We start from the raw sequence: 40,917 nt of genomic DNA on the forward strand, positions 1-40,917 counted from the left end.
GAGCAGGATGACGCGGGCGTCACGCGGATCGATGTTGCGGAAGGCTCCGTCGAGGGTGCGATCGGCGAGCTCGGCGATCTGCCCGGCGAGCTCGACGCCGGTGGGACCCGCGCCGACGACCACGAAGGTCATGAGGCGGTCCTTCTCCTCCTGATCGTCGGAGAGTTCGGCCTGCTCGAACGCACCGAGGATGCGTCCACGCAGTTCGAGTGCATCGTCGATGGTTTTCATGCCGGGCGCGAATTCTGCAAAGTGATCGTTGCCGAAGTACGACTGCTGAGCGCCTGCTGCGACGATCAGGCTGTCGAACGGAGTGACGGTGATGCGTTCGAGGAGCTTGGACGTCACCGTCTTGGCCTCGAGATCGATGTTCAGTACGTCTCCGAGCAGCACCTCGGCATTCTTCTGCTTGCGCAGAATGACGCGGGTGGTGGGAGCGATCTCGCCGACCGACAGAATTCCGGTCGCGACCTGATAGAGGAGAGGCTGGAAAAGGTGGTGTGTCGTCTTCGCGACGAGGGTGATGTCGACGTCGGCTTTCTTGAGCGCCTTGACGCCGAACAGACCTCCGAACCCGGAACCGATGACGACGACGCGGTGACGCTTCGATTCGAGCGGTTGGATGCTCATTACCTGCTCCCTAACGATTGCGGTGTGAGGTCAACGGTAGTCGCCATCCATCTCGACGTCTCGACAAGGTCGTCGTGTCTGTGGTGGCAGCGCACACCTACCGGCCGGCCGCTGCGCGCTTCGCCAGTTCCACGGTCGCGGCCCGCAGTTCGATAGCCGAGTCGATCGGAGTTGCGTAGCCGACCCTCGTGTACGCGATTCCGCGCGGTGTGAGCACCTTCAGATCCAGTCCGTAGCGGTCGGCGGCCGTGCACTCGGCGGACGTGGCATCGGGAAAGCCGCCCAGCTCGCGGGCCATCGCAGTCAGCGACGACGAGTGGTCGGCGTTGAGGTGCTCGATCGCGTACGCGGAGGTCGGCGACACCGGATCGGGCGCGGCCCGGGAATACGCTTCGGCGGTTGCCGAATCCATCCGGCCGTATCCGCCGACCCACCGGACCCGATGTACGCGCATGATCCAGAGCGTGAAGTCGCTGTAGTCCAGGTAGTACTTCGCCGCTGGTACGCCGTCGAGATGCGCCGCGCGTGCTGCGGCCAACTCGTCCCCCTCGGGCCGCTCGACCACGCCTGCCAGCGTGATTCGGCCCGACGCCAGTGGATCGGTCTGCGATTGCGGCGCCACGATCGACAGGCTCATCCGTTGATCGCCTGCGAGGTTCCGTCCGTGCTCGGCCATGCGCGAGACACACAGAACCGGAGCGCCGTCGAGCAATCCGTACGTGACGAACGAAGCCCAGGGATCGCCGTCCGCGGTCAGGCTCGCAAGAGTCGCGGTGTTGGTGGACGCTGCGATCGTGCGCGCTTCCTCGGCTGCGGAGGGACGACGGTCGTCGACGACCGGGGCCAGGGGAGGGGGAACGGACGGGGCGTCACCGGGGTCGCCGTGATCGAGTGCCATGCGCAGAAGCTTACGACGATGACCTACACGAGGTCTCCGGCATGGATCAGAGCGTCGGCGACGAGTGCGACGCCGAGCACGACGAAGATGATGCGCACCGTCGGCGGGCCGTACCGCATCAGGCTCGGACGGTCGCGGTGAACGCGCGCCTGGAACGTCGACTTTTCCTCGACGCCAGAATCAGAACGAGGATGGGCGGTAGTAGCCCGATCAGGCAGTAGGTGACGACGATGGCCGGCCACCACGTCGGGCGGGGATCGTAGGTCGAGAGCATCGTCAGCCCGGCGAGATACGGCACTGCCGTCGGGCCCTGCACCAGACCGATCGTCAGTCCGGTCAGGGCGACGACGGGAATGCTGGAGCCGGCTCGAGCTGCCCACTCCGGTGGGCGGCGTTCGGTGGTGCGCAGAGCACCGAGAGTGATCAGTACCAGCCCGACCGCGAGTTCCGTGCGATACCGGACCGTGGGAGTGATGGTGAAGTCGAACAGATCGGTGAAGAAGTCGATGCCGAGAACGGTGAGGATGCCGAACGTTGTCGTCGCAGTGAACACTCCGCCGACGAAGGCCAGCCCGGCTCGAAACGGAGAGCGGCGGGTGGTTCTCGCGTGCACTGCGATGGCAGCGGTGACGCCGATCAGCAACACGTCGAGCGAATCGAGTAGCGCGAATCCGACGAGCGCGAGCAGCAAGGTCACCATGGAGGGTTCAGGATATCGGTCGGGTGAAACCGACCTCCTCGGTGACTACGGCCACAGCGGTCCGGCCGGGAGCGGTCTGGTTGTCCCAGTACATGTTGGTGTGCGCGATGACCTGCTCGGGTGGCGGCGCGCCCCATTCGGTCAGATCCTCGGCGGTGTGGGCATCGCTCACCAGCGTCACGTCGTATCCGCGTACCAAGGCTCCGTGCAATGTGGACCTGATGCAGAAGTCCGTGTGCGCGCCGGCGATGACGACGTGCCCCACGCCGGAGGCGGCGAGCTCGGCTTCGAGACCTGTGTCCTCGAAGGCGTCGCCGTGCTTCTTGTGAACGATCGGATCGCCTGGATCGACGGGCAACTCGTCGAGAAGTTCCCACCCCTGCGTTCCGAAAGCCGAATCCCTGTCGGAGGAGTGCTGCACCCAGATCACCGGAGTGCTGGTGTCTCGTGCGCGGGACACCAGTGTGACGATGTTGTCGACGACGCGCTGCCGCTCGTGGACGCCGACCATCACGTCGTTCTGCACGTCGACGATCACCAGTGCGGTTGCGGGCCGCTGAGGCAGGGTGGTCACGGTAACTCAGCTCCCGACGTACGCGGCCAGGTGCCGGCCGGTCAGAGTCGAACCGTCCGCGACCAGATCGGAGGGTGTGCCCTCGAACACGACGAGGCCGCCGTCGTGCCCGGCACCGGGACCCAGATCGATGATCCAGTCGGCGTGGGCCATGACGGCTTGATGATGCTCGATGACGATCACCGACTTGCCCGAGTCGACCAGACGGTCGAGCAGCCCGAGGAGCTTGTCCACATCGGCGAGATGCAGTCCGGTGGTGGGTTCGTCGAGCACGTAGATCCCGCCCTTGTCGGCCATGTGCGTCGCCAGCTTGAGGCGTTGGCGTTCTCCACCCGACAGAGTGGTCAACGGTTGCCCGATCTTCAAATATCCCAATCCGACGTCGTTCAATCGCTGCAGAATCTTGTGTGCCGGCAGCAGTTTGGCTGCGCCGTCGGAGAAGAATTCCTCGGCCTCGGCGACCGACATCGACAACACCTCGTCGATGTTGCGACCACCGAAGTGGTACTCCAGTACCGAAGCTTGGAATCGCTTGCCCTCGCACTCCTCGCACACCGTGGCGACCCCGGCCATCATCGCGAGGTCGCTGTAGATGCGCCCGCGCCGTTGCACGTCGGGCACGCGCCTTCGGAGTTCGAGCTGAACAGTGCGGGTTTGACGGCGTTCTCCTTGGCGAACGCCTTGCGGATCGGTTCGAGCAAGCCGGTGTACGTCGCGGGGTTGCTTCGGCGCGACCCACGTATCGCCCCCTGATCGACCGACACCACATCGTCTGTCCCCGAGAGCGATCCGTGAATGAGTGAACTCTTGCCCGAGCCTGCGACGCCGGTGACGACCACCAGCACACCGAGTGGAACGTCGACGTCCACCTCGCGCAGATTGTGGGAGTCCGCGCCGCGAATTTCGAGCACTTCGGAGAACTCGCGTACCGACTCTTTCAGCGATGCTCGATCGTCGAAATGCCGACCGGTGACGGTGTCGCTCCGGCGCAGCCCGTCGACGGTGCCCTCGAAACAGACGTGCCCGCCTGCGCTCCCCGCACCGGGACCCAGATCGACGACGTGGTCTGCGATGGAGATCGTCTCGGGCTTGTGCTCCACCACCAGAACGGTGTTTCCCTTGTCCCGCAGCTGAAGCAGCAGGTTGTTCATTCGCTCGATGTCGTGGGGATGCAGACCGGTGGTCGGCTCGTCGAACACGTACGTCACATCGGTCAACGACGATCCGAGGTGACGAATCATCTTGGTGCGCTGAGCCTCTCCTCCGGACAACGTTCCCGACGGACGATCCAGGCTCAGGTAACCGAGCCCGATCTCGACGAACGAGTCGAGGGTCTCCCCGAGCGTGGTCAGCAGCGGTGCCACCGACGGTTCCTTCAGGCCGCCCACCCACTGCGCCAGGTCGCTGATCTGCATCGAGCATGCGTCGGCGATGTTGACGCCCTTGATCTTCGACGACCGAGCACCTTCGTTGAGCCTGGTTCCGTGGCAGTCCGGGCAGGTGGTGAAGGTGATCGCGCGTTCGACGAAGGTGCGGATGTGGGGCTGCATGGCGTCGACGTCCTTCGACAGGAACGACTTCTGGATCTGCGGCACGAGCCCCGAATAGGTCAGATTGATGCCCTCGACCTTGATTTTCGTCGGCTCGCGATAGAGCAGATCGTCGAGTTCCTTCTTGGTGTACTTCGAGATGGGCTTGTCCGGGTCGAAATACCCGCAGCCGCGAAATATTCGGCCGTACCAGCCTTCCATGCTGTAACCGGGGATCGTGATCGCGCTTTCGTTGAGTGACTTGCTCGCGTCGTAGAGAGCGGTGAGATCGAAGTCGCTGACCGAGCCTCTGCCTTCACAACGCGGGCACATGCCACCGGTCACGGAGAACGACTTCTTCTCGGTGGTCTGCCTGCCGCCCTTGTCCACCTTGTACGCGCCTGCACCGGACACCGACGCGACGTTGAACGAAAAGGCCTGTGCGGAGCCGATGTACGGCTTTCCGATTCGGCTGAACAGAATTCGGAGCATGGCGTTGGCATCGGTTGCGGTGCCGACGGTGGAATGGGGATTTGCGCCCATACGCTGTTGATCGACGATGATCGCTGTGGTGAGTCCGTCCATGACGTCGACATCCGGGCGGCCGAGCGTCGGCATGAATCCTTGAACGAAGGCACTGTAGGTCTCGTTGATCATGCGCTGTGATTCGGCCGCAATCGTACTGAAGACCAGCGAGCTCTTGCCGGAGCCGGATACGCCGGTGAACACGGTCAGTCGCCGCTTGGGTAGCTCGACATCGATGTCCTGAAGATTGTTCTGCCGCGCCCCCTGTACACGAATCAAATCGTGACTGTCGGCAGCGTGCGGTGCCGAGCCCTGCGTGAATATCTTCGTCGCCATGAGCAGTCACGCTAGTCGTACCGGAACGTGCACGCTTCTCGATTCCTGATCGATTCCGGTGGCGGACAGGGCAGCGTCGAGTCGTCTCAGATCGGCTGCCGAGGACTCGAGAAGTGGGCGCCGCACGGTCGCGTCGGAGATGACGCCGATCCTGACGAGCGCAGCCTTGGCCATGATGGCTCCCTGCGTCGTGCGCATCACCGCGTCGGTCAACGGCAGCAGCGATCGCTGTATTGCGTTCGCCCGGTCCAGGTTGCCCGCGCGGACTGCAGCGATCAGCTCGGCGTAGCGGTCTGCCACCACGTTGCCGGTGACGCTGACCAATCCTGTTGCACCGGAGGCGAGGTAGGGGAGCGCGAGTTCGTCGATTCCGCAGTAGTAAGCGAGGTCCGTCGAGCACATCACTGTCATGGCCTCGTACAGATCACCCTTCGCGTCCTTGACGGCACCGATGAGGGGGTGACGGGAGAGTTCCATCAGGGTCGACGCCTCGATGGACACACCTGTGCGAGCCGGTACGTCGTAGACCATCACGGGCAATCCACCTGCCTCGGCGATGGCGACGATGTGCTCCGCGATGCCGGTCTGGGTAGGGCGCGAATAGTAGGGAGCGGTGATCAACAGTGCGTCGGCGCCGGCTGCCGCTGCGGACCGAGCCATCTCGATCCCCGTGGAGGTGTCGTTGGTGCCTACTCCCGCGATCACTCGAAGTGCGTGATCCGGGTGCCTGCGGGCGCGAGCGATCAGCTGCGAGATCTCGTGGCCAGTCAGGGTAGGTGCTTCACCGGTCGTTCCGGCGATGACGACGCCATCGCATCGTGTCGCCGACAGGTGCGCGAGAAGGGTATCGACGCCTGCTCGGTCGAGCGATCCATCGGGGTGCATGGGGGTCGCCATGGCGACGATGTTCGTGCCGAAGATCGTCGAGCTCGGCGACGGAGTGGTGATCATGGTCCGAGTGTGGACCGTTCGATACATGAGGTCCAGCGATGCGTTTTCCGCATTACTGCGTACTGTTGCTTCATGATCGACGTCGGTGCCCTGCACGCCCTTCGCGCTGTGGCAGCCCTCGGCACTCTTGCTCGGGCCGCCGACGAGCTCGGCTACACCTCCTCGGCGATCTCCCAGCAGATCAAACGACTGGAACGACAGGTCGGTACACCGGTGCTGGCACAGGCCGGTCGGGGAGTCGTGCTCACCCCCGCAGGTCGGGCGGTGGTCGAGTCCGCGGGAGAGGTGTTCGACGCTCTCGAACGGTGCGTCGAGGCGGCTCGATCCGCCGACGAGGGCGTCGCACGTGGGGGTCGTTCGGCTGGTCGGATTCTCGACCGCGGTGCGCGGCTTGCTGGCACCGTCGCTGATCGAGCTGAATCGACGGTGCCCCGATCTGACGGTGCACATCAGCGAGGAGGATCCGGACCGTGCACTGCACAGCGTGTACGCCGGGGCCGCAGATCTGGCGCTGGTGCACGACGCAGACGGAGTATCGGTGCCCGCTCCTCCCTCGGTTGTTCGGCGACCGATTCACACGGACTTCGGCGACGTGATCATGAAGCGAACTCACCCCCTCGCCCGACGCGAGACCGCGTTGACCCCTGCCGAACTCGCTCGGTACCCGTGGGTGACGAGCCGGCCGGGACGGTATGTCACCAGTGGTTTCGTCGGCTGTTCGCCGAGACGTCCGCCGAGGTCGACGTTCGCCATCTCGTGGACGACTTCTCCACGCAACTCACGCTGGTCGAAGCGGACGATGTGCTCGCTCTCGTGCCTCGCCTCGCGCGCCCGTTGCTCGGTCCCGGTCTCGTCGCGATTGCGCTCGAGCGTGCCCCCCACTCGTGAGGTGCAGGCCGCGTGGCGGCGCAGCGCCGACGCCAGCCCGGCAATTCATGCCGTGCTGGACGTCCTCGATGCGGCCTCTCGCTGAGTATTCAGAACCACCAGCTGTCCGGTTGCTCGCGTCATCGCCACGTACTTGTCGACGGCACCGGCGATTCCCGATCCGAACGAGTCCGGGTCGATCAGGACGACCAGGTCGAATTCGAGCCCCTTCGTCATCTGTGGTGTCAGCGAGCGGATGCGCTCCGAGGGCGGGAACGTCGGATTGCCTATCACACAACCGATTCCGTCGACGTTCGAGTCCAGCCATCGATCGAGGATCGATGGCAGATCTGCCGCGTCACCGTACTCGACGGGCACACCGGTGCTGCGGATGGAGACCGGAACATTGGCGTCCGGCAGCGCCGCGCGGATCACCGGCTCGGCCTCGGCCATGACTTCCTGCGGGGTGCGGTAGTTGACGCCGAGGGTCGCAATTCTCACCCGGTCGAGTCCGACCCGGCCGAGCCGTTCGCGCCAGGACTCGGCGAACCCCTGCCGCGCTTGCGCGCGGTCTCCGACGATGGTGATGCTGCCCGACGGGCACCGGCGCAGGACCATCTGCCACTGCGCATCGGTCAACTCCTGCGCCTCGTCGACGACGATGTGTGCGAACGGCCCCGCCAAGGGATCCGACGGGATCTCCTCGAAGCCTGCCGAATCGACGAGTGCATCGCGAATTCCGTCCTGCCGCAACTGTGCGGACATCATCTCGTCGTCGTCCGCGGCCATGAGTTCGTCGACGACGCGGTCCATTCGCACCCGCTCCGCAGCCGCGGCCACCTCGCGACGCCGGGTGCGGCGTGAATGCTCGGGATCTCCGAGCCGCATTCTTGCGGCGTCGAGCAGCGGCAGATCGGACACCGTCCACTGAGTCGGATCGGGTCGCTGAAGTGAACGAATCTCCTCGGAGCGGAGCCAGGGTGCGCACGAGCGGAGGTACGCCGGCACACTCCACAGGTCTGCGACGAGGTCGGCAGCATCGATGATCGTCCAGGATCGTTGCAGCTCCGTGCGTAGAGACTCGTTGATCTGCAGAGAGTTTCGTATGTCGGTCGGGGCCTCGTCGCCGTCGTAGCGGTCGGTCAGAATCGTCAGCAGCAGGTCCCAGATCTGTTCACGAGCCTCGTTGTGCGGAGTGGCGGGATCGGGTGCCCCGAACGCCTCGGCCCAGTCGGCCGGAGTCAACGTCAGATCGGCCCATTCGGTCTCCACGATCATGGTCCGAGTCGGCGGCTGCTCGTAGAACGCAACGGCCGCCTCTATCGCCACGTTCATGTTCGCGGCCGCTTTCAGCTGCGCCACAGCAGGATCGGTCTCCTCGATCACGTTCGTTCCTTCGGTGACGAGATCCCGGAGCGTGCAGGTCCGCACACCGTCCTCGCCCAGACTCGGTAGGACGTCGGAGACGTAGGCGAGGTACGGCTCGTGTGGGCCGACGAACAACACGCCGCCGCGGCTGTGTCCGAGACGCGACTCCGTGTACAGCAAATACGCGGTGCGATGCAGGGCGACCACGGTCTTCCCGGTTCCCGGACCACCGTCGACAACCAGCGCGCCGCGGGCGTCCGCTCGAATGATCGCGTCCTGATCCGCTTGAACGGTGCCCAGCACGTCACGCATTCGCGGTGAACGTGACGTACCCAGACTGGCGATGAAGGCAGACTGGACGTCCAGCGCAGCCTCGGTGATCGGTCCGGTCAGGTCGAACACCTCGTCCCAGTAGTCGGTGATGGTGCCGTTCGTCCACCGGTATCGACGACGACTTAGTAGCCCCATGGGATTGGCGTGAGTGGCACCGAAGAACGGTTCGGCCGCGGGGGAGCGCCAGTCCACGAGGAGTTGCTCGCCTGCGGTTCCCAGCAGTCCGAGTCGTCCGATGTACACCGGCTCGTCCGCGTCGGTGGTCATGACGCGACCCAGACACAGATCCACCCCGTAGCGACGGAGTGAACGGAGACGACCGCCCAAGCGATGGATCTCGAAGTCTCGTTCCATCACCTCTCGGCCCATTCGGCCCGACGACTTCTGCGCGGCCTCGAGCCGCGCCACCGTATCGAAACGAGACTTCTCGATACTCGAGTGAACCGCTGAAAAGTGTTGTTCGTCTTGGCCGATCAATGCCGAGTCGCGCTTGCGTGCGAGATTGTCGGGTAGGTCGAAAACACTGGGGTGCGGATGTTTCACAGGACTCCGATCGATTGCTACGTGGCTGCAGCGAGCATTCTGAGCCCTGCACGGGGTCTTGCCGCAAGCCCCAGGGTGCGCTATACATTGAAAGTGGGAAGAGGGAACCTCAGCTGTCCCAACCCTTATCGCACCGACGAAATCGGGCTGCACAATCGATGATCCGGCCTCGAATCAGGCCACCAGACCCCTGCCGCGGTGGAGTTCGAGTCGATAGATCACGCCGCCGAACAGGAGCCGTTGAACTGCCTCGTCGGCGAAGTAGCTGTCGATGTCTGTGGGCCGCAGTCTCGGATGGTCGTCGAGGTGTTGCCTGAGCACCAGCAGAACGGTGTCGACGGTGAGGACGAATCGCTCGCCGCCGAGGTCGGTGATCACTGCGCGGCCGACGCCGTCCCATTCGTCGACACGAGCCCAATGTCGAATTCCGCATCCCTCGATGGCCTCGATCAATAGGCGCTCTGCGAAGGGCAACAACGACATTCGATCGGCACGGGCAGCGCGTACCGACGCGAGAGCCTGACGGTAGGGGAGTCCGTGTGCTCGCGCATAGCTCCGCGCTGCGCGCTTGTCGGCGTGGTTCTTGGTCACGAGAGTTCCAATCCCTGTGTGCACCAGTCCCGCGCACTGCTGCACCGGTCGGAAGTCATGAACACGGCGTGCAACAAGAAACCAGCATCGTCGATCGCAGATCCGTGAAGGACCTTGCCCGTGGAACGCTGACGGAGGCGACGCGGGTGCCTGCTGCAGCTGGGGTGGCTATGCGAGTAGCTCTGGTTCGGCACGGTATCACGAACGTCGGGACGACCGGGGATTCATCGATCGCCGAGAAGCAGATCGGCGATGGTGCCGGCACCGACCGGCCGGCCCAAGAGATATCCCTGCGCGAAGTCGCAGCCGGTGGCGGCCAGTGCGTCGAGTTGCTCCTCGGTTTCGACTCCCTCACCGACGACGGTGACGTCGAATGCGCGTGCGAGCGCAACGATGGCCGAGACGATCGCGCGAGCCCGAGGTGCAGGCAGCCGGGCTATGTACGACTTGTCGATCTTGAAGCACTCGAATATCGGGTAGCGGTCGAGATACGACATGGAGCTGTGGCCTTTACCCATATCGTCGAGCAGGAGAGCGACACCCATGGCGTGCAGGGCAGAGACGGTGTCGGCGACCCGTTCGGTGTCCGCGACCCAAACGGTTTCGGTCACTTCGAGTCCGAGAGCGAAGGCAGGCAGTCCCGTCTCTGCCAGTACGGACGCGACCTCGGTGGGAAAGTCGGGATCGCGAAGTTGAAGCGCACTGACGTTGACGCGAACCACGATGTCGGAGAACGTTCGCCACCGCGCCGCGGCCGTGCATGCGGTACGCAGCGCCCATGCGCCCAATGGCGTTGCAAGGCCGGTTCTTTCGGCGACGCCGACGAACTCGCTCGGTTCGATGGGACCGAGCTCGCGGTGATTCCAGCGGGCGAGTGCCTCCACCGCAACGATTTTCCGTGTGGCGATGTCCACCAATGGTTGGTAGGCGAGAGTGAGTTCGTCGGCGCGCAGCGCCGCTCGCAGATCGATCGACAGTGACCTGATGCGATCCGCGTCGTAGAGATCGGTGGGATCGAAAACTGCATGACCACCGGTTCCGCTGTCCTTTGCGCGGTACATGGCCAGGTCGGCGCGATGGATCAGCTCGTGCCGGGTCGAATGAGGTTCGGACACTGCGATACCGATGCTGGCGCTCAAGGGGATGGGCACGTCCTCGGCGGAGAAGGGAACCGCGATGGAACTCGTGATGTGTCGTGCGAGTTCCTCGGCATGAGCAACGCTGTCCACGCCCTCGCAGACGATCAAGAATTCGTCTCCGCCCAGGCGCGCGATGGTGTCGGCGTCTCGGATTGCCGAGGCGAGCCGTTCGACGAACTTGACCAAGGCCCTGTCTCCGGCGTCGTGTCCCAGGCTGTCGTTGATGATCTTGAAGTCGTCTATGTCGAGCAGCAGCAGTGCTACGGTGCCGGACTGTTGTCTCGCGCGGTCCAGTGCCGAATCGATGACCTCGTATGCGAGGGTGCGGTTGGGCAGACCGGTCAGGGCGTCGTGCGTACTACGTCGTCGCAGTTGGAGTTCGAGGTCGATGCGTCGTATCGCTGCGGACACGATGCCGGCAACCGAACTGAGGAACGACACTTCTTCGTCGCGGTAGAGACGGGCCTCGACGCTGTGAATGGAGAGAACTCCCCATGCTTTTCCTGCGGCGGTGAAGATGGGAACTCCGACGCCGCTGCGGAGGCCGAGCGAGATCATCGTGTCGGTACGGAAACGCTTCTCGGCGTGACTGTCGTTGCACACGACGGGCTCCGAGAGCGTCAGTGCGAATCCCACCAACGAACCGTCCCCGGACGGAATGTCCTGGCGCATGCCGAGTGCACCGCTGGCCGCGTCCATGGTCAAGTACGGGTCGGTCGGGTGCTCGAGATGGGCGATGGCGGAGTTCCCCACGCCAATCAGGGTGGCGGCGGTGTCGGTTGCTGCAGTGAGCAATCTGGGTAGCTCGGCGATGACGGCGAATCGGCTCAGATCGGCGAGAGCTTCTGCTCCTGAGCATGACGACCGGCGATCACTGCATCGGCCGCCATTCTGGCACTGCGCTGCTCCACCGTGTGTCGGTGCCGAATGGTGGATACGACCACGTCGGGGCCGCCGTCCGCACGACTGATCACATAGGCAGACACCACCACCGGCATGCCGGTACCGGTCACGTGATGGCGCAGCTCGCAGTAGCCTCCCACTCGCCTTCGGAGACCAAACCGGCGGCGATGTCGTCGGTGAGATCGAGTCCGTCGGAGGTCAGCAGTTCCAACGCCGACAGTTGGCCGATATCGGCCACGTCCTCGAGCCCGATCAGCTCCGAACCCGCTGGATTGATGTACAGAATCTTCCCCGTGAAGTCGGACAGCGCAACGAAGTCCGGAGAACGTTCCAGGAAGGATCGAAGACTTACCGGATCGTCCGGGAGATCGAACATCGGCCCTCCGATCCGTTTCGCTCGGGATACGAGCGGCACCGGGCCCATGTTATTCGCCGTTCGCGGTCCATGTGCCCGAATAGTCCTCGCCGCGTATCAGCCTGTCCGCTGTTGTGCGTCGAGGGGATGTCGAGCGACGAAGAACGCCGCATTGCCCACCATCGTCACCTCGACCTGCTCGAATCTGTCGGGCGTCGGAACGGTCACCACACCACCGTCTGCCCCTCGACACGAACGCGACCGAAGAATCGATGGGTGATGTCGTCCCCGAAGTGGTTGTAGCTGTTCACAATTACGGCGATTTCATCGACGAGAGCGCTCAGCGCAGGGGAGTGGACGTCGATTCCGTCGTCGTGCTGCCAACCCCATGCGGTAGGGACGCCGCTGATCGTGACAACGATCTCGCAGTCGTGGCGAGCCTCCACCTCGTACTGTATGTCGGCGGGCGCGTCTGCAACCGGATCGACCGTCGCAAGGCCGTGGGGTTCGGCCGGGTCGGGGCGCGCGAGCAGAAGGTCGTAGCGAATCATCTCGGCGACGTCTTCGAGGCCCGCGTGTCGGCCCAGTCTGCCGTGGTTGGAACCGTATTGGCGGCTACTACCGGCGGTCGAACGCATCGAGCGGAACAGTCGATTCAGCATGCGCTGCGCCACATCTCGTTCCGAAATGCCCGTGCGGGGATGATCGATCAATGCCTGCAGCCTGGACATTCGGACGGCGGGATCGATGGGCACGGGGTCAGGATATCGCGTTGACCGGAGGGATCGACGGCCACGTCGAGCTGGTAATGCGCTTCATGCGAATTGGGGTAGCGACCCCGTCGAGCATTCGTGAGCGTTGCGGGGTGCGAGAGAGCAGTCCAAACTGGGACCTATCATGACGAACTACGATCTACGCGCGAAGCCACGGAAATTGCGACCGCGGCCAGCGGTCCCGCGCGAGGTGGCGGTCGAGCTGACGTCCAGTGGAGTTCCTGTTGCCGAGCGCGACTTCTTCATCGAAGAGTTCCGCGGGGTCACGATTGTGATCGCCCTTCCCGTGTTGAGCATCGCGGCGCTCGAGGCAGTGGAACGAACGGTCGGGGAGTTCGGAACTGGCGATACGCGGTTCATTTTCGTGGTTCCGGCCGACTACGTTCCGGAAGTCAGCGCTGCAGTCGGTGGTGTAGCCATGGCGAGTGCGACTGTCTGGAACGATGAGTCCGTCGCCCGTCTGTGGCTCGCAATCGCGGATTCGGAATACGTCGTGATCGGGGCGGAAGTAGCCGCTGTCGCGCGCACTGCAGGGGCAGTGTCTGCGAGCGTGCGGGCCTCGAAGATGGTCCTGACCGATCCGGGCGGGGGTTGGGGCGATCCTTCTCGTAGCTTCGCCGACATCGACCTGCACCGCGAGCGTCTGGTCGCACACCTGGCCGAACGGGGACTCGACGATTTCCCGCCCGCGGCCGAGGCGGCACTTGCCGGCGGTGCATACAGCGTGAACCTATGCCGTGCTGAGGATCTCGAATTCGAGCTGTTCACATTCGACGGCCGGGGGACCGTCCTCACCCAGGGGCGCTACCTCCACTTGGCCTCGCTGCAGGTCGACGACTTCCCTGCAATAGAGGCGTTGGTCGCACAGGGAGTGCGAGAAGGGGTTCTCAAGCAGCGCAGTCGGATTGAGATTGCCAGGATGGCGGTCGGAGGACTCGGTGCGCGGGTGCTGCGCACCGGGCACCTCGCCGGAATCGTCGGACTGGAGGTGGACCGTTACGCCGGAACAGGATTCGCCGAAGTGTCGGGTTTGATCACAGTCGCCGAGTTCTCCGGACTGGGAGCGGGTGGCTTGCTGATGGACGGATTGTTGGAGGTCTGCCGCACCAGGGGTATCGCGAATCTCTTCGCGGTCACCGTCAGTAGTGAAGCCGCGGAGTTCTTCATCAAACGTAGCTTTGTCGAGGTCGGTCATCAGGATGTCCCTGCTGCAAAATGGGAAGACTACGACGCTGATCGACTCGAGTCTGCTCGTTGTTTTCTACGATCTGTCTGAACAGATGTACAGCAGCGTCTGCGGTCCAGGCCTTCGTCGCCGCCGGAGTGAGTGAGGACCAAGAATCGGTCCGGACCTAGGAGCTGGTCCGGGACCGAATATCCGGGCACGGACACCAGAGTGGACCTGGTGTTGACACTCCCCTTGGGGGAGACATCACCGTGGGGTCATGACAACAGAATGGGATGGACTCCCGGACAACGTGAAGAAGTTCATGACCGCACTCGACGCCCGACAAGGCGCTCGAGCGCTCACTCTGTTCACCGCGGATGCCGTGGTGACCGACGAGGGCCACGATCACTCGGGCCGCGGCGAGATCGAGGCCTGGCTGACCGCCTCGGTCAGTGAGAGTGAGTACACTTACACAACAGAGTTCACCGGGGCGACCACGACCGGCACGACTGTCGACGTCGTGCAGCACCTGGAAGGCAACTTCCCCGGGGGAGTCGTCGACCTGCACTACCGCTTTACGCTTGACGGCGCGCTGATCCAGCGGCTGGTGATCGAGCCATGAGCAAGCGATGGTTCATCACCGGTGGCACACCGGGCGCTTCGGCATGGCCTACGCCGAGGTGGCGCTGGAGGCGGGAGACCGCGTGGTACTCACCGCCCGGCGTCCCCACTGAAACAAAACTCGATAGCGACCCGTCCGGAGCATCAGATTACCGATCCCACGGTGGTGACGGCCAGGTCGTTCTCAACGACCCGGCCGTCACCACGGGACAACAACACCTCCGCCTGGGGGATGAGATCCAGATCCGCTCCAGACACCTCGGGTTCTGGTTCAGGTCGGAGCCTCAGCGCCCTCTGGCATTGTTCCTACTTGGAGACGCTCGGACGGCGAGAGGTATTGCGCTGCAACTTTGTACAGTAGTTTTCTGGAAACTATGCATATCTGAACCGGCCGTCTTGCTTCACTGTCAGCGCGCGGTGACGCTGGCTGCTGACGTAGAGCAGTCGGGATCCGATACCTGACATAATGTTGATTATCGGCAAAAAGTGGCCGCAGGTCGGAGACCGAGTCGATGGTCCACACGACAGTCTCGTTCGCGTGGGCTGACACGTTCAGGGTTGGCCTGCGTCGACTGTCCATCGGCATGGCCGGTTTCTGGAACGCCGCACGGGCGCTCGTTGCTATCCGGCGGCTCTAGCTGCGAATGGATGGATTGCGTGGATCCAACGGAATCCGGGCCGCCCTTCGGGTCGCTTCCGTGTCGCCGTTCCATCACCGCAAAACGTCACAGTGACGATTCGGAGCGATGGAGTTCGAGCTACAGTTTGTTTCCGCGCGACATCACCGGCAATCGATTGATTGGCAAACAGTCATTGTGGTCGGTATCGGCCGATCGAGTAGTCGAATTGCCCGTTCCTGCTACGCTCCGGAGAATTGTTGCTCGGGGCAAATACCAGCCGAAGGTCACTCGATGTCCGCCGTTCGTCCGTTCATCTCGCCCGCGGGTCGATTTGTGTCGTCACAACCACACGAGGACACCACGGTGTCGGGACTATTGGATCTGGATGCGACTCGAACCCGCGTCATTCGCTTGCTCGTGGGCTTGGGGACGTTGTCGATCGGTCTCATCGGGTTGCTCAGCGCACCGTCCGAGGAGTACAGCGGCTGGCGAGTCCATGTGGTGGTCGCCATCAGTCTGACCGCCTTCCCGGTCGCGTTGCGTTGGTTCTTCGGGCGATGGCCCGGCCCGCGTCTGCTGATTGCGTTCATCGTGTATTCGGACGTATCGATCGCCGCCAGTCTGTTGATGAAGGACACGACATTGACAGCGATCGGCGGCACGGTTCTGTTTGCCGTCATCACCACTCTGGCCGTGGTGGCGGTGCCGCTACTCCCCTGTCTCGTGCACATGGCTTTCGCCACAGTCGTACTTGCGGTGGTGGCCGTACTCTCGGTGCACGCAGACGTCGCCAGCGGCTGGGTCGTCGCCGCACACAGTTTGACCATGCTGTTGATGTTCGCGTCTCCACTCATTCTGATGGTGTACGTGAGCGAGCTCCGATCTCGCGCACGGGAATCGTTGGTGGATCCGCTGACCGGTCTGCACAATCGTCGCGGGCTGTTCGCTGCGGTGACTGCTACCACGATGACAACGCCGGATGTCGAACCGAGGGTGATGTGCGCCGTCGCCGCCGATGTCGACGGCATGAAAGGCGTCAACGACAACTACGGACACCACACCGGCGACGCTGTCCTCGTCGATGTGGCCCAGCATCTGCGAGCACTGGCCGCCAACCGCTGGATCGTCGCACGACTGGGCGGTGACGAGTTCGCGTGCATCGCCGTCGGTCGGCCTGCCGACCTCGCTGCCCGAACGGCGGACCTCGTAGCGAGCCTGACGCAGGCCCGGATGTTGTCCGGACTCACCGTCAGCGTCGGGTCGGCAGCGGTACACCTCGATGCGGACAGTGATGTGCGGCAGTCTGCGCACGACGTACTGCGCATCGCGGACTCGGAGATGTATCGCGCGAAACGCAGTCGCTGGCCGGCGTGAGAGTGCAGGCTGAGCGAATCGCTCACCACCGCAACGTCATCGAGATTTCAGGTACCACCGTGGCAGTGCTACCCACAACGCGAGGAGAAGGGTCAGAGCGACCAGTGCAGCTACGATGCCGACCATTGGACCTACCACGAAGTCGAACGTGAGAGTGACGACTCCCACCAGTGCGATGCCGAGCATGACCAAGCCGGCGATGGCGAGTCGGTTGCCCACCCGTACGAGTACACCGACTTCTCTGTGACGGAACAGAATTCGGTGCATTCCTACAGGCGCGATCAGCAGTATGGTCGCGATGATCGAGCGCTCACAGTGATCAGATACACCGTGCGGCCGAACGCAGACAGATCGTCGAAGCGTTGCTGGAACGGCAGGGTCAGCAGAAATCCCGTCAGTAGCTGTACCCCGGTCTGTTCGACGCGCAGTTCCTGGAGCAGGCCGAGCCAGTTGCGGTCGAGTTGCTGAGTAGGCGTCTCTCCCCTGGCTTGCGCGTTCCACTCGGCGTTGGGTGGGTCAGGCGCGTCGGTCACGGACGCTCCTCGAGAGGTACCGGTCCTGTAGTCGGTCGAGGGAACTTCTCGGTTTCGGAGGGACCGAGGTCGGGGTCGAATTTTTCGCCCACGGGATCGGGGGACGTAGTGCCTACCTGATCCGCCAACTCCAATCCCGCACCTGCGTACACGTTGAACGCAATGTCCACACCGTGCTCCTTGGCCCACTGCACTTCGTCGTCGTAGCGAGCCACGGCGGCGACTGTTCCACTGAACCCGGATTCGCGCAGGCAGGCGAGTGCTGTGACGTTGGCACCGTGACGTGGCATCGCGAGCACGGCAATGCGGACCGACTCGGAATGGCGTAGTTGATGCCAGAAATCGAGATCGGTTGCGTCTCCTTCGATGACTCGCAGACCTTGATCGGCGAGGCGACGAATACGAGGCCCGTCGTAATCGACCCCCACCACATCGAGACGGTAGTGATCGGTGAGCCGCTGATAGGCCGCGAACCCGACACGACCCATTCCGATCACGACGACCTCGGCGTCGCCGGCATCCCCGGATCGTTCCTCGGGGTGCAGGCTCTGCTCGTCCTGCTCGGGCAGACGTGTCGCGATCTTCTCGACCATCAGGTGCCCACGGCCGTTCACCAGAGCCGACGCTACGAAACTCAACGCCACGGCGATCGACATCTCGACCAGCCATGCCGGTGCGAGCAGGCCGGTCGTCACTCCTACCGAAACGACGATCAGACCGAATTCGGAGTAGTTCATCAGGCTCAGTCCAGCCAGGAGGGCAGTCCGATATCGCAGCTTCATCATCGCGAACAGCGCCAGATACAGGACGGATTTGAGAGGCAGCAGAAGCACCATGAGCAGGGCGACACCGAGACTGGGTAGGTCCGGCAACCCGGACAGACCGATCGAGACGAAGAAGCCCACCAGGAGCAGTTCCTTGATGTGGAACAGCGATCGTGACAGTTCGGACGAGGCCGAATGCGACGCCAGCAACACGCCGATGACCAACGCGCCCAGGTCCCCCTTGAGTCCGAGGGCGGAGAACAGTGCGTAACCGGGGACCAGCGCCATCACGATGCCGAACAGTGACTGCATCTCACCGTGGCCCAGTCCGCTCCATATTCTTCGGAGGACGCGAGTAACGGGCCACAGCAGTACCAGCGTCAGCGCCCAGGGGCTGGGCAACGTGCCGCTGGTGACGGTCAGAAACACCACGGCAACGATGTCCTGCATCACCAGGACACCGATCGCCACGCGTCCGTAGAGGGCGTGCGACTCCCCTCGCTCTTCGAGGACCTTGACCACGAACACCGTGCTCGAGAACGACATCGCGAAGGCCAGCAACGCAATCGTCGTCAGGCTCTGGCCGGACAACATGGCCATACCAGCGACGGCGGCGAGCCATAGAACGGTGGTACCGACCGCGATGCTCACCACCAGATGCACCGAGGTCGTCAGCCACACCTCCCGGCGCAGCAGAATACGAACGTCGAGCTTGAGGCCGATGGCGAACAACAGCAGCGTCACGCCCAGATCGGCGATCAGCTCGAGCTGGGGCACCTCACCGACGTCGAGTGCATTGATGACGAATCCGGCAGCCAGAAACCCGACCAGGGGAGGTAGCCGTACCACCATGGCGAGCCCGCCCAAACCGAAGGCGATGAGAGGTAGATCGCGGCAATTGTCATGCACGGTCCCTTTGCTGGTGGGCTGCAACCGGATCTCCAACGGATCTTTCGGCATCGGCACATGCCGTCGGAGTGTCCCCAGTATCCCGGCATTCCGGATATTTCACAGCGGACGGCAACCTTCGAGAACGGCGATCGACGAAGTCGACTGGTGACTTCGTCGATCGCCGTGGGCACGATCGACTACCGCGGTCCTTCCGTGCGGAAGGCCTCAGAGCTCGAACTCGGCCGGATCGATTCCGACTGCGAAGCACGCATTGCGCACAGCAGCCTTCTCGTGATCGTCGAAATGGCCGTCGGCGCCGCCGATGATGATGCCGATCTGGATGACGGCTCGGGCCTGGTCGGGCTTCGACTTGAGCTTGCCGATCGTGGCTGTCGCCTCGACCTTCCCGAAGTCGAAGTCTCCTTGGAGCTTGTCGCAGTACCAGTCGAACTTCTGCCGAAGCTCGTCGGGCTCGAACACTCGCAGGGCTTCGTTGCCGGCGATCAAAGATGCCGTCTTCTGGCGCTCGGCAGGATCGATGGTGCCGTCCGCCGCCGCGATCAGGGCACACATTGCCATGCTGCCGTTGGCGAATTCCTTGTTCTTGAACTGGCTGGTCTTGGTCTGCAGCTGGCCGTTCAATTCCTGTGCCTTGGACTTGAGTTGATCCCAGAACGCCATGGAGCTCCTCACTAGGTCGTACCGCCCGCGCAGTCGCGCGGGCCTCGACCATTGTCCATGGAGTCGGTGAACGAGAAAGGAACCCCAGTTCAGCGCAGCCGTTCTGCGTCGTGCGCCTTGGTCAACAGTTCGACGCACAGCCGATGCAGTTCCGCGGCGTCGGCCCCTTCCGTCACCGCCGTACTGACATCCTCGGCGGCACACCGAACTTCGAACGCTCTGTCGGCCGCCGCCGACACCTCCTCCGCGGTCAGCACAACGGCGTCGTCGGGAATCGACGTCCCTTTCGTTGCGCTGCGCTGCTCGTAGGCGCGTTGACGGCACGATTGACGGCAGTACCGCCGCTTACGGCCGGTTCCGGTATCGGCGACCGGGCGCCCGCACCAGGCGCATGTCTGGTCGCGGCGGGTTCTGACGGACATGGTCGTTCAGCCTACTGCGGCCGCGAGGTAAGATCGCCCGATAAGCTGCGCCGATGGGATCGCACCGGGACTCATCGGCCCGGGAACGAACCGACGCGCGGCGACGTTGTAGATCAGTGGGTAGACGGTGTAGTTCGATGTCGACGGATGGCTTCGGCGCACGTACCTACTATCGATGGAGAGGACTTCACCATGGCAGATCGTGTACTTCGAGGTAGCCGGCTGGGAGCGGTCAGCTACGAGACCGACCGTGATCACGACCTGGCACCCCGCCGCGTTGCGCGCTACCGGTGCGACAACGGTGAGGAGTTCGACGTACCGTTCGCCGACGATGCCGAGATTCCCGGAACCTGGGCATGCCGCAACGGCTTGGAAGGGTCGCTGATCGAGGGCACTGCGCCGGAGGCCAAGAAGGTCAAGCCTCCCCGCACCCACTGGGACATGCTGCTCGAGCGTCGTTCGGTCGACGAGCTCGAAGAACTCCTCAAGGAGCGTTTGGACCTGCTGAAGGTGAAGCGCCGCGGCGCATGACAGTCGTCGCTCACTGCACCGCCTGATTGGAAACAATCCGGCGGTGCAGTTTTTTTATGCAATTCGAAACCCAATAGATGTTTTCCCGCGCTTTGTTGCATTCATTGTCGCCCGAACGCGGATTCCAATACGATCGAGTGGCGGCGTGACAGTCCGAGGTGCCATCATCGAGTATCGGTTGTCACACAGGTGGACGATTCGTGAACGGTCGCCGTAACAGTTGTCGGAGAATACCGATAAACAGCAGCACCGGAGTCGAAAAAATCAGGGGGCATTAACTCGTGAGCCAGGATTCTGATCAGCGCTCGACCGACGCTTTGCGCACGGCGGCCTCCGAAGCGGAATCGGAAGGTCATCGCGCAGTCGGCGAGCAGAAACTTGCGGAGTTGAGGCGCGAGTTGGACGGAATCGACGAAGTTCTGCGCGCTGCAATTCGAGACCGCATCGATGTGTGTGTACGTGTTGCACACGTAAAGCGTGAACACGCCATTCCGATGATGCAACCGGGCCGTGTCGGACTGGTGACCGAGCGTGCGAGAGAATTCGCGTCGGCCAATGGGTTGTCTCCCGATTTTCTCGAAGATCTGTACCGATCGATGATCGCAGAGGCATGTCGCGTCGAGGATTCGATCATCGATTCTCCGACGCCCGGGCCCGGCCTCGACAGTGAACGGTAGAAGCACCCGATGACGATCCATACGCTCCTGGTGGACAACTACGATTCGTTCACCTACAACCTCTACAGCCTTCTGGCGGAGGTGAACGGTCGACCGCCGACGGTGGTCAAGAACGACGTCGAGTGGACGTCGCTGGATTTCGACGTCTACGACAATGTCGTGATCTCGCCCGGCCCAGGGCGCCCGGATCTGGAGCAGGACTTCGGGATCAGTGCCCGGGTGATACTCGAGTCCGGTCTACCGATACTCGGTGTGTGCCTCGGGCATCAGGGTCTGTGCCATCTGTTCGGTGGCAGTGTGGATCTCGCGCCCGCACCGATGCACGGCAGGATCACCGACATCACTCACACCGGTGTGGATCTGTTCGCCGGGATCCCGTCGCCGTACTCGGTAGTGCGGTATCACTCACTCGTAGTGACACGCACCCCCGCCGACTTCGAGGAAGTTGCGTGGACGCCCGACGGACTGGTCATGGCCGTTCGGCATCGCAGCAAGCCGATGTGGGGAGTTCAGTTCCATCCCGAGTCGATCAGCACCGAATACGGCCGCGAACTGCTCGCCAATTTCCGCGATCTGACGCTGGCACAGTCGAGCGCATCGAGCGCGTCGCGTACTCAGGATTCGATGTTCACCATCGAAACACGTTCGCTCGACGAGGCTTTCGACTCCGAGCAGGTATTCGAAGCTCTCTTTGCGGATGGCTCGAAGAGTTTCTGGCTCGACGGCAGCGCGGCTCTCGAACCCGACTGCAGATTCACCGTCATGGGCGACTGCTCGGGTCCCCACGCGGAGTACGTGACCTATTCGGTTGCCGAGACCACGGTGACCGTGCAAGGTGCCGACGGTACGACCGAGCGCATTCACTCGACATTCTTCGACTACATCGACGACCGATTGCGAGAGCGGGCCACTCCCCCTCGGCACGACCTACCGTTCGCTTTCGGTCTCGGCTACGTGGGTTACCTGGGTTACGAACTCAAGGCCGACACCGGTGGGCAATTGGTTCATACCGCTGCGACTCCCGACGCGTCGATGGTCTTCGCAGATCGCGCGCTGGTGTTCGACCACGAGGCCGGCACCCTCTATCTGATGGGGTTGGCCACCACCCCCGGGGATCCTGTGTTGGCGCAGTGGTTCGACTCGGTCACCGACACCCTGCATGGCCTGTCCCGAAAGGTTGCCCCGAACGACCGTCCGGGTGTGCCTGCGTCCGGCACTCCCCTGCTCGGAGCCGATCGCTCGCTCGAGCCCCGTTTACGCCACGACCGTGCCCACTATCTCGATCTGATTTCCCAGTGCCTCGCCGAGATTCGCTCCGGTGAGACGTACGAGGTGTGTTTGACCAACACGGCGACCGTAGCCGGTTCCATCGACGCGACCGCCACCTACTCGTACATGCGCGAAATCAATCCAACTCCGTACAGTGCTCTGCTGAAGTTCCCGGAGCTGTCCGTGTTGAGTGCGTCTCCGGAACGCTTCCTGCGCATCGACGCCGACCGCATAGTCGAGTCCAAGCCGATCAAGGGAACGCGTCCCCGCGGGGCCACCGCGGAGGAAGACAACGCGCTCAAGGCCGATCTCGTCGCGAACGAGAAGGACAAGGCCGAGAACCTCATGATCGTGGACCTGGTGCGAAACGACCTCGCCCAGGTCTGCGTGCCGGGGTCGGTGCACGTGCCGAAGCTGTTCGATGTCGAAACCTACGCTCCCGTACACCAATTGGTCTCGACCGTTCGTGGTCGCCTGCGCGACGACGCGTCGGCGGCGGACTGTATCCGGGCTGCGTTTCCGGGTGGATCGATGACGGGAGCCCCGAAGATCCGCACGATGGCGATCATCGACAAGCTCGAAGACGGACCGCGGGGGGTGTATTCGGGTGCTATCGGCTACTTCTCGATCACCGGCACCGCAGACTTCTCGATCGTCATTCGCACGATCGTGGCCACCGAACACGAAGTGACCTACGGGGTGGGTGGCGCGATCGTGGCATTGTCGGATCCCGACGAAGAGTTCGAGGAGACGATGGTCAAGGCTGTGTCGATGCGCCGAGCGCTGACCGGTCGAACAACGAACAGCGGGTAGAGCGCACGCGCTCCACCCGCTGTTCGTTGTTCGTCGGCTCGAGGCCGTCCTGCCCTACGGAGTGGTGAAGTACTCGAACACGGCAGGCTGAGCCTGCGGGTTTCCGTTGGCAGTGCCGATGACCGCGCCGGCGACCGTACCGATGACGGTTCCGATGATGCACCCGGAGATGAAGTTCGGGAAGATCGACACACAGCCGATGGCGAAACCGAGGCCTGCGCCGATCGCCGTGCTGACACCGCCGCCGTTGTTCCAGCCGATCGCGAGCTGGTTGACCATGTTGTCGAATGCCTGCTGCTTGGTCCGCGGACCTGCGACCTCGGCGACGGGAACCGTCTGCGGAGTCAAAGTCAGTTCGCGACCCTCGGCACCGATCAGCGGTGCGATCGAGTAGACGGTGCCGTTGATGGTGTATTCCAGCGGAACAGATGCAAGCGTGGTGCCTGCCTGGTCGATGACGGACACGGTCTCGCTCGTGGCGTCGACCCGGAACAGTCCGGCATCGAGGATGGTGGTGACCGTTCCGTCGGGGTTGACCGACGTCTCGTAGTTCACCGGGTCCGACGACGGGTCTGCTACAGCATGGCCCGCTCCGGTGGCCACCGCAGCGGTCAACGCCACCGCGACCGTTGCTGTTCTGATCAGTTTCACTTCTGTCCCCTGGTGGTAGTGATTCGTATTCGATCGCATTCGTGTCGAATGCCGATGGTATTCGTAGATGTGCCCTTCGATGTGAAGAACACACCAATTGTTATTCAGGTGTATTACCGAGATGAGAATCGACGACCGGCCCGATCACCGAGGCAGCGTCTGCATTGGTCATCTCGTTGTGGAAAACGTCGACATCGTGGATGACGATATCTCCTGTCACATACGGCCGCCATTCTTGCGGGGATCGAACAATTCCATCGCTCGCACCCTTCGTTGCGGAGAAGAACAAAACATCTCCGTCGAACACGTCAGGGACGAACTCGGCCATTATTCGAGTCGAGTTCTCGAATCCCGCATTGATACGCCGGAGATGATCGGCGGAAACGCCGGTCGTCTGCCCCAACGACTCGTCGAGCAGTTCGACGCCCCGCTCGTAGGTCAACGGCTCGGTCGACGGCTGAGCCGTCAGGTCGAGCCCCAATCCCGCGAGCAGATTCTCGACACTCAACGCTCCCCCGGCCGGTTCGCCGTCGTGGCCGTCGACGTAGCTGTCCAACAGCGCGAGAGTCTGAACATCGCTGCCGCTGCTGCGTAGTTCCACCGCTATCGCATGAGCGAGCGAGCCGCCGAGTGACCAGCCGAGAAGGTGGTAGGGACCCACCGGCTGGACGGCACGAATCTCGTCGGCGTAGCGGTGAGCGAGATCGCGAATGGATCCGAAGCTCGACCCTTCCACGATGCTCGGCAGCTGCAGACCGTAAACAGGCCGGTCGTCACTCAGGTGTGAGACGAGACCGGCGTATCCCCACGACAAGCCGATTCCCGGGTGGACGCAGAACAACGGGGCCTTGGACCCGCTGCCGCGCAGCGGAATCACCACACCGAACACCGAATCGAGATCCGCGCCGCCGGTGTCGGCATCCGCTGCGACCCGTGCGGCCAAACCTGCCGGAGTCGGATCGACGAACAGCGCTTGTAGCGGGACCCGAACTCCGATGGCGTTCTCGATGGCGGGCACGATCTTCGTGGCCACCAGCGACGTTCCGCCCAACTCGAAGAAGTTGTCGTCCATGCCGACTCGATCGACCCCGAGAACCTGTGCGAACGCATCGGCGATCGCCGCTTCCACATCGGTGGTCGGTGCCCGGTACGGAGTTGTCGACGTCGTCAGTTCCGGAACCGGCAGTGCTCGCCGGTCGAGCTTGCCCACCGGAGTGAGCGGAATGTCGTCGAGCTCGATGATCGCCGACGGAACCATATGCCGTGGAAGCAGTTTGGCGACGCGATCGCGAAGAGCCTCGGTGTCGATAGTTTCGCCATCGGCCGCAAGGACGTAGGAGACGAGGACGGTGTCACCGGACGCTGCCGTGTGGCCGATCGTGGCGGCGAACCCGACCTGGTCGTGCTCGGTGAGGGCGGAGTCGATCTCACCGAGTTCGATCCGGAAACCGCGCACCTTGACCTGGAAGTCACTGCGTCCGACGAACTCGACGGCCCCTGCACTTCCCCAGCGCACGACGTCGCCGGTTCGATACATCCGATCGCCCGGAGTGCCGAAGGGATCGGCGACGAAGCGCTCGGATGTCAGCCCGAAACGACCGAGGTATCCGCGGGCAGTACCGGGACCGGCGATGTAGAGCTCGCCGGACACTCCGGCCGGGACCGGCCGCAGTCGTGCGTCGAGCACCAGGAACCGGAATCCGGTTCCAGGCCTGCCGACGTCCACTGTGCCACCGGGCACCAACGGTCCACCGACACTTGCCTGAATGGTGGTCTCGGTCGGACCGTAGCCGTTGAACATCTTGCGGCCCGGTGCCCATTTCGCCACCAACTCAGGAGTACAGGCCTCACCTCCGACGGCAAGGACCCGAACGCTGCCCAGACGTGTCTCGTCGATCGACGACAGCGCCGCGGGCGTCAGGAACGCATGCGTGACGTGCTCGGATTCGAGCAGGTCGGCCAAGTCGCCGCCGCCGAAGACTCCCGGCGGCACGATCACGACGGTGGCACCGACTCCGAACGCCATCGTCAGCTCGTAGATCGATGCGTCGAAACTCGGCGACGCGATGTGCGAAACACGCGAATCCCGTGTGGGGCGGAACCGCTCGAGCACCTCGGCCTGGAGGTTGGCCAAGCCACGGTGCCGCACTGCAACGCCCTTCGGGCGACCGGTCGAACCCGAGGTGTAGATCAGGTAGGCGGGGTGGTCGATGTGCAGGGTCGCCGTGCGCTCGACGTCGGTCACCGCGTCTGCCGGGTAGCGAGACAACTCCGCGGACGTTTCCGGATCGTCCAGAACCAGCCACGGGACGGTGTCCGGCAGCGATTGCATGCTGTCGATGTCGGTCAGACCCATTGCGGCATGGGAATCCTCGAGCATGTGCGCGATTCGGTCCGCCGGGTAGTTCGGATCGACGGGCAGGAATGCGGCACCGGTCTTGGCCACAGCCCACACCGACAGCACCGACTCGATCGATCGAGGCAGCGCCAACGCGACGAACGTCTCGGGACCGACGCCGTAATCGATCAGCATCCGAGCGATCCGGTTGGACCAGCTGTCGAGGTCGGCGTAGGAAAGGCTGATGCCTCGGTAGGTGACGGCGACTGCGTACGGGTCGAGCGCGACCGCCGCCGCGAGCAACTCCGGCCACGTCCGGACTGCCGCGTCCGCATTACCTCGCGCCGGCACCAACGTGCGCTGCTCGTCGGTGCCCAGAATTTCGATGTCTCCGACCACCGTGTGCCGGTTGCGTCCGACGGCATCGAGAACGCGAATCAGTCGCGCCGCGACGGCCTCGACGCTGGCCGCGTCGAACAGCGATGTGGCGTAGTCGAATGCGGCCTCGAAGCCGGACGGACGCCCCGCCTCGTCGAAGGTCTCGGACAGCAGCAACTGCAGATCCTGCTTGGCTACCGGAACGTCGAAGTCGAAGCCTTCGACGCGGAGGTCCGGAAGCTCGAGCGAGGCCCTCTCGTTGTTCTGGAACGACAGCGCGACCTGTGACAGCGGAGCGTATGCCGTCGAACGAGTGGGATTGAGAACCTCGACGATTCTCTCGAAGGGCATTTCGGTGTGACCGAACGCGTCGAGATCGTGTGCCTTGACCTGGTTCAGCAGATCGTCGAACGTCGCGGATTCGTCCACCCGGCTGCGCAGCACGAGCGTGTTGACGAACATACCCACGAGGTCGTCGAGCGCCGCGTCACCGCGCCCGGCCACAGGGTGGTGATCGCGATGTCGTCGGTGCCGCTCAAACGAGCCAGCACGACCGCGAACGCGGCGTGCAGAACCATGAACATGCTGACGTTCTTCTCGCGTGTGATATCGCCGAGCGCCCGATGAATGTCGGCATCGACCGTGAAGCGAACTCGGCCACCGCGGAAGTCCTGAGTGGTCGGCCTCGGTCGGTCCGTCGGCAACGGCAGCAGATCGGGAAGACCCGCGAGCGCGGTGGACCAGTGCTCGAGCTGAGCCGCTGCCACGCTCGACGGGTCCTGCTCGTCTCCCAGCAGCGAACGCTGCCAGATCGTGTAGTCGGCGTACTGGACGGGAAGCGGCTGCCAATTCGGTTCCTGGCCTGCACTGCGCGCCGAGTACGCGAGCACGACGTCGCGAGCGAGAGGTGCCATCGACGCGCCGTCGGCGGCGATGTGGTGCACCACCATGGCGAGTACGAAGACGTGATCCTCGGACGCGTCGACGCCGGCGTCGAGCACCTCGAACAGCTCGACGTGCACCGGGATTTCGGTTTTCACGTCGAATCCTCGACCGGCCAACAGAGCCACTCGATCGGTCAGAACAGCAGCATCGATCCGTTCGGATTCGACCGCAGGCGCGACCTCGGCAGCCGGGTGCACGAGCTGCACCGGGAACTCCGGACCGTCGGGGAAGGTCGTGCGTAGAGACTCGTGGCGCCCCAGAACATCGACCACCGCGTCGGCCAGCGCAGCGGTGTCGAGCCGTCCGGTCAGTTTGACGACCAACGGCACGTTGTACGCCGCCGACGAGGTGTCGAACTGGTTGATGAACCACATCCGCTGCTGAGCGAGCGAGAGCGGAATGTGCTCCGGACGCGCCGCGGCAACGAGAGCCGGCCGCTGCGCGCTCGTGTCGGCAGTTCCGACTGCGCTCGCCAGTCCCGACACCGTCGGGGTCTCGAAGATGGTGCGGACACCGATCGAGGTACCGAACTCGGCGTTGACGCGAGCGATCACCCGCGTTGCGCTGAGCGAGTCGCCACCGAGCTCGAAGAAGCCATCGTCCGCACCGACTCGATCCACCTCGAGGATCTCGGCGAAGACCGCCGCGACCGTCAGCTCGGCAGGCGAGCCCGGCTCGCGGTAGGACGTCGCCGAGCCGAACTCCGGTACCGGAAGTGCGGCGCGGTCGAGCTTGCCCACCGGAGTGAGCGGTATCGACTCGAGCACGACGATGGCACTGGGCACCATGTGCGACGGCAACGCGTCGGCGAGATGATCGCGCAGAACCGCCGTGTCGAAGGTATCGACCGTCTCTGCCGGGTTGTCCCCCGTCAGGCGCACGTACGCCACGAGAACAGTGGCACCGGTCGGCCCGGGAGTTCCGAATGTTGCCGCGAAGTCGACCGACGGATGTGTGGAGAGCGCGGCGTCGATCTCACCGAGTTCGATGCGGAAGCCGCGGACCTTGACCTGGGAGTCGCTGCGACCGACGTACTCGATGGTCAGATCCGGCGACCAGCGCACCACATCTCCGGTGCGGTACATGCGGGCACCGGGAGCGCCGAACGGATCGGCGACGAATCGTTCGGCCGTCAGTCCCATCCGATCGTGGTAACCGCGGGCCAACCCGACGCCTGCGAGATACAGCTCACCCGCCACCCCGACGGGAACCGGCTGCAGTCGCGAGTCGAGGACCACCTCGTACACACCTCGCACCGGTCCGCCGATCGACACCGGCTCGCCGGCGACCATCGGTGCACTGATGTTGGACATGATCGTGGCCTCGGTCGGTCCGTACCCGTTGAACAGGTTGCGGCCCGGAGCCCACTTGGTGACCAACTCGGCCGGGACGGCCTCGCCGCCGACGACGACGTCCGCGAACGTGTCGAGCCCGGCAGGATCGACCGAGGCCAGGGCGGACGGGGTGATGAAGCCGTGCGTGACCGATTCCTCGGCCAGCAGCGTAGCCAGCTCGGCTCCGCCGTACACCGTGGGCGGAACGATCACCATCGTGGCTCCGACGCCGAACGCGAGCAGGTACTCGAGCACGGACGCGTCGAAACTGGGCGACGAAACATGAAGTGTGCGTGAGTCCTTCGTGACCCCATAGCGCTCGCGCTGCTCGGTCGCGAAGTTGTCGAGGCCGGAGTGGGTAACCACGACCCCCTTCGGAACACCCGTCGAACCCGACGTGTAGATCGTGTACGCGGCACTCGAGAGGGTGACGCGACCATGGCGTTCGTAGTCGGCGATGGGCTCGTCGCTCACCGCGTTCGGACCGTCGGTGGCGAGGTCGTCCAGGACGATCCACGGCACGGTCGACGGCAGATCGTCGAGGTGGGTGCGGGTGGTGACACCGAATGTTGCGCCGGAGTCGGCCAGCATGTGCTCGATGCGATCGGCCGGGTAGTTCGGATCGACCGGTACGAACGCGGCGCCGGACTTGGCGACGGCCCAGACGGTCAGCACCGACTCGATGGATCGTGCGATCCCGAGAGCGACGAACGTCTCGGTGCGCACACCGTGACCGAGCAGAATGCGCGCGAGCCGGTTCGACTGTCGATCCAGCTCGCGGTACGTCAACTCGCCGTCGACGCTGCGCACCGCGATGGCATCCGGGTCGACGGCGGCTGCGTCGGAGAAGATCTCCGGCAGCAACCGAGTCGAGCGGCCTTCGAGTCCGAATACCGGAGCCAGCGAACCGAATTCGGCATCGGCGAGCAGGCTGAGTCGAGCCAGCGGCTGCTGCTCGTCGGTCAGCACCGCATCGAGTACCCGCTCGACTCGATCGACGATCGCGTGTACGTCCTCGAGCTCGAACAGTTCGGGCAGGTACTTGGCCTTGAGGTTCAAGCGCTCGTCGACCGACGACACCAGAGTGAGCGGGTAGTGCGCGGCGTCGGTTCCGAGGATGTCCGTCACCTGCATTCCTGCGAAATCCGTTGCCGCAGAGGCTCCGGCGCGATCGACCGGGTACGACTCGAACACCGTGAGCGTGTCGAAGGCGACGCCGGCACCGGCTGCGCGCTGGATGTCGGTCAGACCGAGGTAGTGGTGGTCGAGCAGCGCTGCCTGTTCGGCCTGCACGCGATCGACCAGAGCGCCCAGAGTCTCGGTCCGATCGAGCGTGACCCTGACGGGCAACGTGTTGATGAAGAGCCCGATCATGCCTTCGATGCCAGGAACCTCAGGCGGCCGACCCGACACGGTGGCACCGAAGACGACGTCTTCGCGTCCGGTCAGAGTGGCGAGCACGATGCCCCACGCGGTCTGAACGAGGGTGTTCAGAGTGGAACCGCGGCGCGCCGCGAAATCGCGCAGTGCCGCTGTGGTCTCGATCGACAGCGACCGCTCTGTCTCGCTCGAGACGGTGGACAACTGTCGACCCCGATCACCGGTGACCAGCAGTGTCGGCTCCTCGACACCCGCCATCGCGCTGACCCACTGCGCAGTGGAGATGGCGACGTCGCGTTGCCGCATCCACGCGAGGTAGTCCCGGTACGCGGGCACCCGCGGCAGCATCGAATCGTCGGACTCGGTGACGTAGAGCGTGATCAGTTCCTTGACGACCAGCGGCGTCGACCAGCCGTCGAGCAGGATGTGGTGATTGGTCAGCAGCAGTCGCCAGTGATCGTCGGCGAGGGTGATCAGCGTGAACCGAAGCAGCGGCGCAGAGTCCATCTCGAACCGCACACCGCGGTCGGCTGCGAGGACCTCTTCCAAGGCCGCATCGACATCGGATTCGCCGCGCAGATCGACCTCGGACCAGGGAACCGTCACCGAACTCTGCACGATCTGCAGAGATTCGCCGGTGCTGTTGTGCACGAACGCTGCTCGCAAGTTCGGATGGCGAGAGACGAGCTTGTTCACAGCGGAGTGCATCCGCTCGGCATCGACGACGCCGCGCAGCTCGAGACCGAGCTGCACCATGTAGGCGTCGACGCCTGCACTGTCGCTGCCGACCTCGCCGGCGAGGCGCGCGTGGAAGAGCAACCCGGCCTGCAGGGGCGACATCGACCACACGTCGTCGAGGTCGGGGAACTGCTTCTCGAGCACCTCGATGGAGCGCTGATCTATGTCGACCAGTTCCAGGTCGGACGGGGAGAAGCCGCCGGCACCCTCGGTCGAGGCGTGCTCAGTGATCGCTGTCAGTGCCTGCGTCCACAGTTCGATCAACCGATCGACCTCGTCGGCATCGAGGATGCCTGCCGGGAACGCGAAGGTGGCGTCGAGCTGCGGACCGTCGGGTGTCGACGTGGTGACGGCGTTGATGTCCAGCGCAGCCGGCACGGGCATGTCCGGATTCTGCGCGTCGCCCAGTTCGGCATCGGCCACCGGAATCCAGCCCACGTCGGCCATGCCTTCGGTGGTTCCGGTCGAGAATCGCCCGAGGTAGTTGAAGCTGACCTGCGGCGCGGCGAAGTCGGACAGCGCTGCGGTTCCAGCGGAATCGAGGTACCGCAACATGCCGTAGCCGATTCCGTGATCCGGGATCTCGAGCAGCTGTTCCTTGACCGCCTTGATCAGTGCACCGGCGGAGTCTCCACCCGACAACGCGTCGGCGATGTCCACCGAACCGAGGTCGAGTCGCACCGGGAAGATCGTGGTGAACCAGCCGACGGTTCTGCCGAGATCGGCTCCGGGAACCACGGCGTCTTCACGGCCATGGCCTTCCAGCGTGATCAGCGCGCTGCGGACAGCGGCTCCCCGTTCGCGACGCCACGCGGTCAGTGCCAATGCCAACCCGGCCAGGAGGCCGTCGTTGACGCTGCCACGGAAGACGTTCGGCACCGTGGTCAGCAGGCGCTCGGTCACCTCGACGGGCAGTGATGTGCGGATGCGCTGCACGGTGGCGTCGACGTCGATGCTCTTGTCCAGTGGTCGCGAACCGATCGTCGGATCGGCACCGCTGAGAATCCGCTGCCACAGCTCGACCTCGTCGGCGCGGCTCGCGGTGACCTCGGTCAATCCGGTGGACCACCGCCGCATCGATGTGCCGATCGGTGCGAGCGCAGGCTCGTCGCCCGCGATGATCTGGCTCCATGCCGTCGCGAGATCCGGGACGAGGATGCGCCACGAAACGCCGTCGATCACGAGGTGATGCGCGACGACGAGCAGTCGGCCGGACCCGTTCGGGCCCTGGAACCACACCATCTGCACCATGACCCCGTCGGCTGGGACCAGTCGATCTGCTGCGGCGTCGAGTTCTGTTGCGGCGCAGGAGGAGAACTCGGCTCCCTCCACGGAATCGACCGCGACCGCGTGGATGACCGACGCTGCGGACACGGTGCCGATCGGCGATACTTCCTCGTGCCAGATGCCGTCGGCATCCTGGAACAGCCTCGACCGGAGCATGTCGTGACGATCGAGCGCGGACTGGACGGTGCGCTCGAGCGTCTCGCTCTCGATGCTGACCGGAAGCTGAAGCAGGGCAGTCTGGGTGTAGCGACCGAAGTCGGTGCTGCGGTCCAACATCCAGCGAACGACGGGTGTCAGAGGCAGCGAGCCGACTCCCCCCACCGTCGAGTTCATCCAGTACGACGGCGTCGCCCCCGAGAACGACGACCTCGGCCAACGCCGCGACGGTCTTGCGCTCGAAGATGTCGCGCGGAGCCAGGACCAGACCGGCGGCTTGGCACGTGAGACCAGCTGGATGGACATGATGCTGTCGCCGCCGAGTGCGAAGAACGAGTCGTCGACGCCGACGGTGTCGAGGCCGAGGACGTCGGCGAACAATCCGGCGAGGATCGACTCGACTTCGGTTGCCGGCAAACGGCTTTCGGTCACGTTGGCGGAGAAGTCCGGAGCCGGCAGTGCTCGGCGATCGAGCTTTCCGTTGGCGGTGAGCGGTAGCTCTTCCAGCACGATCAGCGCAGCCGGAACCATGTAGGACGTCAGCGAGTGTCCGACGAATTCGAGAACGGCGGAGTGGTCGAGGGTTCGACCCGCCTCGGCGACGACGTATCCGATCAGTCGATCACCTGACCCGTCGTCGCGGACCGAGACCACAGAAGCGGCGACACCGTCGTATGCCAGCAGAGCACTTTCGATCTCGCCGAGCTCGATGCGGAAACCGTGCAACTGCACCTGCATGTCGCTGCGGCCCAGGTATTCCAGTGCCCCGTCACGATTCCACCGCGCGGTGTCACCGGTGCGGTACATCCGGGCACCGGACTCGCCGGCCGGATCGGCGACGAATCGGGTGGCCGACAACCCGGCCCGGCCGAGGTAGCCGCGAGAGAGCTGTGCCCCCGAGACGTACATTTCACCGGTCACACCCGGCGGAACCGGATTGAGACGGGTGTCGAGAACAGCGACGTGCAGCGCCGGAATCGCCTGGCCGATGACGCTGGCCGAGGCCGAGGCGGCGAACTGTTCGGTCAGGGCCAGGTGGCTCACGTGGACGGTCGTCTCGGTGATGCCGTACATGTTGACCAGGGTCGGCGCAGCTTCGTCGTGTCGGGCGTACCAGCGAGCCAACTGACCGAGATCGAGTGCCTCGCCGCCGAAGATCACGTAGCGCAGCGAGAGATCGGCGTCCGCGGTTCCGGCGAGGTTTCCGGTGGCCACTCGATCCGCTTCCGCGAACTGGTAGAACGCCGTCGGTGTCTGGTTGAGCACCGTGACCTTCTCGCGTACCAGCAACTCGCGGAACAGCTCCGGCGAGCGTGCGGTGTAGTAGTCGACGACGACGAGCGTTCCGCCGTGCAGCAGCGGTCCCCACAGCTCCCATACCGAGAAGTCGAACGCATACGAGTGGAACATCGTCCAGACGTCGCGATCGTCGAAATCGAAGAGATCAGCGGTGTTCGCGAACAGCGTCGCCACGTTGCGGTGCGCGATCTGCACGCCCTTGGGGCGACCGGTACTGCCCGAGGTGTAGATGACATACGCGATCGAATCGGCACTGGTGCCACCCGAGCGGTCCGCATCGGTCAGCGGGGCACCGGACATGGCGTCCAGTTCGGCCATCAGCTCGGGCGAATCGATCTCGAGGACATCGAGATCCGAGGCCGGCACTGCCGCACTGTCGGCGACCGTGGAGATCACACAGATGGGTGAAGCGTCCTCGAGCATGAACGCCAGCCGATCCGCTGGGTAGGACACGTCGATCGGAAGGTAGCCGCCACCGGACTTGATCACCGCGAGCAGCGCGACGATCAGCTCCTCGTTGCGCGGCATCGCGACCGCCACGAGCGATTCCGAAGTCACACCGCGCCGGACGAGCAGTCGTGCGAGTCGGCTCGACCGGTCGTCCAACTCGGCGTAGGTCAGCGAGTGATCGCCGAAGACGACTGCACGCGAGTCGGGGAATCGCGCTGCAGCGGTGGCGAATCGATCGGCCAACGTCGCGTCGGATGCCTCGAGGCCCGCGTGGTTCCACTCACCCGTCATGGCGTCGAGCTCGCCCGGGAGCAGGAGGTCGATATCGCCGACGGCGCGCTCGGGAGCGATTGTCACGGCGGAGAGCACAGCGCCGAATCGTGCCGAGAACTCCTCGACGGACGATTCCTCGAACAGATCTGTCGCGTAGGTGATCGCGGCGGTCATCCCGGCAGGCGCACCGGATTCGTCGAACTGTTCGGCGACGGTCAGCTGCAGATCGAATTTCGCGACGTGCGCGTCGATGTCGACGGCCTCGACCGTGAGCTCCGGCAGTTCGAGTGCGGCCGACGTGTTGTTCTGGAATTCGACGAGCACCTGGAACAGCGGCGAACGATCGGTCGAACGTGCGGGGTCGAGAACGTCGACGAGTCGCTCGAACGGAACATCGGTATTCTCGAACGCAGCCAGATCGGCTGTGCGCGTGGCCTGGAGCAGATCGGTGAACGAGAGCCCCGGTGCCACCTGCGTGCGCAGAACCAGGGTGCCGACGAACATGCCGATCAGGTCGTCGAGTGCGGCGTCGCCTCGACCGGCGATCGGCGTTCCCACAGCGATGTCCTCGGTGCCGCTGATGCGTGCCATCAAAATCGACCATGCCGCGTGCACGGCCATGAAGACGGTCGCCTCGTTGGCGCGTGCGATCTCGACCAGTCCGGCATGGGTTGCTCGGTCGATCTCGAATCGAACGCTGTTCCCGCGCATGGACTGCCGAGTGGGCCGCGGGTGATCGAGCGGCAACGGCAGCACGTCGGAAGATCCGCCAGGGTGGTCTTCCAGAAGTCCAACTGCTGCGCGGCAAGGGACGCGGGATCGGACTCGTCGCCGAGGACGGTGCGTTGCCAGATCGCGAAGTCCGCGTACTGAACGTCGAGCGGTGTCCACATCGGAGCGCCGGTGGCTACGCGAGAACCGTAGGCGACCATGACATCGCGCGCCAAGGGTGCCATGGACGCGCCGTCAGCGGCGATGTGGTGCACGACGATCGAGAGCACGAACTCGTCCGGTGCCACCCGGTACAGGACCGCGCGGAACGGCAGATCGGTCGAGACGTCGAATCCTGTTGCGGCAGCGGCCGAGATGGCCGCAACGACCTCGGTGGCATCCAGATCGACGACAGCGAGTTCGGTTCTCACCGTCTGCGCGTCGAGGATCTTCTGCTCGGGGCGCTCCCTGTGGGTGGGGAACACCGTGCGCAGCGACTCGTGACGTTCGAGGACGTCCCCGACTGACGCACTCATCGCGGCGATGTCGAGTCGACCCGTGAGCCTTACCGCTAGCGGGATGTTGTAGGCCGCAGAATCGACGTCGAACTGATTGATGAACCACATCCGTTGCTGCGCCAGCGACAACGGGATCGAATCCGGTCGCGGCTTCGCCACGAGTGCGGGACGGCGCAGGGTGCCGGCCGGATTGCTGTGCACCCGCACCGCAAGTGACTCGACGGTGGGTGCCTCGAACAATGCGCGCACGCTGATCGTGGTGTCCAGGGCAGAATTGACTCGCGCAGTGAGTCTGGTGGCACTGAGCGAGTCCCCACCCAGGTCGAAGAAGCTCGAATCGATTCCGACGCCGTCGATCCCCAGTACCTCGCCGAAGATGTCGGCAATGACCTGCTCGGTGTCGTTGCGCGGTGCACGCGAGTCGCCCCCGAGATGAAGATCGGGCGCAGGCAGGGCGTTGCGGTCCAGCTTGCCGGCCGGTGTCAACGGAATCGACTCGAGCGCGACGAAGGCCGTCGGGATCATATGTGTCGGTAGCGAATTCGACACATGAGTGCGCAGAGCTGCCGCATCGACCTGCTCGCCGGACCTCGGCAGAACGTAGGCGACCAGAATCGTGTTGCCTGTCGGGCCGTCGACACCCACAGTGGTCGCGAACTCGACCGTCGGATCGTCGGTCAGGACAGCGTCGATCTCGCCCAGTTCGATGCGGAAACCACGCACCTTGACCTGGAAGTCGCTGCGCCCGACGTATTCGAGCGTTCCCGACTCGGTCCACCGCACCACATCGCCGGTGCGGTACATCCTGGCACCGTTCTCTCCGAACGGATTCGCGACGAAACGGTCTGCGGTCAGACCGGATCGGTCATGGTAGCCACGTGCCAGTGCCGGCCCGGCGAGATAGAGCTCACCTACAACCCCGACCGGGACGGGATGCAGCCGCGCGTCGAGAACGACCTCGCTGAAACCGATTGTCGGAGCACCGATGTCGATGGCGGAGTCGACGTGCAGTCGATCGCTGATGGACGAGAAGATCGTCGCCTCGGTCGGACCGTACGCGTTGAACATTCGACGACCCGGTGCCCAGCGGGCCACGAGCTCGGGCGGACACACATCGCCACCGGTGCGACCACGGCCAACTCGGTCAGGCCGTCCGGATCCACCGATGCCAGTGCGGCGGGCGTGACGAACGCATGCGTGACGCGCTGTGCTGCGAGCAGTTCGGCCAACTCGATGCCGCCGTAGACCGAAGTCGGCGCGATGACCATGGTCGCGGCACCCGAGAACACCATGAGCAGTTCGAGGATCGAGGCGTCGAAGCTCGGGGACGCGAACGCGAGAACCCTGGCGTTCGGGGTCACCTCGAAACGAGTCCGCTCCTCCTCGGCCAGATTCGCCAGCCCGCGGTGGGTGACGGTGACGCCCTTGGGAACACCCGTCGAGCCCGAGGTGTAGATCAGGTACGCGACCTGATCGATGTGCATCGGACGAACACGGCCGACGTCGAGAACCGGCGCGGTCGAGTGACCCGCGAGTTCGGCGCGCGTGTCCTCGTGGTCGAGCACGGTCCACCGAGCCGAGCCGAGATCTGCGACCGCAGCCACGTGCTCGGACAGGGTAAGGCCGATCGACGCGTTCGAGTCGACGAGCATGTGTTCGACGCGATCGCGTGGGTAGCTCGGATCGATCGGCAGGAATGCCGCCCCGGTCTTGGCGACTGCCCAGATGCCGAGTACCGATTCGACGGACCGGGGCAGAGCCAGGGCAACGACGGTTTCCGGGCCGGCGCCGCGTGCGATCAATGTTCGTGCAAGAGCTGATGATTGCGCGTCGAGTTCGGCGTAGTCGACGGTGCGACCCTCGCTCCACAGAGCGGTGCCGTGCAGGTTCGAAGCAGCGGCGTCGGTGAGGATATCGGGAAGCAGTCGTGCACCCGACGATGCCGGTCCCCGAACCGGTGCCAGACGGCGCAGTTCTTCCTCGGACAGCAACGACAGCGCTCCGACACGGTTACCGGTGTCGGTGGCGATGGCCTCGAGAACCCGCACGATCCTGTCGACCGTCGCCGCAACGACGCTGTGCTCGAACAACTCCGGCAGGTACTTCGCCTCGATGTGCAGCCGGTCGTCGACCATGGCGACCAAGGTCAGCGGATACTGCGCTGTGTCGCTGCCGTCGTGCACATCGTGCACCTGCATTCCGGCGAGGTCGGTTTCCGCCGACAATCCCGCGCGGTCCATCGGGTACGACTCGAAGACCGTCAGGGTGTCGAAGGCGACGGCCGGTCCCACTGCTCGCTGAATATCGGTGAGGCCGAGGTAGTGGTGATCGAGCAGAGCGGCCTGTTCGGCCTGCACCCGCTCGAGGTACTCGCCGAGTGTCTCCGACGGATCGAGCACGATCCGCACCGGCAGAGTGTTGATGAACAGACCGACCATCGACTCGATGTCGGAGACCTCCGGTGGGCGTCCGGACACGGTGGCACCGAACACGACGTCGGTGCGTCCGGTCAGACTGCCGAGAACCAGGGCCCACGACGCCTGCACCATGGAGTTCATCGTGACGCCACGGGCACGAGCGACGCTGCGCAGGCGGTTCGTCTGCTCCACATCGAGCGAGACCAACGAACGGCCGGCCAAAGTCGACTCCTGGCGTCGGCTCTCGACCGGCGTCAACAGGGTCGGCTCGGCCAACCCTGCGAGCGCGTTCGTCCACGCCTTCAGAGCCGACGAGCGATCGCGCTTGGCCAGCCACGACAGGTAGTCGCGATAGGCGGGAACCCGCGGGAGCACGGTTTCATCGCCGTCGACCACGTAGAGCGTCAGCAGGTCCTTGAGCAGCAGCGGCGTGGACCAACCGTCGAGCAGGATGTGGTGGTTGGTCATCACCAGACGCCACTGGCCCGGTGCCACGGTGATGAGCATGAAGCGCAACAGAGGTGCCTGCGCCATGTTGAATCGGGTGGCTCGGTCCTCGTGTTCGATGCGATCGAGCTCGACAGCTCGATCTTCGACGTCCAGTTCGGTCAGGTCGATCGACGACCAGGGAGCGTCCACGTCGTGGTGGACGATCTGGATGGACTCGCCGTCGTTGTTGTGCACGAAGGCAGTCCGCAGATTCGCGTGTCTACGCAGGAGCGCCCGAGCAGCACGTCGGAACCGCGCTTCGTCGACACTTCCGCGCAAGTCCAACACGAGTTGGACGATGTAGGCGTCGACGGACTGATCCGACAGCTCGGCGTGGAACAGCAAACCGGCCTGCAGGGGCGTCATGGACCAGATGTCGTCCAGCGTGGGATAGACACGTTCGAGGTCGTCGATGGAACTCTGATCGAGCCGCACCAGATCGAGGTCGGACGGCGTGAACCCACCGGCCCCCGGTCGCTGGGCGAGCTGCGTCAGCGCGGTGAGGGCCTGACGCCACAGCTCCGCCAGTTCGGCGACCTCGTCGGCGTCCAGCACTCCGGTGGGGAATGCGAACGTCGCCTCGAGCCGCGGGCCGGTCGGCGTCGCGGTGGTGACGGCATTGATGTCGAGGACCGCTGCGACCGGTAGATCGTGGTCCTGCGAATCGCCGACACCGGAGTCGTCGACCGGCAGCCAGCCGTGTCCGCGGAGCTCGTCCGGGACATCGGTGCTGTAGCGGCCGAGATAGTTGAAACTGACCTGGGGAGCCGGGAAGTCGCGCAGAGCAGCGGCACCGTCCTCGTCCAGGTAGCGGAGCATGCCGTAACCGATGCCGTGATCGGGAACTGCCAGCAACTGCTCCTTGACCGACTTGATCAGTCGCGCTGCGTCGGCACCGCCGGCGAGTGCATCGTCCAGGTCCAGACCGGCGAGAGTCAGCCTGAGCGGGTAAATCGTGGTGAACCAACCGATGGTCCGGCCGAGATCGGCACCGGGTACCACGTGGTCCTCGCGGCCATGACCTTCCAGCGAGATGAGAGCGTCGTCCACGGGCACTCCTCGACCACGTCGCCACACCGCTGTAGCGAGCGCGAGGGCCGCGAGCAGGCCGTCGTTGACGCTGCCGTGGAACGCGTCGGGCAGTGCTGTCAGGAACCCCTCGGTGACGTCGGTGGACAGCGTCAACTCGACCTTGTCCACTGTCCGGTACACGTCGATCTCGCGATCGAGTGCGCGCGATCCGATGAGTGGATCCGGTTGTGCCAGAACGTCGCGCCAGATCGCCAGCTCGTCGCCGCGGGTGGCGGTGACCTCACGCAACCCGTGCGACCAACGACGCATGGAGGTGCCGACCGGAGCCAGCTCAGGAGTGCTTCCGCCGATGATCTGGGCCCATGCCGACGCGAGGTCCGGAACCAGGATTCGCCAGGACACGCCGTCGATGACCAGGTGGTGGGCGACAACGAGCAGACGGCTCCCCTCGGAGCCGGCGTCGAACCACACCATCTGGATCATCACACCGGAATCGGGAGCCAGACGCCCGACGGCAGCGGCGGCCTCGGTGGTGGCCTGCTCCGAGAAGGCTGGTCCCTGAACCGTTGTCGACGACACACGATGCACGACGGACCGAGCCGTCACTGATCCAACCGGCAGGACCTCCATCGACGGTACGTCGCCGCGGTGCAGTACGCCGCGGAGCATGTCGTGGTGGTCGAGGACGGTCTGGACAGTCGCCTCGAGCACATCGAGTTCGATGTCGACGGGAAGTGTGAGAACCGCTGTCTGAGTGTGCTGGTCGAGCACGGCGGTGCGGTCGAGCATCCAGTGCACGATCGGGGTAGCCGGAACGTCACCGACGCCGCCGCCGGGAAGCTCTTCGAGTACGACGGGGACGGTGCCGTCTCCGGACGCGACCACCTCGGCGAGCGCCGCAACGGTCTTGTGCTCGAACACATCTCGTGGCGACAGGGACAGTCCGGCCGCTTGGCACGCGAAACCAGCTGAATCGACATGATGCTGTCGCCGCCGAGGGCGAAGAACGAATCGTCGACGCCGACGCGGTCCAGTCGAAGAACCTCGGCGAACAATCCCGCCAACGTCTTCTCGACGGCGTTGTCCGCATCGCGACCGGCCGTGACCTGAGCGGACCAGTCCGGTTCGGGGAGTGCGTTTCG

The 40,917-nt window shown here is 64.2% G+C and carries 23 protein-coding genes and 7 pseudogenes; 9 read left to right on the plus strand and 21 right to left on the minus strand.

Translation table 11 applies throughout. The features are described 5' to 3' along the window. The 6 genes and pseudogenes from RHBS_RS03245 to dapA form a co-directional block, all read right to left on the minus strand. A partial coding sequence (locus RHBS_RS03245) for an NAD(P)/FAD-dependent oxidoreductase (protein ID WP_187298347.1) occupies window positions 1–630 on the minus strand: 630 nt, incomplete at its 3' end. Window positions 631–727: 97 nt separating this feature from the next. Next, a complete protein-coding gene (locus RHBS_RS03250; RefSeq protein ID WP_128644805.1) occupies window positions 728–1,528 on the minus strand; it encodes a HugZ family protein in 801 nt (266 codons plus the stop codon). 118 nt (window positions 1,529–1,646) lie between these two features. Next, window positions 1,647–2,228: a GAP family protein gene (locus tag RHBS_RS03255; RefSeq protein ID WP_306303504.1), complete on the minus strand. Its 582-nt coding sequence runs from the start codon at window positions 2,226–2,228 to the stop codon at window positions 1,647–1,649. Between the two features lie 7 nt (window positions 2,229–2,235). Further along, entirely contained in the window at window positions 2,236–2,802 is a 567-nt protein-coding gene (locus tag RHBS_RS03260) for a cysteine hydrolase family protein (protein WP_128644806.1), read from the minus strand. 6 nt (window positions 2,803–2,808) lie between these two features. Continuing rightward, window positions 2,809–5,192: pseudogene (locus tag RHBS_RS03265) on the minus strand (ATP-binding cassette domain-containing protein). A 6-nt stretch (window positions 5,193–5,198) separates the two neighbouring features. Further along, a complete protein-coding gene (gene dapA / locus RHBS_RS03270; RefSeq protein ID WP_237668966.1) occupies window positions 5,199–6,143 on the minus strand; it encodes a 4-hydroxy-tetrahydrodipicolinate synthase in 945 nt (314 codons plus the stop codon). A 72-nt stretch (window positions 6,144–6,215) separates the two neighbouring features. Here dapA and RHBS_RS30105 point away from each other — a divergent pair. Beyond that, window positions 6,216–6,344, plus strand: a pseudogene (locus tag RHBS_RS30105) (LysR family transcriptional regulator); the annotation flags it as partial. 145 nt (window positions 6,345–6,489) lie between these two features. Beyond that, window positions 6,490–7,116, plus strand: a complete 627-nt coding sequence (locus tag RHBS_RS03275) for a LysR substrate-binding domain-containing protein (protein ID WP_237668967.1) — start codon at window positions 6,490–6,492, stop codon at window positions 7,114–7,116. Here RHBS_RS03275 and helR read toward each other — a convergent pair. The 6 genes from helR to RHBS_RS03295 form a co-directional block, all read right to left on the minus strand. Beyond that, entirely contained in the window at window positions 7,077–9,254 is a 2,178-nt protein-coding gene (gene helR, locus RHBS_RS03280; protein ID WP_128644808.1) for an RNA polymerase recycling motor ATPase HelR, read from the minus strand. The genes RHBS_RS03275 and helR overlap by 40 nt on opposite strands. A 174-nt stretch (window positions 9,255–9,428) precedes the next feature. Continuing rightward, on the minus strand, window positions 9,429–9,845 hold the full coding sequence (locus RHBS_RS03285) for a hypothetical protein (protein WP_121872402.1): 417 nt from the start codon (window positions 9,843–9,845) through the stop codon (window positions 9,429–9,431). Between the two features lie 224 nt (window positions 9,846–10,069). Then, on the minus strand, window positions 10,070–11,737 hold the full coding sequence (locus RHBS_RS03290) for a bifunctional diguanylate cyclase/phosphodiesterase (protein ID WP_237668968.1): 1,668 nt from the start codon (window positions 11,735–11,737) through the stop codon (window positions 10,070–10,072). 74 nt (window positions 11,738–11,811) lie between these two features. Continuing rightward, a complete protein-coding gene (locus RHBS_RS30110) occupies window positions 11,812–11,997 on the minus strand; it encodes a hypothetical protein (protein ID WP_237668969.1) in 186 nt (61 codons plus the stop codon). Next, window positions 11,994–12,263, minus strand: a complete 270-nt coding sequence (locus RHBS_RS30115) for a PAS domain-containing protein (protein ID WP_237668970.1) — start codon at window positions 12,261–12,263, stop codon at window positions 11,994–11,996. Before RHBS_RS30115 ends, RHBS_RS30110 begins: the two co-directional genes overlap by 4 nt. 203 nt (window positions 12,264–12,466) lie before the next feature. Beyond that, complete coding sequence (locus RHBS_RS03295; RefSeq protein WP_237668971.1) at window positions 12,467–12,997, minus strand: hypothetical protein; 531 nt, start codon at window positions 12,995–12,997, stop codon at window positions 12,467–12,469. Window positions 12,998–13,139: 142 nt separating this feature from the next. On the opposite strand from RHBS_RS03295, the gene RHBS_RS03300 reads away from it, so the two are divergent. From RHBS_RS03300 to RHBS_RS03315, 4 genes and pseudogenes are all read left to right on the plus strand, one after another. After that, window positions 13,140–14,291 carry a GNAT family N-acetyltransferase gene (locus tag RHBS_RS03300; RefSeq protein ID WP_128644809.1) on the plus strand — a complete coding sequence of 384 codons (1,152 nt, stop codon included), beginning with the start codon at window positions 13,140–13,142 and terminating at the stop codon, window positions 14,289–14,291. Window positions 14,292–14,505: 214 nt separating this feature from the next. Next, window positions 14,506–14,805 carry a nuclear transport factor 2 family protein gene (locus tag RHBS_RS03305; protein ID WP_128644815.1) on the plus strand — a complete coding sequence of 100 codons (300 nt, stop codon included), beginning with the start codon at window positions 14,506–14,508 and terminating at the stop codon, window positions 14,803–14,805. Next, window positions 14,802–14,911, plus strand: a pseudogene (locus RHBS_RS03310) (short-chain dehydrogenase/reductase); the annotation flags it as partial. The gene RHBS_RS03305 and the pseudogene RHBS_RS03310, both read left to right, overlap by 4 nt. An 804-nt stretch (window positions 14,912–15,715) precedes the next feature. Then, window positions 15,716–16,798, plus strand: coding sequence for a diguanylate cyclase (locus tag RHBS_RS03315; protein WP_183130145.1), 1,083 nt, complete (start codon window positions 15,716–15,718; stop codon window positions 16,796–16,798). Between the two features lie 36 nt (window positions 16,799–16,834). On the opposite strand, the pseudogene RHBS_RS03320 reads toward RHBS_RS03315, so the two are convergent. From RHBS_RS03320 to RHBS_RS03335, 4 genes and pseudogenes are all read right to left on the minus strand, one after another. Beyond that, window positions 16,835–17,331: pseudogene (locus RHBS_RS03320) on the minus strand (DUF6328 family protein). Next, complete coding sequence (locus tag RHBS_RS03325; protein WP_236745337.1) at window positions 17,328–19,055, minus strand: cation:proton antiporter family protein; 1,728 nt, start codon at window positions 19,053–19,055, stop codon at window positions 17,328–17,330. Before RHBS_RS03325 ends, RHBS_RS03320 begins: the two are co-directional and overlap by 4 nt. 156 nt (window positions 19,056–19,211) lie before the next feature. Beyond that, window positions 19,212–19,667 carry a tellurite resistance TerB family protein gene (locus RHBS_RS03330; protein WP_032398482.1) on the minus strand — a complete coding sequence of 152 codons (456 nt, stop codon included), beginning with the start codon at window positions 19,665–19,667 and terminating at the stop codon, window positions 19,212–19,214. A gap of 89 nt (window positions 19,668–19,756) precedes the next feature. Next, window positions 19,757–20,089 carry a hypothetical protein gene (locus RHBS_RS03335; RefSeq protein ID WP_121869844.1) on the minus strand — a complete coding sequence of 111 codons (333 nt, stop codon included), beginning with the start codon at window positions 20,087–20,089 and terminating at the stop codon, window positions 19,757–19,759. Between the two features lie 192 nt (window positions 20,090–20,281). Here RHBS_RS03335 and RHBS_RS03340 point away from each other — a divergent pair, with 192 nt between their 5' ends. The 3 genes from RHBS_RS03340 (at window position 20,282) to pabB (ending at window position 23,379) form a co-directional block, all read left to right on the plus strand. Continuing rightward, window positions 20,282–20,620, plus strand: coding sequence for an RNA polymerase-binding protein RbpA (locus RHBS_RS03340; protein ID WP_027497120.1), 339 nt, complete (start codon window positions 20,282–20,284; stop codon window positions 20,618–20,620). Window positions 20,621–20,901: 281 nt separating this feature from the next. Continuing rightward, on the plus strand, window positions 20,902–21,297 hold the full coding sequence (locus RHBS_RS03345; RefSeq protein ID WP_237668972.1) for a chorismate mutase family protein: 396 nt from the start codon (window positions 20,902–20,904) through the stop codon (window positions 21,295–21,297). Window positions 21,298–21,306: 9 nt separating this feature from the next. Next, window positions 21,307–23,379, plus strand: a complete 2,073-nt coding sequence (gene pabB, locus RHBS_RS03350) for an aminodeoxychorismate synthase component I (RefSeq protein WP_121869845.1) — start codon at window positions 21,307–21,309, stop codon at window positions 23,377–23,379. A gap of 54 nt (window positions 23,380–23,433) precedes the next feature. Here the strand turns inward: pabB and RHBS_RS03355 are convergent, their stop codons facing one another. The 5 genes and pseudogenes from RHBS_RS03355 to RHBS_RS32070 all read right to left on the minus strand — a co-directional run bounded on the left by RHBS_RS03355 (window position 23,434) and on the right by RHBS_RS32070 (window position 40,839). Next, window positions 23,434–24,030: a hypothetical protein gene (locus RHBS_RS03355; protein WP_121869846.1), complete on the minus strand. Its 597-nt coding sequence runs from the start codon at window positions 24,028–24,030 to the stop codon at window positions 23,434–23,436. A 100-nt stretch (window positions 24,031–24,130) separates the two neighbouring features. Continuing rightward, window positions 24,131–36,692: pseudogene (locus tag RHBS_RS03365) on the minus strand (amino acid adenylation domain-containing protein). A 72-nt stretch (window positions 36,693–36,764) separates the two neighbouring features. Continuing rightward, window positions 36,765–36,905 (minus strand): annotated as a pseudogene (locus RHBS_RS32065) (hypothetical protein); the annotation flags it as partial. Between the two features lie 155 nt (window positions 36,906–37,060). Further along, a pseudogene (locus tag RHBS_RS03375) lies at window positions 37,061–40,486 on the minus strand (condensation domain-containing protein); the annotation flags it as partial. Continuing rightward, window positions 40,378–40,839 (minus strand): phosphopantetheine-binding protein, encoded by a 462-nt coding sequence (locus RHBS_RS32070; RefSeq protein WP_374700529.1) that lies wholly within the window; start codon window positions 40,837–40,839, stop codon window positions 40,378–40,380. The pseudogene RHBS_RS03375 and the gene RHBS_RS32070, both read right to left, overlap by 109 nt. Window positions 40,840–40,917: the final 78 nt, after the last annotated feature.

The sequence above is a fragment of the Rhodococcus sp. BS-15 genome, from assembly GCF_000813105.1.
Classification (GTDB): Bacteria; Actinomycetota; Actinomycetes; order Mycobacteriales; family Mycobacteriaceae; genus Rhodococcoides.

Coding starts and splice junctions, on each gene's coding strand:
- RHBS_RS30115 (WP_237668970.1), bottom strand. CDS start 12,263: ATGTTCGATCTCCCGGACGATCCGGTAAGTCTTCGATCCTTCCTGGAA.
- RHBS_RS03325 (WP_236745337.1), bottom strand. CDS start 19,055: ATGCCGAAAGATCCGTTGGAGATCCGGTTGCAGCCCACCAGCAAAGGG.
- dapA (WP_237668966.1), bottom strand. CDS start 6,143: ATGATCACCACTCCGTCGCCGAGCTCGACGATCTTCGGCACGAACATC.
- RHBS_RS03330 (WP_032398482.1), bottom strand. CDS start 19,667: ATGGCGTTCTGGGATCAACTCAAGTCCAAGGCACAGGAATTGAACGGC.
- RHBS_RS03305 (WP_128644815.1), top strand. CDS start 14,506: ATGACCGCACTCGACGCCCGACAAGGCGCTCGAGCGCTCACTCTGTTC.
- RHBS_RS03335 (WP_121869844.1), bottom strand. CDS start 20,089: ATGTCCGTCAGAACCCGCCGCGACCAGACATGCGCCTGGTGCGGGCGC.
- RHBS_RS03300 (WP_128644809.1), top strand. CDS start 13,140: ATGACGAACTACGATCTACGCGCGAAGCCACGGAAATTGCGACCGCGG.
- RHBS_RS03250 (WP_128644805.1), bottom strand. CDS start 1,528: ATGGCACTCGATCACGGCGACCCCGGTGACGCCCCGTCCGTTCCCCCT.
- RHBS_RS03340 (WP_027497120.1), top strand. CDS start 20,282: ATGGCAGATCGTGTACTTCGAGGTAGCCGGCTGGGAGCGGTCAGCTAC.
- pabB (WP_121869845.1), top strand. CDS start 21,307: ATGACGATCCATACGCTCCTGGTGGACAACTACGATTCGTTCACCTAC.
- RHBS_RS03255 (WP_306303504.1), bottom strand. CDS start 2,228: ATGGTGACCTTGCTGCTCGCGCTCGTCGGATTCGCGCTACTCGATTCG.
- RHBS_RS03315 (WP_183130145.1), top strand. CDS start 15,716: ATGTCCGCCGTTCGTCCGTTCATCTCGCCCGCGGGTCGATTTGTGTCG.